At 34.3% G+C, this 57,671-nt stretch carries 54 protein-coding genes (1 of these 54 cut by a window edge); 19 read left to right on the forward strand and 35 right to left on the reverse strand.

The window, feature by feature from the left end; translation table 11 throughout:
* Nucleotides 1–402: 402 nt before the first annotated feature.
* Nucleotides 403–1,680 carry a cation:dicarboxylate symporter family transporter gene (locus CD041_RS08040; protein WP_002460267.1) on the reverse strand — a complete coding sequence of 426 codons (1,278 nt, stop codon included), beginning with the start codon at nucleotides 1,678–1,680 and terminating at the stop codon, nucleotides 403–405.
* A 165-nt stretch (nucleotides 1,681–1,845) separates the two neighbouring features.
* Nucleotides 1,846–2,205, reverse strand: a complete 360-nt coding sequence (locus CD041_RS08045; protein WP_070648255.1) for a DUF3139 domain-containing protein — start codon at nucleotides 2,203–2,205, stop codon at nucleotides 1,846–1,848.
* Nucleotides 2,206–2,454: 249 nt separating this feature from the next.
* On the opposite strand from CD041_RS08045, the gene CD041_RS08050 reads away from it, so the two are divergent.
* Nucleotides 2,455–2,883 carry a MarR family winged helix-turn-helix transcriptional regulator gene (locus CD041_RS08050; protein ID WP_080606517.1) on the forward strand — a complete coding sequence of 143 codons (429 nt, stop codon included), beginning with the start codon at nucleotides 2,455–2,457 and terminating at the stop codon, nucleotides 2,881–2,883.
* Nucleotides 2,884–3,106: 223 nt separating this feature from the next.
* Here the strand turns inward: CD041_RS08050 and CD041_RS08055 are convergent, their stop codons facing one another.
* The 14 genes from CD041_RS08055 to CD041_RS08120 all read right to left on the reverse strand — a co-directional run bounded on the left by CD041_RS08055 (nucleotide 3,107) and on the right by CD041_RS08120 (nucleotide 20,444).
* Nucleotides 3,107–4,261, reverse strand: a complete 1,155-nt coding sequence (locus CD041_RS08055; protein WP_002460271.1) for a nitrate/nitrite transporter — start codon at nucleotides 4,259–4,261, stop codon at nucleotides 3,107–3,109.
* 355 nt (nucleotides 4,262–4,616) lie between these two features.
* Complete coding sequence (gene nreC / locus CD041_RS08060; RefSeq protein ID WP_002460273.1) at nucleotides 4,617–5,270, reverse strand: nitrate respiration regulation response regulator NreC; 654 nt, start codon at nucleotides 5,268–5,270, stop codon at nucleotides 4,617–4,619.
* Nucleotides 5,271–5,290: 20 nt separating this feature from the next.
* Nucleotides 5,291–6,325 carry a nitrate respiration regulation sensor histidine kinase NreB gene (gene nreB, locus CD041_RS08065; RefSeq protein ID WP_002492810.1) on the reverse strand — a complete coding sequence of 345 codons (1,035 nt, stop codon included), beginning with the start codon at nucleotides 6,323–6,325 and terminating at the stop codon, nucleotides 5,291–5,293.
* A 12-nt stretch (nucleotides 6,326–6,337) separates the two neighbouring features.
* Nucleotides 6,338–6,787 carry a nitrate respiration regulation accessory nitrate sensor NreA gene (gene nreA, locus CD041_RS08070; RefSeq protein WP_002478710.1) on the reverse strand — a complete coding sequence of 150 codons (450 nt, stop codon included), beginning with the start codon at nucleotides 6,785–6,787 and terminating at the stop codon, nucleotides 6,338–6,340.
* Between the two features lie 22 nt (nucleotides 6,788–6,809).
* Nucleotides 6,810–7,484: a respiratory nitrate reductase subunit gamma gene (gene narI, locus CD041_RS08075; protein ID WP_070648254.1), complete on the reverse strand. Its 675-nt coding sequence runs from the start codon at nucleotides 7,482–7,484 to the stop codon at nucleotides 6,810–6,812.
* A complete protein-coding gene (gene narJ, locus CD041_RS08080; RefSeq protein ID WP_080606516.1) occupies nucleotides 7,477–8,052 on the reverse strand; it encodes a nitrate reductase molybdenum cofactor assembly chaperone in 576 nt (191 codons plus the stop codon). The genes narI and narJ overlap by 8 nt, the downstream gene beginning before the upstream one ends.
* Entirely contained in the window at nucleotides 8,045–9,598 is a 1,554-nt protein-coding gene (gene narH, locus CD041_RS08085) for a nitrate reductase subunit beta (RefSeq protein WP_070648253.1), read from the reverse strand. Before narH ends, narJ begins: the two co-directional genes overlap by 8 nt.
* A complete protein-coding gene (locus tag CD041_RS08090; protein WP_080606515.1) occupies nucleotides 9,588–13,271 on the reverse strand; it encodes a nitrate reductase subunit alpha in 3,684 nt (1,227 codons plus the stop codon). Before CD041_RS08090 ends, narH begins: the two co-directional genes overlap by 11 nt.
* Nucleotides 13,272–13,525: 254 nt before the next feature.
* Nucleotides 13,526–14,458, reverse strand: a complete 933-nt coding sequence (cobA, locus tag CD041_RS08095) for a uroporphyrinogen-III C-methyltransferase (RefSeq protein ID WP_002478707.1) — start codon at nucleotides 14,456–14,458, stop codon at nucleotides 13,526–13,528.
* Nucleotides 14,449–14,763 (reverse strand): nitrite reductase small subunit NirD, encoded by a 315-nt coding sequence (gene nirD / locus CD041_RS08100; protein WP_002460283.1) that lies wholly within the window; start codon nucleotides 14,761–14,763, stop codon nucleotides 14,449–14,451. Before nirD ends, cobA begins: the two co-directional genes overlap by 10 nt.
* A gap of 3 nt (nucleotides 14,764–14,766) precedes the next feature.
* Nucleotides 14,767–17,172 carry a nitrite reductase large subunit NirB gene (nirB, locus tag CD041_RS08105; RefSeq protein WP_002478706.1) on the reverse strand — a complete coding sequence of 802 codons (2,406 nt, stop codon included), beginning with the start codon at nucleotides 17,170–17,172 and terminating at the stop codon, nucleotides 14,767–14,769.
* A gap of 231 nt (nucleotides 17,173–17,403) precedes the next feature.
* A complete protein-coding gene (locus tag CD041_RS08110; RefSeq protein WP_080606514.1) occupies nucleotides 17,404–18,123 on the reverse strand; it encodes a sirohydrochlorin chelatase in 720 nt (239 codons plus the stop codon).
* A 185-nt stretch (nucleotides 18,124–18,308) separates the two neighbouring features.
* Nucleotides 18,309–19,127 carry a formate/nitrite transporter family protein gene (locus CD041_RS08115; protein ID WP_070481853.1) on the reverse strand — a complete coding sequence of 273 codons (819 nt, stop codon included), beginning with the start codon at nucleotides 19,125–19,127 and terminating at the stop codon, nucleotides 18,309–18,311.
* A 312-nt stretch (nucleotides 19,128–19,439) separates the two neighbouring features.
* Nucleotides 19,440–20,444 carry a YdcF family protein gene (locus CD041_RS08120; RefSeq protein WP_070648251.1) on the reverse strand — a complete coding sequence of 335 codons (1,005 nt, stop codon included), beginning with the start codon at nucleotides 20,442–20,444 and terminating at the stop codon, nucleotides 19,440–19,442.
* Between the two features lie 134 nt (nucleotides 20,445–20,578).
* On the opposite strand from CD041_RS08120, the gene CD041_RS08125 reads away from it, so the two are divergent.
* The 3 genes from CD041_RS08125 to CD041_RS08135 are packed head-to-tail and all read left to right on the forward strand — an operon-like array spanning nucleotide 20,579 to nucleotide 22,722.
* Nucleotides 20,579–21,268, forward strand: coding sequence for a lantibiotic protection ABC transporter ATP-binding subunit (locus CD041_RS08125; protein WP_002492834.1), 690 nt, complete (start codon nucleotides 20,579–20,581; stop codon nucleotides 21,266–21,268).
* A 6-nt stretch (nucleotides 21,269–21,274) separates the two neighbouring features.
* Nucleotides 21,275–22,033, forward strand: coding sequence for a lantibiotic immunity ABC transporter MutE/EpiE family permease subunit (locus tag CD041_RS08130; protein WP_225306484.1), 759 nt, complete (start codon nucleotides 21,275–21,277; stop codon nucleotides 22,031–22,033).
* Nucleotides 22,030–22,722: a BsaG family lantibiotic immunity ABC transporter permease subunit gene (locus CD041_RS08135; RefSeq protein WP_070648250.1), complete on the forward strand. Its 693-nt coding sequence runs from the start codon at nucleotides 22,030–22,032 to the stop codon at nucleotides 22,720–22,722. Before CD041_RS08130 ends, CD041_RS08135 begins: the two co-directional genes overlap by 4 nt.
* 159 nt (nucleotides 22,723–22,881) lie before the next feature.
* Here CD041_RS08135 and CD041_RS08140 read toward each other — a convergent pair whose 3' ends face one another.
* From CD041_RS08140 to CD041_RS08155, 4 genes are all read right to left on the reverse strand, one after another.
* Complete coding sequence (locus CD041_RS08140) at nucleotides 22,882–23,061, reverse strand: hypothetical protein (protein WP_002460294.1); 180 nt, start codon at nucleotides 23,059–23,061, stop codon at nucleotides 22,882–22,884.
* Nucleotides 23,062–23,122: 61 nt separating this feature from the next.
* On the reverse strand, nucleotides 23,123–23,602 hold the full coding sequence (locus CD041_RS08145; RefSeq protein ID WP_070648249.1) for an SRPBCC family protein: 480 nt from the start codon (nucleotides 23,600–23,602) through the stop codon (nucleotides 23,123–23,125).
* A gap of 53 nt (nucleotides 23,603–23,655) precedes the next feature.
* A complete protein-coding gene (locus tag CD041_RS08150) occupies nucleotides 23,656–24,264 on the reverse strand; it encodes a thioredoxin domain-containing protein (RefSeq protein WP_070648248.1) in 609 nt (202 codons plus the stop codon).
* Between the two features lie 21 nt (nucleotides 24,265–24,285).
* Complete coding sequence (locus tag CD041_RS08155) at nucleotides 24,286–24,645, reverse strand: DUF4467 domain-containing protein (RefSeq protein ID WP_070648247.1); 360 nt, start codon at nucleotides 24,643–24,645, stop codon at nucleotides 24,286–24,288.
* A gap of 252 nt (nucleotides 24,646–24,897) precedes the next feature.
* Here CD041_RS08155 and CD041_RS08160 point away from each other — a divergent pair, with 252 nt between their 5' ends.
* Entirely contained in the window at nucleotides 24,898–26,145 is a 1,248-nt protein-coding gene (locus CD041_RS08160) for an aminoacyltransferase (RefSeq protein WP_002478696.1), read from the forward strand.
* 421 nt (nucleotides 26,146–26,566) lie between these two features.
* Here the strand turns inward: CD041_RS08160 and CD041_RS08165 are convergent, their stop codons facing one another.
* From CD041_RS08165 to CD041_RS08180, 4 genes are all read right to left on the reverse strand, one after another.
* Nucleotides 26,567–27,298 (reverse strand): amino acid ABC transporter ATP-binding protein, encoded by a 732-nt coding sequence (locus CD041_RS08165; RefSeq protein ID WP_070648245.1) that lies wholly within the window; start codon nucleotides 27,296–27,298, stop codon nucleotides 26,567–26,569.
* Nucleotides 27,295–28,014 carry an amino acid ABC transporter permease gene (locus CD041_RS08170; RefSeq protein ID WP_002460302.1) on the reverse strand — a complete coding sequence of 240 codons (720 nt, stop codon included), beginning with the start codon at nucleotides 28,012–28,014 and terminating at the stop codon, nucleotides 27,295–27,297. Before CD041_RS08170 ends, CD041_RS08165 begins: the two co-directional genes overlap by 4 nt.
* The gene (locus CD041_RS08175) at nucleotides 27,995–28,774 is read right to left on the reverse strand and encodes a transporter substrate-binding domain-containing protein (RefSeq protein WP_070648244.1); all 780 of its coding nucleotides are present in this window, start codon (nucleotides 28,772–28,774) and stop codon (nucleotides 27,995–27,997) included. The genes CD041_RS08170 and CD041_RS08175 overlap by 20 nt, the downstream gene beginning before the upstream one ends.
* Before the next feature lie 120 nt (nucleotides 28,775–28,894).
* Nucleotides 28,895–30,316, reverse strand: a complete 1,422-nt coding sequence (locus CD041_RS08180; protein ID WP_002460304.1) for an MDR family MFS transporter — start codon at nucleotides 30,314–30,316, stop codon at nucleotides 28,895–28,897.
* Nucleotides 30,317–30,484: 168 nt separating this feature from the next.
* Here CD041_RS08180 and CD041_RS08185 point away from each other — a divergent pair, with 168 nt between their 5' ends.
* Complete coding sequence (locus CD041_RS08185) at nucleotides 30,485–30,586, forward strand: putative metal homeostasis protein (protein ID WP_002478693.1); 102 nt, start codon at nucleotides 30,485–30,487, stop codon at nucleotides 30,584–30,586.
* Nucleotides 30,587–30,766: 180 nt separating this feature from the next.
* Here the strand turns inward: CD041_RS08185 and CD041_RS08190 are convergent, their stop codons facing one another.
* The gene (locus tag CD041_RS08190; RefSeq protein WP_002460306.1) at nucleotides 30,767–31,453 is read right to left on the reverse strand and encodes a 2,3-diphosphoglycerate-dependent phosphoglycerate mutase; all 687 of its coding nucleotides are present in this window, start codon (nucleotides 31,451–31,453) and stop codon (nucleotides 30,767–30,769) included.
* A gap of 312 nt (nucleotides 31,454–31,765) precedes the next feature.
* Here CD041_RS08190 and CD041_RS08195 point away from each other — a divergent pair, with 312 nt between their 5' ends.
* A complete protein-coding gene (locus tag CD041_RS08195) occupies nucleotides 31,766–32,191 on the forward strand; it encodes an aggregation-promoting factor C-terminal-like domain-containing protein (RefSeq protein WP_080606513.1) in 426 nt (141 codons plus the stop codon).
* Between the two features lie 235 nt (nucleotides 32,192–32,426).
* Here CD041_RS08195 and CD041_RS08200 read toward each other — a convergent pair whose 3' ends face one another.
* Nucleotides 32,427–33,293 carry a cation diffusion facilitator family transporter gene (locus CD041_RS08200; RefSeq protein ID WP_002460309.1) on the reverse strand — a complete coding sequence of 289 codons (867 nt, stop codon included), beginning with the start codon at nucleotides 33,291–33,293 and terminating at the stop codon, nucleotides 32,427–32,429.
* 159 nt (nucleotides 33,294–33,452) lie between these two features.
* The gene (locus CD041_RS08205; RefSeq protein ID WP_002478691.1) at nucleotides 33,453–33,839 is read right to left on the reverse strand and encodes a GtrA family protein; all 387 of its coding nucleotides are present in this window, start codon (nucleotides 33,837–33,839) and stop codon (nucleotides 33,453–33,455) included.
* Nucleotides 33,840–33,993: 154 nt separating this feature from the next.
* Here CD041_RS08205 and CD041_RS08210 point away from each other — a divergent pair, with 154 nt between their 5' ends.
* The 3 genes from CD041_RS08210 (at nucleotide 33,994) to tcaB (ending at nucleotide 37,330) form a co-directional block, all read left to right on the forward strand.
* Complete coding sequence (locus tag CD041_RS08210) at nucleotides 33,994–35,169, forward strand: glycerate kinase (RefSeq protein WP_070648243.1); 1,176 nt, start codon at nucleotides 33,994–33,996, stop codon at nucleotides 35,167–35,169.
* A 37-nt stretch (nucleotides 35,170–35,206) separates the two neighbouring features.
* Nucleotides 35,207–35,920 carry a hypothetical protein gene (locus CD041_RS08215; RefSeq protein ID WP_002460313.1) on the forward strand — a complete coding sequence of 238 codons (714 nt, stop codon included), beginning with the start codon at nucleotides 35,207–35,209 and terminating at the stop codon, nucleotides 35,918–35,920.
* Nucleotides 35,921–36,130: 210 nt separating this feature from the next.
* A complete protein-coding gene (tcaB, locus tag CD041_RS08220; RefSeq protein ID WP_103284518.1) occupies nucleotides 36,131–37,330 on the forward strand; it encodes a putative multidrug effflux MFS transporter TcaB in 1,200 nt (399 codons plus the stop codon).
* Nucleotides 37,331–37,530: 200 nt separating this feature from the next.
* On the opposite strand, the gene CD041_RS08225 is transcribed toward tcaB, so the two are convergent.
* On the reverse strand, nucleotides 37,531–38,004 hold the full coding sequence (locus CD041_RS08225) for a GyrI-like domain-containing protein (protein WP_070648241.1): 474 nt from the start codon (nucleotides 38,002–38,004) through the stop codon (nucleotides 37,531–37,533).
* A 162-nt stretch (nucleotides 38,005–38,166) separates the two neighbouring features.
* Here CD041_RS08225 and CD041_RS08230 point away from each other — a divergent pair, with 162 nt between their 5' ends.
* On the forward strand, nucleotides 38,167–38,814 hold the full coding sequence (locus CD041_RS08230) for a C39 family peptidase (protein ID WP_002478688.1): 648 nt from the start codon (nucleotides 38,167–38,169) through the stop codon (nucleotides 38,812–38,814).
* Between the two features lie 167 nt (nucleotides 38,815–38,981).
* Here the strand turns inward: CD041_RS08230 and CD041_RS08235 are convergent, their stop codons facing one another.
* The gene (locus tag CD041_RS08235) at nucleotides 38,982–39,797 is read right to left on the reverse strand and encodes a metallophosphoesterase (RefSeq protein ID WP_002478687.1); all 816 of its coding nucleotides are present in this window, start codon (nucleotides 39,795–39,797) and stop codon (nucleotides 38,982–38,984) included.
* Nucleotides 39,798–40,049: 252 nt separating this feature from the next.
* Between CD041_RS08235 and CD041_RS08240 the strand changes: the two genes are divergently transcribed.
* Both CD041_RS08240 and CD041_RS08245 read left to right on the forward strand, forming a co-directional pair.
* Nucleotides 40,050–41,408, forward strand: coding sequence for an amino acid permease (locus tag CD041_RS08240; protein ID WP_002478686.1), 1,359 nt, complete (start codon nucleotides 40,050–40,052; stop codon nucleotides 41,406–41,408).
* Nucleotides 41,409–41,537: 129 nt separating this feature from the next.
* On the forward strand, nucleotides 41,538–43,601 hold the full coding sequence (locus tag CD041_RS08245; RefSeq protein ID WP_002460321.1) for a cation:proton antiporter: 2,064 nt from the start codon (nucleotides 41,538–41,540) through the stop codon (nucleotides 43,599–43,601).
* 59 nt (nucleotides 43,602–43,660) lie between these two features.
* On the opposite strand, the gene CD041_RS08250 is transcribed toward CD041_RS08245, so the two are convergent.
* Complete coding sequence (locus CD041_RS08250; protein ID WP_002478684.1) at nucleotides 43,661–44,605, reverse strand: hypothetical protein; 945 nt, start codon at nucleotides 44,603–44,605, stop codon at nucleotides 43,661–43,663.
* A gap of 388 nt (nucleotides 44,606–44,993) precedes the next feature.
* Nucleotides 44,994–46,820: a potassium transporter KimA gene (gene kimA, locus CD041_RS08260; RefSeq protein ID WP_002460323.1), complete on the reverse strand. Its 1,827-nt coding sequence runs from the start codon at nucleotides 46,818–46,820 to the stop codon at nucleotides 44,994–44,996.
* Nucleotides 46,821–47,101: 281 nt separating this feature from the next.
* On the opposite strand from kimA, the gene CD041_RS08265 reads away from it, so the two are divergent.
* Together CD041_RS08265 and yidC are read left to right on the forward strand one after the other, a co-directional pair.
* The gene (locus tag CD041_RS08265; RefSeq protein ID WP_062078055.1) at nucleotides 47,102–48,613 is read left to right on the forward strand and encodes a serine hydrolase domain-containing protein; all 1,512 of its coding nucleotides are present in this window, start codon (nucleotides 47,102–47,104) and stop codon (nucleotides 48,611–48,613) included.
* Nucleotides 48,614–48,724: 111 nt separating this feature from the next.
* Nucleotides 48,725–49,546 (forward strand): membrane protein insertase YidC, encoded by an 822-nt coding sequence (gene yidC, locus CD041_RS08270; RefSeq protein WP_002492843.1) that lies wholly within the window; start codon nucleotides 48,725–48,727, stop codon nucleotides 49,544–49,546.
* A gap of 63 nt (nucleotides 49,547–49,609) precedes the next feature.
* Here the strand turns inward: yidC and CD041_RS08275 are convergent, their stop codons facing one another.
* From CD041_RS08275 to CD041_RS08290, 4 genes are all read right to left on the reverse strand, one after another.
* Nucleotides 49,610–50,461: an NAD-dependent epimerase/dehydratase family protein gene (locus tag CD041_RS08275; protein WP_070648239.1), complete on the reverse strand. Its 852-nt coding sequence runs from the start codon at nucleotides 50,459–50,461 to the stop codon at nucleotides 49,610–49,612.
* 202 nt (nucleotides 50,462–50,663) lie between these two features.
* Complete coding sequence (locus CD041_RS08280; RefSeq protein ID WP_225306483.1) at nucleotides 50,664–50,999, reverse strand: GNAT family N-acetyltransferase; 336 nt, start codon at nucleotides 50,997–50,999, stop codon at nucleotides 50,664–50,666.
* Nucleotides 51,000–51,111: 112 nt separating this feature from the next.
* The gene (locus CD041_RS08285) at nucleotides 51,112–52,044 is read right to left on the reverse strand and encodes a 2-dehydropantoate 2-reductase (RefSeq protein WP_070648238.1); all 933 of its coding nucleotides are present in this window, start codon (nucleotides 52,042–52,044) and stop codon (nucleotides 51,112–51,114) included.
* 182 nt (nucleotides 52,045–52,226) lie between these two features.
* Complete coding sequence (locus tag CD041_RS08290) at nucleotides 52,227–53,621, reverse strand: MFS transporter (protein WP_002478679.1); 1,395 nt, start codon at nucleotides 53,619–53,621, stop codon at nucleotides 52,227–52,229.
* Between the two features lie 307 nt (nucleotides 53,622–53,928).
* Here CD041_RS08290 and CD041_RS08295 point away from each other — a divergent pair, with 307 nt between their 5' ends.
* The 4 genes from CD041_RS08295 to lrgB form a co-directional block, all read left to right on the forward strand.
* A complete protein-coding gene (locus CD041_RS08295; RefSeq protein ID WP_002460334.1) occupies nucleotides 53,929–55,683 on the forward strand; it encodes a sensor histidine kinase in 1,755 nt (584 codons plus the stop codon).
* Nucleotides 55,684–56,445, forward strand: coding sequence for a response regulator transcription factor LytR (locus CD041_RS08300; protein ID WP_002460335.1), 762 nt, complete (start codon nucleotides 55,684–55,686; stop codon nucleotides 56,443–56,445).
* Nucleotides 56,446–56,896: 451 nt separating this feature from the next.
* Entirely contained in the window at nucleotides 56,897–57,358 is a 462-nt protein-coding gene (gene lrgA, locus CD041_RS08305) for an antiholin-like murein hydrolase modulator LrgA (RefSeq protein ID WP_002478678.1), read from the forward strand.
* A protein-coding gene (gene lrgB / locus CD041_RS08310; RefSeq protein ID WP_070648237.1) for an antiholin-like protein LrgB crosses the window boundary here: on the forward strand, nucleotides 57,358–57,671 show its beginning. The gene runs 388 nt beyond the window's last position; the window shows 314 of its 702 coding nt (coding positions 1–314); the start codon lies at nucleotides 57,358–57,360; its stop codon lies off the right edge, out of view. Before lrgA ends, lrgB begins: the two co-directional genes overlap by 1 nt.

A 57,671-nucleotide genomic window follows, 5' to 3' on the forward strand; every position in this document is an offset into this window, starting at 1 on the left:
GTCGTATTATAATCTTTATACATAAGGCACCTCGTTAATTTAGTTTAGTGAAGTTTATTAAATGATACGAAAGTGCCTTATTTTTTTAAAGTATGTTGATGTAAAATTACATATAAATGCGACGTATTTTGGCGAGACTCTTGAGGAAACAGGACGAGCTGAAGACTACAGGCTGAAGCTGTCCCCTAAGAAAGCGAGCCAACAATACGAAGTATTGAATAAAAAGAAGCGCTCAGATGAGTTAAATTCAATTCATCTGAGCGCTATTTTTCTGAGATTTATGTCCCAGACCCTTTCTGACATTTATATCCCAGACCCCTTTGTTAAATTTTGATTATTTTTACTTGTTACCATTAAAAAACCGAGCTCAATGGCTCGGTATAAAAATGTCAGATTTATTTTTTAAATTGATTCTAAGTATTTTTGTCCTTTTTCTTTGTCGTAAACATTTTCCCATTTTGCAATAACTACTGTTGATAATGCATTACCACAAACATTGACACATGTACGTACCATATCAAGAATACGGTCAACACCAATGATTAGTGCTAGTCCTGCTGCCGGTATATTCATCGCACCTAACGTTGTTAATAGTACAACGATGGACGTACCAGGAACAGCCGCCATACCTTTAGATGTTACCATTAATGTCACCATCAACATAATTTGTTGGGACAATGTAAGATGATGGCCATACATTTGCGCCACAAATAATGCGGCAATCGATTGATACAATGCTGAACCATCTAAGTTAAAGGTATATCCAATAGGTATAACAAAAGATACAATATCTTTTGGTGAACCAAATTCTTCCATTTTCTTCATCATACTAGGCAATACTGCCTCAGAACTAGATGTTGAAAAGGCTAATAAAAGTTCACTTTTCAGTATTTTAATAATAGATAAAATACTAACTCCGCACATTTTAGCTACAATACCTAAAACAACAAGTATAAAGAATACCATTGCAAATACTACTAATAATACTAATTTCAATAAAGGTAAAAGTGCTGATGCACCAAATGTAATAATTGTTGTACAAATAAAGGCAAATACACCTAATGGTGCTAATTTTAAGATTTTATTAATCATCCAGAATACAGCATCTAGTGTCCCACTTAAGAATGCCTTAACAGGTTCACCCTTTTCTCCGATTGCTGCCAATGCTAAACCAAAGAATACAGCAAAGAAGATAATCGGTAATAATTCACCTTTTGTTAAAGCTTCGAAAAAGTTAGTAGGTACAATATTTACAATTGTATCAATGAAATGATTACCATATGTAGAATGTTCAGCTGCTTGTGCTGTTGTTTGATATTTTGAGATATCGCCAGAAGGTAATTTAGAACGATCTAATCCTTGACCTGGTTTAAACAAGTTTGCAAGGATAATACCTAATGCAATTGCGATTGTTGTTATAATTTCAAAATAAAGAATTGTCTTCCAACCATATCGTCCAACTGTTTTAGACTCACCTACACCAGAAATGGATAAAGCAAGTGAACAGAACACCACTGGAATTACAATCATTTTTATGAGATTAAGAAATACATCTCCAAATGGTTTAATGTAATTCGCAACTTGGTCTTGTCCATAAAGTAAAAGTCCGACGATAACCCCTAATACTAATGCAATTAATACTTGCATTGGTAAACTTATTTTTCTCTTGAATAGAGCCATACTGCAACCCCCTCATCTGACATCGCTTCATTATATCATTTATAAATAAAATTGGATATAAATTTTTAAAATATTACAGCGATAATGTTTAAATATTCTGTTATTTAACCGTATTAACATATCAGATACGCGTATATTGTAGCGCATCTGATAGTGTTTTTTAACTTATGGTTTATAGTTTTGGTCAAATGTATTATGTTTCGCACCCTTAATATTTTTCTTTGTTTCAGTATCGAAACCTTCTAAGAAAATACCTTTTTGTGTGCTAATTGGCTGAACAACATAAGTTAATTTTGGCTCATCTTTAAACACGATTTCTTTATAGTATACACCTTTTTTGGCACTATATTTTGTTTCCTCTTTTTTAATTAATCCTTTAAGATGCTTATCTTCTATGTAACTATCCACAAGCTGAATATTTTTATGACTTTGATACATTTTCATTCCAAAAAAGAAAGCAATTGCGACTACTAAAGAAATCACTAATATGATGATAATTCTGGTGATAACCTGCTTTTTGGTCATTGTAAATCTCCCTTTACTAAAATCTTTAACATGTCCGTTAAATTAAGGTACTATTCAAACTATTATGAATGAAACAGCACGATTTTTAAAGTATATCACTTCACTTGTAACAAATTTTTCTTAAAATATGTGAAATTGTTTACAAATATATTGTATGTCAACTATAGATTTTATAATTATAAACTAATTGCATAAAACCTTGACATCCCTAACTATTCCTACTATTGTTATGGGATAAGGAGTGATTAAATGCAGCATAAAGAAAGCTATTTAGACAATCAGCTATGCTTTTTACTATATGTATCATCAAAGGAAAACATCAAAAAATACACCACGTATTTAAAAGAACATGACCTTACTTATACAGCTTACATCGTTATCATGGCTATAGAAGACAAAGAAAAACTGAATATTAAGACATTAGGTAATCGAGTTTATCTTGATTCAGGTACACTTACGCCTTTATTAAAAAAACTCGAAAAAAAAGGTATTGTCACACGCATACGTGAAACAAATGATGAACGCAACTTGCAAATTTCACTAACTGAGCAAGGTGTAGCATTAAAACCTGAATTAGCTTCTATTTCAAAAAATGTATTTTGTGATGCAGGCGTTAGCAAAGAGGAAGCACAAAAGCTCATCAAAATTATGCATCAATTTGTTGTCGATAATTTTTAACAATGATGATTACAAGCGATTAAAGTGACTATTCATTAACTCATTATTAGATGATACTTCTTGGCTGCTCATTTCAATCACTTGATGCAACATTTTATTGTTATATACTAATGATTATACTTATAAAAAGCCCTTGTTCATTGCGCACGTTTAACATCGCAAAGAATAAGGGCTTCTAAAACGTTGAGCAAGCAACTAGTCATAGGCTTATACTAACTTGATTTTATACATATTCCTTTTTATATAAGTGAAACATTGTAGCAAAAGCCACGACCCCAAATAATGCAAGTAAAATAAATGCTAAATGACTTGTGCCAGTTAGAGACTTTGCCAACGAAATAATCAAAGGTGGGAAAAAGCCCCCGAGGCCTCCCATCATAGAAACGATGCCATTCGCTGTACCTGATTCTTTAGAAAAGTATGATGGTACAAGTTTGAATACAAGACCATTTCCAATTCCTGCACATACACTTATCATTAAACAACCAATGGTAAAGAGTGCGATATGATCTGATACCCCCAAAATAATTGCACCAATAATTAAAAATATAAAGTCCATCATTAATCCTTTTACGGCATTAAATTTATCACCTATCATACCTCCAATTGGACGTAAAAATGTAGCTAAAGCAATAAATACACCCGACCGAATACCCGCATCTACTTTATCTATAGTGAAATGATGCACTAAATAATTCGGTAAAAACAAACCAAATGCCACAAAAGCACCAAATGTGATAAAGTACCATAAACTTAAATAATATGTTCTATAATTACCAAATAAATCCTTCATTTGTGCGATTAAAGGAATTTTAACCTTCGGCTCTTTTCCATCTCCACATAAAAACATAATCAATGCAAAGACAGCTATAAATATAAGATAAAAGCGTACAGTTGTTTGCCAGCCAATAATCCCTGCAATAGGTGGTGCTAAAAAGGAAGATACTGCTGTACCAATATTACCTACACCATAAATACCATTTGCTAAACCAACTTTATCTTTAGAAAAATACTTCGGTATTGACGTTACACCCACAGAAAAGATGGCACCACCAACACCTAGAAAGAAACCAGATGTCATAAGCATGCCAGGTGTTTGTGCAAGACTCAAGAAGTAAATTGGAAATAATAGCACAATAAAACTACTGAAAAACACCCATTTTGCGCCAACCACATTGGTTAAATAACCAAATGGAACACGCAATATTGAGCCTAAAATTACTGGAATTGCTACAATAATTGATATTTGCACATCACTTACTTTAATATCTTGCGACATGAATGGCATTAATGGAGATATAATACTCCACGCCATAAATCCAACAACTAGACTCAATGTTTGTAAACCAAGTTGAAAGGCACCTTTTGTCCTAAACATTTTTTCACCTTCATTATTTATGTAATTAGTGTTAGTACATGCATGAGGATAGCAATCAACTATATGACATCACACACCCTACTTCAGACATATTTCTATAACACATACCAACTATAATTAAAGTTTATAATCCTTGTGATAAATTGAACATAAGGATAATCCCTGATGTTTATAGACAATTTCCCTATTTGTTATCGGTCGCTATTTATGTCATTTTAGTTCTGATATAAAAAATGCACAAAGACAATTTTTAATTTCAAATCATCTTTGTGCTATTATTTTGAGATTGATGTCCAACCTGTGTATGTTATTTCACTTTTTATTTTCTTGTTATACACCATCAATTTAAATAAAATCAAAAATCTAATAACTTTTTCTTGAGTGCATATTCTACAAGTTCTGGCTTAGATTTTAAGCCTAATTTTGACATAATATGCGTCTTATGTGCTTCTACCGTTTTAACGGAAACAAAGAGCTTTTCTGCAATTTCTTTATTGCCATAACCTTTAGCAATTAATGGTAAGATTTCCAATTCTCGTTTCGATAATATTTTAAAAGGATCATTTGTAGTGCCAGTATCATATTGTGGCTGATTGACAAACTCATTAACGAGAGATGTTGTCAGCTTCATATCCACATACATCTCACCTTGATAAACAGTCCTTACTGCTAAGATTAGCTGTTCATCTGGTGCATTTTTTAGTATATAACCTTTAGCACCATTTCTTAGAACATGGAATAAATATTCTTCGTCATCATACATCGTTAATATTAAGATTTTTGTTTCTGGAAAACTGTCTGCAATTTTACTTGTAGCAATTAAGCCTGATTCGCCAGGAGGCATACTTAAATCCATAATTAACACGTCAGGCTTATGCTCCATAACCTTTTGATATGCCTCTACGCCATCAGCAGCAGTATCTACAACTTCCATATCGTCTTGAAAATTCAGAATCATTGAAAACCCTGTGCGCACTACTGCATGGTCGTCTGCTATAACTATTTTCAATTGAATTCCCCTAACCTACATTAAATTGGTATTTCTAATGTAATAATTGTTCCTTTGCCAATTTGAGTATCAATATTTACATTACCATTGACTAGCTCTGCACGTTCATTCATGCCATATAAACCTAGACCTGTTCCTTTAGGCTGTGACTGAGGGTTAAAGCCCACACCTTGATCAATCACTTCTGCAATGATGTGATCACCTGTATCTTGGATACTCACATCAATGTGATTCACGCTAGCGTATTTCAAGGCATTTAAAATACTTTCTTGCACAACTCGATACACAACGGTTTCAATGTCGCTATCATAGCGCTTACCCTGAATATTCGCCTGATAACTAATGGCTAATCCATAGGTTTGTTCAAAGTGTTTAAAATAAGATTTAAAAGCTGCTTCTAAGCCTAAATCATCTAAGGATGATGGCCGTAATTCGACAGAAATATTTCTAATATCGTCGATTAAATTGGCCATCAAGCTTTCAACTTGTTGGGCTTTATCGGTAATTAATACTTTATCTTGTTGATATTTTAATAATCTCAATTCAATATTAATATTTAATAATTCTTGTACAACACTGTCATGTAATTCTCGAGAAATACGTTTACGTTCGTTCTCTTGAGCGGCAATTACTTTTCGAATCATTTGACGTTGATACATTTTTTCTTGACGCTCAATTTGTGGAGAGATATTTTGCAAAGTAAACGCATAAATACCTTTTACGTCATCGATACATTGATATGTCGCAGTAAAAGGTTGTACCTGTTGATCTACAGTTTTCATAAACACTTGGAAGTTTGCATCTGTTGGTTGAGTCGTATCCATAAAACAATTCATACAGCTTTTTAATGCAAATTCGTTGGAATAGCCCTCACACTGACGACAAATTGCATTGGTCATGGTACTGTAATTGTTGTCTTCTGAAATAATTTCCTTTGCTGCATCATTCATTGCGATAACTTTACCGTATTTGTCTACAAAGACAATCTTTTCCTGTGTTGTTTTATAATATTGTTGTAATAACTGCTCTAATTGTTCTTCATTAATATTGAGCACTCCTATCACCTATCATCCTTCTGAAAATACGCTTAGTTTACCTTGAATATTAACCTTATCAAAATTGTCTGGCAATGGCTTATTTTGACGTTGACCAAGCAATAATACGCCCCATAACTCATTTTCAAACCATAGTGGAATCGCAATCAAACTCGTTAAATTTTCACTTAGTAAAATGGGGTACTTTAAGCGTTCTTCAAAGCCAATCTCTTGATCAACCTGCTCAATGATCATTCTTTTACCTGTTTTCATTACCATACCAGCGAGGCCACGCCCTTTTTTTAAAACAATTAGCTTATATCTATCGTTGGTATTGCCAGAAACAAATTGCCATTTAATTGGTGCGCCTGAGCGAAAGCGTTCTGGTGTCGCTATCGCAGCAAAATCATAGCCTTCACATTGTCTTAAAGTTTCTAAATCTGCTTGCAAACTGTTCGTTTCAATATAAGATCGAGGAGACAATATATTAACCCTTTCTTTAATGTTATTTATGTTTACGATAAATGATATACCGACGATTCACATATGATAATGGTACGCTCCATACATGGACTAACCTTGTAAATGGCCAACATGCCAGAATTGTAAATCCTAATAAGATATGACACTTAAATGATAGTGGGACATGATTCATCAACATGGCATCCGGTAAGAATGTAAATAGATGTCTAAACCAAATTGATATCGTTTGGCGATAATCAAAATCTGGCGTAACCGCATTTGTAACTAACGTCGAATAACATCCCATAAAGATAATAATGAGTAATAAGAGATTAACAAATATATCTGATGCTGAACTTAAGCGTCTAACATTCTTAAGTGTTAAGCGTCTACTTGTTAACAACAACATGCCAATCAACGTCATTATACCAAAGATACTACCAATATACACAGCACCAAAGTGATACAAATGATTGCTAACACCTAAAAACTCTATCCAGTGTGCTGGAATGGCTAAACCAACAACATGCCCCAAAAACACAGGAATGATACCTAAATGAAATAATAAACTTCCCCATTTCAATTGTTTCTTCTCAATTAATTCGCTTGATTTAGCTGTCCATGAAAATTGATCATATTTATACCGCGCGATATGACCAATTACAAAAATAGCAACACAAAGATAGGGATAAATCACCCATAAAAATTGATTAAGCATGTGTTGTCACCCCTTTTGGTGCTTCAAGACATTCTTTTAATGTCTGACGCAAAGCACGGACCACATAGGCATACGGATTGTAATCCTCAGCCAACAAGTTTGCCATCGTATACGTGCCATCTTCAATAATCATAATGACTAACTGAATATTATCTTCCGCACGTGGATCATCATGCCATTGTGCCACATGTAAAAACTGCAACATTAGCGGTAAATAATCAGACAGTTCATTATCAACCATTTTCAAGCCAAACATCTCATATAAGACCTTTAATTTAGCCAACATCTGCCCGCGTTCTTTTTGTGTATCAAATTTATTATATGTCATATATAATGGTGCCTTCTTACTAAAATCAAAGGTATCCGTGTATATTGCCTTAATTTCTGATAAAGTGTACTGTTCCATCATTGTGCGATAAGCAACAAGGTCGGCATATGCAGGATGTGAAGGCGCTATGGTCTCTTGAAAGATATTTTGATTGAAAGTGATTTTTTCTGGAAAATTCAGTTGCTGTGCAATATAGCCAAAACTATCTTGATATTGTCTAAAATTTGCAAGATTAATCACGGAAAATACCTCCATAGAAATGATCATTATAAACTTCTTGTCCTGTCTTTCCAGAACCTACTGCTACGCCACAACCTTCACAATTTTCTCCAAAATATTCTCCACTATACCCTTGGCTACCTTGTGCACGATACGTATCTAAGTAAGTTTCTTTGTGTGATGTAGGCACTACAAATCGCTCTTCATATTTAGCTATACCTAACAAGCGATACATATCTTTTAACTGCTGCTCAGATAAGCCTAATCTTTCTAATTTATGCATCGCAAATGGTTGATTCGTTACTTGAGCACGCATATAACTTCGCATCATTGCCATGCGTTGCAAAGCTTCTTTCACTGGTTTCGTATCTCCAGCTGTAAACAAGCTTGCTAAATACTCAACAGGTAAACGCATTTCATCAATTGCTGGGAAGATCATATCTGGATCTTGCTTAGCACCTTTACCTTCAAAATAACTCATGATTGGACTAAGCGGCGGACAATACCATACCATAGGCATCGTTCTATATTCGGGATGTAGCGGAAAGGCCAACTTATACTCTATAGCCAACTTATATACCGGAGAATGTTGAGCTGCTTCGATCCACTCATGGTTAATGCCGTCCTTTTCAGCCTGTGCAATCACATCTTCATCAAATGGATTTAGAAAAATATCAAGTTGCTTTTCGTACAACGCTTGTTCATTTTCAGCAGATGCCGCTTCATGCACACGATCTGCATCATATAAAAGTACACCTAAATAACGCATACGACCCGTACATGTTTCAGAACAAACTGTAGGAAGCCCGGCTTCAATTCTTGGAAAGCAGAATGTACATTTTTCTGCTTTATTTGTCTTCCAGTTAAAATAAACTTTTTTATACGGACAGCCAGTCATGCAATAACGCCAACCACGGCAGGCTTCTTGGTCAACAAGTACAATACCATCTTCATCCCGTTTGTACATTGCACCAGATGGGCATGATGCCACACAACTTGGATTTAAACAATGTTCACACAAACGTGGCAAATACATCATAAATGTTTCATCAAATTGAAACTTGATATCTTCTTCAATTCGTTGAATATTAGGATCTTCTGGTCCAGTAACATGTGCACCTGCAAGATCATCTTCCCAGTTAGGACCCCATTGTAAATCCAACTTATCACCTGAAATAACTGAATGTGCTTTTGCTACAGGAGAATGTTGCCCTTGTTTAGCTGTTGTCAAATGTTCATAATTGTAAAACCATGGTTCATAGTAATCTTTAATTACTGGCATATCAGGATTATAGAAGATTTTTCCTAAAGCAATTTTTGACCAGCGACTCCCTGATTTAAGTTGAAGTTTGCCTTTATTGTTGCGCACCCAACCGCCTTTATATTGCTCTTGGTCTTCCCAACGTTTTGGATATCCAACACCTGGCTTTGTTTCTACATTATTAAACCACACATACTCCGCACCCGGTCTATTCGTCCATGTATTTTTACATGTCACACTACACGTATGACAACCAATACATTTGTCTAAGTTCAATACCATTGCAATTTGTTCTTTAATCTTCAAGCCAATTGACCTCCTTCATTTTTCTCACGGCCACATAGATATCTCTTTGATTGCCAATCGGTCCATAGTAGTTAAAGTGATAGCTTATTTGTGCATATCCACCAACCAGCTGTGTCGGTTTTAAATGAATACGAGTTGGTGCATTATGAGAACCTCCTCGCGTATCTGTGATTTCTGAGCCAGGTGTTTCAATATGCTTATCCTGTGCGTGATACATAAACATTGTTCCTCTAGGCATTCGATGAGATGTGACGGCACGCGCAGTCACAACACCGTTTCTGTTATATACTTCGAGCCAATCATTATCACTAATGCCATGCGCCTCGGCATCTTCATTTGATAACCAAACAACAGGTCCACCTCTAAATAATGTCAGCATGTGCTGATTGTCTTGATAAGTCGAGTGGATATTCCATTTACCATGTGGTGTTAAGTATCGTAATACTAGGGCATCTTGTCCGCCTTTTACTTGTTTATCTCGTGTGCCAAAGACCATCGGCGGTAATGTCGGTTTGTATACTGGTAAACTTTCACCAAATTGCTGAAATATTTCATGATCAATATAGTAGCTTTGTCTTCCTGTTAATGTTCTGAAAGGAACAAGTCGTTCGATATTTGTTGTAAACGGTGAATAGCGACGGCCATTTTTATTTGATCCAGGAAAAACGGCAGTTGAAATCACTTCTCTAGGTTGTGCAGTAATATTTAAAAATGATAGCTTTTCGGCTTCACGTGCGCTAGAAATATCTTTCAATGGCATACCCGTTTGTTGTTCTAAATCGGTATATGATTTTTGAGATAACTTACCATTCGTCGCAGATGAAACATTTAAAATCGCATCAGCCACTTTCCTTGCTGTATCGATACGTGGACGTTGATTTCTGATTGATGTTATGTCGTCATCATTCCAAGTTCCTATCATACTTTTTAGTTCCTCATATTGTTCACCCGCATGATAACTCACACCATGCGCACCTATTTTCCCGTTTTCCAACAAAGGTCCTAACGTAACAAATTTGTTATATATTTGAGTGTAATCCCGTTCAACTACAGTAAAATTAGGCATTGTGCGTCCGGGAACTGCTTCTATTTCTCCTTTAGACCAATCTTTGACTTGACCGAATGGTGTTGAAATCTCTTGCTTAGAATCATGACCTAATGGTGTAGTCACAACATCCTTATAAGTACCTGGCAAATAATCTTTTGCCATTTCTGAAACTGCTTTACTTAATGTCTTATAGATATCCCAATCTGAGCGCGATTCCCATAGTGGATCTATTGCAGGATTGAATGGATGTACGAAAGGATGCATATCCGTTGATGAGATATCATGCTTTTCATACCAAGTTGCAGCTGGCAACACAATATCTGAATAGAGTGGTGTAGCTGTCATTCTAAAATCTAATGATACTAATAAATCAAGTTTGCCTATTGTATCGTCTCGCCAAGTAATTTCTTCAGGCTTATCATGCTCATTAGGTTCAGCCATCAAGCCAGATTTAGTACCTAATAAATGCTTCATAAAATATTCTTGCCCTTTTGCAGAGCTTGAAATTAAATTTGAACGCCAAACAAATAATGTTTTAGGATGATTCTTCTTCAAATCAGGATCTTCAATTGCAAACTGTGTTTCTTTATTTTTCACGGCATCAACTGCACGTTTAATAATTGCTTCGTTTGACGCATCGCCAGCTTCTTTCGCCTCTTCTCCAAAGAGTAAGCTGTTTTTATTAAACTGTGGATAAGATGGTAACCAGCCTAAGCGAGCAGCAGTCACATTGTAATCAGCAGGATGCTGGTGCTTAACATGTTGTGCAAGAGGTGAAGTTAAACTAGCTACATTGGATTCTTCATATTTCCATTGATCAGTCGCAAAATAAAACCAACTTGTACCATTTTGTAAGCGTGGTGGTGCTTGCCAATCTTTGGCAAAGGCAACCGTATTCCATCCTTCAATAGGACGACATTTTTCTTGTCCAACATAATGTGCCCAGCCTCCACCATTTACACCTTGACAGCCACATAACATGACCAAATTTAGAATTGAGCGATAAATGGTGTCAGAATTAAACCAATGATTAATACCTGCACCCATAATAATCATCGAGCGACCACCAGTTTCTATCGCATTTTGCGCAAACTCTCGTGCAATTTGAGTCACAGTCGATGCTTTAACACCAGTAATTGATTCCTGCCAAGCTGGTGTATACTTGGATTGCTGGTCATCATAGGATGTTGCCTCCATGGCATGATTGAAACGCTGTATACCATACTGACTGACCATCAAATCATAAACTGTCGTCACTTGAACGTTTTGACCATTGGCTAACTGTAACGTGTATGTTGGAATTGGTCGCTTAAAGATTCCATCACCATCGCTATCAAAATATGGAAATTGAATGGTTTTGATGTCATATTCAGTATTCGCCATCGTCAGTGTTGGATTGATTGTTTGACCATCATCAGTTTCCAATTTAAGATTCCATTGTTTACCTTCTTCCCAACGTTGTCCCATCGTGCCATTAGGTACCACAAACTGTTGGCTCTCTAAATCATAAATCATTGGCTTCCATTCATTATTGTCACTGTCAATACCTAAGTCACTTGCACGTAAAAATCGCCCTGCTTTATAGCCTTGCTTATCTTGGTCTAACATAATAACAAACGGCATATCCGTATACTGTTTGGCATAATTAATAAACATTTCATTCGGCTCATTTTGGTAAAATTCTTGTAAAATCACGTGTGTCATCGCCTGAGCAATTGCAGCATCAGTACCTGGATGCGGTGCCAGCCAGTTGTCGGCAAACTTTACGTTTTCAGCATAATCCGGAGCGACCGAAATAACTTTAGTTCCTTTATAACGTACTTCGGTCATAAAATGCGCGTCCGGTGTACGTGTAAGAGGTACGTTTGATCCCCACATAATAATGTAAGCTGCATTGAACCAATCACTTGATTCTGGTACATCTGTTTGTTCACCCCATATTTGTGGTGATGCAGGTGGTAGGTCAGCATACCAATCATAAAAACTCAACATTTCTCCACCTAATAAACTAATAAATCTAGCTCCAGCAGCATAACTAATCATCGACATAGCTGGAATAGGTGTAAATCCAGCAATTCGGTCTGGTCCGTCTTTTTTTATCGTATATAAAAGCTGCGCCGCAATGATATCTGTGACATCTTTCCAACTAGCTCTGACGTGTCCACCCATACCTCTTGCTGATTTATATTGCTTAGCTTTTTCTTCATCTTCAACTATTGAGGCCCATGCTGCAATGCGATTACCGTTGTTTTCTTCAAGTGCTGTAGTCCATAAATCCAATAGTTTACCTCTAATATAAGGATATTTAACACGCAACGGACTATACTCATACCAAGAAAATGATGCACCACGAGGACAACCTCTTGGTTCAAATTCAGGCATATCCGGACCACAACTTGGATAGTCAGTTTGTTGATTTTCCCAAGTAATCACGCCATTCTTCACAAAAACTTTCCAGGAACATGATCCTGTACAATTGACCCCATGCGTAGTACGAACGACTTTGTCATGGCTCCAACGTTCACGATACATTTTCTCCCATTCTCTGCTTTTACTTTCTAAAATGGACCAATTACCGTTAAATTTTTCAGTTGGCTTAAAAAAGTTCAATCCAAATTTCCCCATCTATATGTCCTCCCGTAAAAGGTTTAACACGAGTGCTACATTCAACATTCATATCATTGTCTTAGTTACATTGTATATTTTTTCACAAAGTTCTAATATTAGGGAATTGCCTAATTGCCTTAGTTGAAACCCTAAATTTTCAAAAATAAAAAGAAGCGAGACAGAATTCATAATGACTTCTGTCCCGCCCCGGCGAGTTTAACTGCCAATATATAGTTTATAGCCTAAAACATAGTGATGTCCCAGACTCACACTTACTCCATATAGATATAATCACACTGATGTTGTGCGATGATATGTTGAAATAAATCGTGCTGACTTTGATGTGCTGTCTTACTTGGTTGTATCAGACATGGTGTTCCTATATCTGCTAAATGTTCAGCTTGTATTAGCGCCTGTTCTTTTTCACCTACGAGTATCTTTAATATGCTATCTCTGCTGTTAGCCTTAGGTATTTGTGACATATGTTCTACGATAGGACCAACCAAACAAATGCCAGGTTGTCCTTCTAAATTTATCTTAGTTAATTGCGCTTCGATGGTTGATAAACGCCCTATTACGGTTGTTTCGTTATACCAAGAAGCATTAAAAATCACTGCAATTGGATAATCTTCAGTTGATACCGCAGTAATTTGTTGAATAATATGCCCTAAACGCTTAACTCCCATATAAATGGCAAGTGTACCACCATTGTGTAAATTTCTAATATCTGTTTCATTGCTGACATCATCTTTGAAATGCCCTGTTGAAAAAGTGACACTTGGTGCAACTTGACGCATCGTTAGTCCGACATTCATAGTTGCTGCTGCAGCACTCGCAGACGTAATGCCTGGGACAATTTCTACTTCTATCGCTTGTTGTTTTAATGCCTCAAGCTCTTCATAAACACGACCAAATATCGCAGGATCACCACCTTTTAATCTAACAACATGTTTATATTGATGTGCCGCAGCAATCATTTTATGATTAATCTGTACTTGTTGAATGTGTTTATGGTATGGCTTTTTACCGACATTAACGAAGACTGCTTTCTCTGACGCATACTGTAAAATAAGTGGATTGACTAAACGGTCATACAATATAATATCCGCTTCTCTAATTAAACGTTCGGCTTGTTTCGTTAATAAATTAGGATTTCCTGGACCAGCGCCTACAAGATATACCTTGCCACCATTGGCTATAGACATACGTAGACATCTCCGTCAATGACTTCTACTGGATATACGGTTACACAACCTTCATCAGGTTCTTGAACTTCACCAGATGCTAAATCAATTTTTTGATCATGCAGGGGACAGTATACATATTCACCACTGACCGTTCCTTCTGACAAAGGACCTTGTTTGTGCGGACAAACATTATGAATAGCATGAATATGACCACTTTCAGTTAGAAATATACCTATTTCATTACCATCAACAATGACCTTTTTCCCTATTAAAGGTGTTAAATCATCGATTGTTAATACTTTTACTTTTTCTCCTGTTCTCATCGTTTACACCTTCTCAACTTCAAAGATTTTTTGTGCATGTTTATTGTGAACAATTGCTTGCCAAGGTTCTTCTGAAACTGCTTGTTTCGCATCCATGATACGTGTATATAATGCATCTTGTCTTTCAGGATCCAACAACACTGCTTTAACATTATCGAAACCTAAACGCTCTAACCAAGGAGCTGTACGCTCTGCATACACACCTGTTTCACGGTAATATTGCATCAATGCACCGCAAAGTTTAATCACTTCATCTTCTGTAGCTACAGTCGTTAAGAATTGACCTTTGGTTACTTCTGTACCACCGTTACCACCAATATAAATCTGGAAGCCATTTTCAACAGAAATAACACCAAAGTCTTTAACCCCTGATTCTACACAACTTCTTGGACAACCTGACACACCCATTTTAAATTTATGTGGTGTGTCGATATATTCAAATGTTTTTTCTAAACGAATTCCTAAACGCGTCGTATATTGTGTCCCAAATCGACAAAACTCTTTACCAACACAGCTTTTAACAGAACGAGTTTTCTTTCCATAGGCAGATGCAGAACGCATGCCTAAATCTTGCCATACTTGTGGTAATTGTTCTTTTTTCAATCCATATAATCCGATACGTTGTGAACCAGTAACTTTAACTAGCGGTACATCATATTTTTTGGCTACTTGTCCAAGACGTATCAATTGATCTGCATCTGTGACGCCTCCACGCATTTGAGGTATGACTGAAAACGTACCATCATTTTGAATATTGGCATGATAGCGTTCATTAGCAAAACGTGACTCACGTTCATCTGCATGTTCATGAGGATAGACCATATTTAAATAGTAATTAATAGCTGGTCGACATTTAGGACAACCATTTTTATCTTTAAAGTTCAAGACATGTCTCACTTCTTTAGATGTCTTTAAGCCTTTAGCTCTAATTTGTGTGACGATTTGATCTCTAGTCAGTTCTGTACAGGCACAGATTCCTGTTGGCTTAGCAGCGTAAAAGCCATCACCAAGCGTATACTCTAGAATTTGGCTGATTTGCCCTTTGCATTTTCCGCATGAATTACCCGCTTTAGTCATTTTAGTCACTTCTGCCACAGACGTTAAACCTTTAGATTTAATTGCATTTACAATGGTGCCTTTATCTACACCATTACAACCACATATCGTTTCGTCATCGCTCATATCAGCAATTGATAAACCAGCATCGGCACCTTTTTTCTGTAATAGTGCCATTAACGTATAATCTTCAAGTGATTCATGCTTTTTCATCATGCTATAAAACCTAGAGCCATCGTCCGTATCACCGTATAGTACAGCTCCCACAACCGCTTGATCTTTTAAAAATACTTTTTTATAAACGTTATCTACGCTATTAAATGCTTCTATACCGTGTACGTCTTCATCTTCAACAATTTGTCCAGCACTGTATAAATCGCACCCAGATACTTTTAAGGATGTGAATGTTGTTGAGCCATGATAGCCCTCTGTTTTTCTACCAGTTAAATAATCGGCTAACACTTTGCCTTGTTCATATAAAGGAGCAACAAGTCCATATACGTGTCCTTGATGCTCAGCACACTCTCCAACAGCATAAATATGTGCATCACTCGTTTGTAAATAATCATTAACGACAATACCTCTGTTGACCTCTAGTCCAGCATCACGGGCAACTTGCACATAAGGTCTGATACCCACTGCCATCACAATAAGGTCTGTTTCTATCACACGACCATCTGCTAATTTAATAGCTTCAACATCATCTTGACCAATAATTTCTTGTGAGTTCGCTTGTAACTCAATCTTCATACCTTGTTGTTCCAAATCCGCTTTGAGTAATGCGCCCGCCTTTGCATCTAATTGCATTTCCATCAACCAATCTGCTAGATGTAAGACAGTAACTTCCATGCCTTGATCTAATAATCCACGCGCACATTCTAATCCAAGAAGACCGCCTCCAATAACGACGGCACGTTTTTTCGTTTGTGCAATTGTCATCATTTGTTCAGTATCTTTAATCGTTCTCCAACCGATTACACTTGGCAAATCAGCCCCTGGAATAGGTAATACAAAAGCTGATGAGCCTGTGGCAAAGATACAAATATCATAAGAAACCGTTAGCCCTTTTGATGTTACAACATATTGTCCTTCGCGATTAACGTGCTCAACTGGGTCATCGATAATTAAGTTAATATCATGCGCTTTGTACCAATCAAATGGATTCATAATTGTGTCGTCAATCGTCATTTTATTTTGTAAAATATTGGATAGCATGATGCGATTATAGTTAGGATAAGGTTCTTTACCAATCACTGTAATGTCAAAGGTTGAATCGGAACGCTCTAGTATTTCTTCTATCGTGCGTATACCTGCCATACCATTACCTATCAACACTAATTTTTGCTTAGCCATAATGTCGCCCCTTTTAATCTTTTAAAGATTGCTGGAAATACCTATGCCCTTAAAGGTTCATTAACTTGATTAATAATATTCCAGCTATCACTTTTCAATTTTATTGTAGACCAATACAGGCCATTTTTGTGAATAAAATCACAAAATTAGGGAATTCCCTAACATAAAAAAACAACCAATAAAGTGCGAAACTTTACTGATTGTTACTGATATCATCTTTAATTATTTTCTTTAAAATGATAATTCCTCAAGACGTGCGCTAATAATATCTTTCAAAAGCGGATCGAAATTCAGAGATGGTGTAATAAGCAATTCTGATTGTATGTCCATTTGCGCGATTAGTTTTTTTACTTTATTCACTAAGCGTCCATCATATAAAAACATTGGCACGATAATTAACTTGGAAAAGCGCTTAGCTAACTTATCCAAATCATTTTTAAAGCTTATATCGCCATACAATGTTCTGGAGAATACAGGATAATCTGTAGCTAGCTGATGATTAAAGGTTTCTAATTCATCATGTGCTTGTGTATAAGAGCGACTACCATGTGCGATTAAAACAACTGCTACTTTACCTTTGTCATCTTTGTCGATATGAACTTGTTCAATGCGTTGTTGAATAATTTCCTGCATTAATGCATGCGTTCCTAAAGGCTGACTTAAGCGATAGTTAATATTTGGATGTTGCTCCTTTATTTGTGCTAATATTTCTGGAATATCCACTAAATAATGCATGGCAGAAAAAATGAGTAGTGGCACAATTTTAAATTCTGTTTCTCCTTGATTCAAATAATGCGTCATGATGCGTGAAATACTTTTTTCTTCACTTTCAATAAACGCCAAATCATATGGATAGCTTTCATGCTCTAACAATTGAGCCACAAAGCCTGTTAATGCCTCATTTTGATTTCCTTGACGCATGCCATGTGCGACTAAAATATTCGCTACCATCGTATCCCCCCGATACATGATTAATAATGTTGATTAAAATAATAAGATTTAATGTATCATAAGTCAATATTTTTCTAAAAAAGGAGCGTAACGTCCTACATAAAAGTCTGTTACACTCCAAAGCTGTATTTAGAATTTCTAAAATATAATCTATATATTTCATTATAGCATCTATATCATTTTAATTATTTAACTAAACTATCTCGTGTACCATTCAGGTATGCATATACGAAACCAATAAAGATACCGCCACCTATATAGTTACCAATAAATGCAAAAACAACATTTTTCAATACACCTAACCATGACAAAGCATCCAAATTAAAGAAAGCCATACCTGCATATAATCCTGTATTAAAGACAACGTGTTCATAACCCATAAAGACAAAGACAATCACGCCACACGCAATGAAGAATGCTTTTGCTAAACCTTCTTTAAACTTCATAGAGACAAAAATACCAATATTGATAAAGAAGTTACAAAAAATAGCTTTAACTAAAATATTGTACCATGTCGAATCAATCGTTTTCTTATGTACCAATGCCGTTAAGCTTTGAATCATTTCAGGTGTCATAATATGCGCAAATTTCATCAAGAAAAATAAAAAAATCCCACCAATAATATTACCAATAAAACAAAAAGTAACCACTTTCATTATTTTAGACATAGAAATCACTTTATAATACCAACCCACAGTCAAGTACATAAAATTACTCGTCAATAGTTCTGAATTAGTTAATACGATCAATACTAAGGCTAAGCTAAATGCGATTGCACCAAGCAAATTAACCAGCCCGTCATTTGTTCCGGCAAACTGTGTCTTAACAGCAAACATAAATACTGTTACAATCGCCAATAAAAAGCCAGCCATGATTGCTTTTACCATATATCTCCCTGGCGTCTTATCAAGCATGACTTCCTTCATTTGCACTTGTCCAGCTGCACTTTCAATTTGTGCACGTGTCGCATGTGTGTCATCAAGTGTCTTTGCATTTTTTAACATCTAAACTTCCTCCTATGTATGTCATCATTTAATATAGACCTATTATATCCATAAAGACATAATAAAACTATAAAGCTTTAAAAAAATACACATAATATATGAAAATTTTAAAAATTAAAATGTAACATACTATAAATTTATCGCTTTTGAAATAATACATGTATTTTCTATGAAAAGCTGCTTATGTATCACACAAATTCTAAATAAATCGACATTCTATATTTGAAACTAAAACATATAAAAAGCTTCCATTAAAGATTGAGCTCAACGCCCTCCCTAATGGAAGATACTTATATTACTATATTAAATCTTTTAAATATTTACCATTGTAAGAATATACCATGCGATACTAGCCAACATAATTACAAGATGAAACCACCAATCCATTTTAATAATGGCAATCACTTCTCTAATAAAAGCATTGGTGAAAAAATAGCTTTTCGTTTTACTGCCAACGCTGTAAAAATTTTTGAAATGCAATTTTTTCGCTAAAAACATCGCTCTTAGAATATGAAAATCATTTGTGCATATTAAAATATTAGGTTTATTTAATGGTAAATTTTCTATCATTTCCTTAGAAAAATATAAATTTTCATATGTCGTTTTCGATTGTTGTTCACAAATAATCTCATCCTCAACGATACCTTTATCTACTAGATATTCCTTCATAGCAACTGACTCAGGTCGCAGCTCATCATCACCCTGGCCACCACTCACTAAAAACAAATGCTGCTTATTATTTTGCTTTTGATAAATTTCTAAGCCTGCATTAATTCTACTAGCTAAAAGTGGTGTAACTTTATTATTTATTAAACCGGATCCTAGCACTAAAAAAATATCAATAGACTTATTGCTATTTAATGTTGAATAAAATATAGCTAAAAGCCAGCAGCTCAATATTAAGCCAAAAAAATACGTAAATATTAACGTAGTGAATAAATATGTTACAAATATATATTTTGACACATCATTGTTAACGATAAACGATACTGGAAATAAAGCAATCAAAATTACAATCCACATCGCTAACGATAAACTCAAATAGTTTGTAAGACGACTGCCTTCATTTTTCAATAATTTTTTACTATCCCAAAATAAATAGAGAATAAAGGCGATAATCACGAGCATTGACAATAATAAATAACTACTTAAAACCATTAAGTTAAAATCAAATAATCTATTCAAATAATAAGATACTAAAATATACATTAAAACAATGATAATAGACGTACAGTAAATATTAAGTCGACTATTTGCTTTAAACAGTAAATATGCTATACCTAAAAGAATGAAAACAGCCAATAATAATATATACATTTTTCCTCCTTTAATTAAATTCACTATAACACAACAATGTTTAAATGATTACTTATTTTGTTACTTACAAAAGTGTAAGTAGTAATATTTTTTTCTCGTGCTACGATGAAATTAATCACAGAGGAGGTATCTTAATGAACACTTACAAAATAGAAACCAAAAATTTATCCAAAAAGTTCAAAAACAATGTAGTCTTAAATGATATTAATTTAAAAGTTGCTCCAAACGAAGTCTATGGCTTATTAGGTATTAATGGCGCTGGAAAATCAACATTACTTAAAATCATTTGTGGTATATTATCCAGCTCACATGGCGAAATATTTTTAGATGGCGCACAGATGGTCAGAAATGATTTATCAAATATTGGCTCGTTAATAGAGTCCCCGCCCACTTATAACCATCTAAATGCTTATGATAATCTAAAAATCGTAGCTTTAAATGAAAATATACCTTTTGACAATATTCCACAAGTATTAAAAAAGGTCAAACTGAAAGTAGATAAACAGAAAAAAGTTAAAGATTTTTCACTGGGAATGAAACAACGTTTAGGCATTGCAATGGCGCTAATAAAAAAACCAAAGTTATTAATACTCGATGAGCCATCAAATGGCCTTGACCCTTATGGTATACAAGATTTAAGAACATTATTGAAAGATTTAACTCAGCAAGGTACAAGCATCATTGTATCAAGTCATATACTTTCCGAAATACAAATATTAGCTGATCATATCGGTATTATTCACAACGGTAAATTAAAGTATCAAAAAGAAAATAATACTAATGAAAATCTAGAAAAAATATTTTTCGATATTACAAAGGAGTAAATTATGATGAAAAATTTAAAGACTGAATTACTTAAATTAAAAAGTTCCTCAGCTATGTATATGCTCATTTCATCGCCATTAATATTTTTAGCTTTTGCAATATTTACGGCGTTATTTGCTCAAGGTCAACCTGATAAGAATGAACTTTCTCCATATTTATCTTTGACGTTTAATTTATGGCCGTTTTTCGTGATACCTATACTTACATGTATCGTTGCTAACTCTCTCCTCAATATGGAAATAAAAAACAATCATTTTTCTTATTACAAAAGCAACAATTGGTCTATTAACAGCATGATTAAAAACAAAATCATTGTAACCATCATAGGCTTTATCATTCATGCTATCTTGATATTTATCGTTTCAATGATTGGTAACGCATTAACTTCTGGTGCTCCAATAAACCCATTACTAATATTCGTGACGATAACACTTATTTTAATTTCTAGTTTATCGTTGATACCTATAAACTTTATTTTAGTGAGAAATACAGGTGTTTTTCTTGCGATATTTCTAAATCTTTTTTTATCAATATTAAGCATAATTACTATAACTATGACAAAAATATTTTGGATTCTCCCTTGGTCTTATATCGGTAGAATTCCATTAATCACTTTATCATTACATCCAAATGGTACTTTATTATCTAAGTCGAGCCCATTTTTTAATGATTTACATGCTTTATTAATCGTTTTAATCGTAAGTACCATTTATTTCGTTGCATTTTTCTTCTTAAATAATAATAAATCTTGGAGGATAAAATGATAAATGAATTTAAAATCATAAAATTAAAATTTATATCAGACATTTTAACCTATATACCACTCATGTTTACACTTTTTTATATTTTATGTATTGATCTCTATTTAGGTCCCTCATGGCATAAAACAGCTATTCAAATATATACTGGTTGCTTTAATGCGATTACGCCATTAATATTGTCCATCACAGTGTTTCAGACAATTAAATTTGAAGAGGGCATAGGACATTTCAACCATATTTTAAGTAAGACTAGCCGTTTATCATGGGCTCTAGCCACACTCATGTATATTTATATAAACTACGTCCTATCGTTAATCATTTCTACTTTAAATTTAATCATCATGAGTGAAAACTTAAATATTAGCTTATTTTACTTATTGACTAGTCTGCTATTTAATATTTTAATAACAGTCATCATATTTATGATCGGTCTCTTTATCAAAAGCGTGCTTGCAATTGTTGGAGGTATATTTAGTGTAATATTTAACATCTATTTTGGTATGGAAGTTTTAGGCGACCAGTCATGGTATTACATGCCAATCACATATGCTACACGCTATATTCCTATGTATATCCAAAATAGTGTACCTTATGTTTTAACGTTAATCCTATACGTTATGAGTTTAATCATTATTTGTGGCTTTTTAATGCTAACCATTAAGAAATGGTCAGGTAGAAAAATTAATGATTAATTTATAAGGTACATCGTATTGATTATGAGGCTCATATAAGCAATATTTATCAAAACTTACAGTATAAGGAAAAATGCTATTAACGAATTGAAATAGTTCATTCATTAATAGCATTTCCCAATTTATTCTTATAATAATAGGTTAAGTTGTTCAACATACCTATTGACGTTTGAGTTGTGATAAAATTTTTAATCCTAAAGCAAAGTAGCCATAGCCAAGCGCTAGTCTTAAGAGATATTTTAATGTAGGACTTTTAATCCACTTAGAATTAAATATTAATGTCGGTACCAATGTACTATATGCATATAAGACTAAAACTTTTAAATATCTTGATTTCATTGTTATCAACCTCTTTTCAAGATTATTTTAACGTAATCGCATTAAATAAAGCGTGTCATTTTCATGACAATTCTTTTTTTAGTAGTTGTTCAAGCTGAGTTAAAGTCTTTCGCATACCAGTTTCAACACCCATGGATAACGCTTGTTCAGCAGCTGTCGCAGTTGGAAAAATAGTCGTAGACGTCACTTCTGTTTGTTGCTTATTCAATTGTTTGAATTCTAATACCACTTTCATCCCTGGTAATCGTGTATCTTTATCACCGTCTTTTGTAGCAAAGAAATCAAAGTAAACAATCTGATACGGTGCTTGAACCATATGGTATTCGGTTAATGTATAACTAGTCGCTTCTGGTGTTGTAATAGCATAAAATGCTTTTCCACCAGTCACTGCTTCAAAATGATAGACCTTAATTTTAGCACCTGGTGGATGAAACCATTGTTCAAATAGTGATTGTGTTGTATAAGCCTTGAACACTTCAATGATAGGAGCATGAAATGTTATATGCGCAATGATTTGATTTAATTGGCGTTCAATGTGCATATGACCTATCCTCCTTTATATGTTAGTTGATCAATATGTTTTTTACGAAGTGCTTATTTATCAAGTTGTTGTTCCCAGCTTTTTATATCATATGGGTCTTTTACTTTTTTACCATTAATAAATACAGTTGGTGCTTTGGATATATGATGCTTCTTATATAATTGTTTATCTTTATCAGCCGCTTTCCATGACTGACTATTTTCTTGTTTATAATCTGCTTTGATTTTGTGCTTTTGTTGTTGACTAATATTAAGTTGATCTATTTGTTTGTCGATTAATTTTGGTGTAATCCATTCTTTGTCATCATTTTTCTCTTGTGCAGCGTATATTTTTTGTTGAAAATCTAAATATGCTTGTGGGGCAATAGCATTAACTGCATGGCCTGCACGCGCACCAATAATGGAATCTTTGCCTAAAAAAGCCATGTTGATGAATTGATAGTCTGCTTTACCTGTATCAATATATTTCTTTTTAATTGTTGGCATGACTTGTGTTTCTACTTTTTTACAATATGGGCACTTGTAATCGCCATACTCAACGATAAGGGGTTTATTATGTTTAGTAGCTTGTGGTGCACTTGGAGCGTCTTTCTTTTGTTGTGCACATGCACTTAAAATAACTAAAAAAGTCAATAATAGTATGATGGATAATCGTTTTTTCATATGTGCTCCTTAACGTTTAGGTTAGTTCATATTTTCTTCTTTATAATCTGGATCGTGCTTTTGAATATATCCCTTTGCATCGAAATTTTCTTTAAAACTTATCGTTTTACCACTAAATTGATACGCATAATAGTGAATCTCATCATTATCACTAAGCGGTTTATATCCTAAAATGACATATTTGCCATATTCAAAGACATAAATGTTAGCATCCTTTTTATCAAAATGCTTAACGACGTCGCCTTGATCATGTTTTGCTAAACGTTCTTGCTTATCATCTTGCATTTTAACCGCCTTATCTATCTTTTCGGTATATTTACCACTGCTGCAAGCTGTCAGCAGTAGAACGATTAATGTTAAGGCCATTGCTAACTTTTTCAAGTTATTCACTCCTAAGCTTTTAATTTATTTAATCTAGGATTCCCTATCATCCTTTAATACATGTCTAATCATACAACGATACGGGCAAACGTGCCAGTTGAAATAACAAGTTAATAAATGTTAAATAATATAATATTACTTTTATTCCATTTTCGAACTTATACAACTAAAGTATGATGGAATAATATGTGTATTTATAATGTAATTTTGTTACACTATACCTATTCAGTAAAATAGAGGAGTAGATTTAATATGAAGTTCATGACTATCACTGCAGAAGAATTCGATCAATTTACAAAAACACATTTTTCACATTATACCCAATCAAGTATGCATTACCTCACTCGCTCAGAAATGAAACATGATGTTCATTTGGTTGGCGTAAAAGATGACCAGAATGAAGTAATTGCTGCTTGTCTATTAACGGAAGCACCTGCCTTACGCTTCTTTAAATACTTTTACACCCATCGCGGTCCAGTCATGGATTACAGCAATATTGAATTAGTTCATTATTTCTTTAAATCTCTCACAAACTTTTTAAAACAACGCAATTGTCTTTATGTCCTTGTTGATCCATATATTTTAGAGAACTTACATAACGCAGATGGTGAGATTTTAAAATCTTACGACAATCGTGCAGTAATAAAAACATTAGAAGATTTAGGTTATAAACATCAAGGCTGGTCAGTTGGCTACGATATGATGAGTCAAATTCGTTGGCTTTCTGTACTGGATTTAAAAGACAAGAACGAAGATCAATTGATGAAAGAAATGGATTATCAAACGCGTCGCAATATTAAAAAAACCTATGAAATGGGTGTCAAAGTTAAAACATTGCCGATTGAAGACACGCATACGTTTTTCGAGTTATTCCAAATGGCTGAAGAAAAGCATGGTTTTTCATTTAGAGATGAACCTTACTTTATAGAAATGCAAAAAATATACCAAGATCATGCAATGCTAAAATTGGCTTATATCGATTTAAATGATTACTTGGCTACGTTAAAGGCAGATCGTGATAAATTGAAGCAACAGCTTTCAGACATAGAAACTGCTTTACAAGAGAGTCCAAACTCTAAGAAAAATAAAAATAAACATACACAAGTAACGCAACAAGTTGCAAGTAATCAACGCAAAATTAAAGAAACTGAAACTCAAATGGATAAAGAAGGTCATATCTTAAATTTAGCGGCTGCATTATATATCTATAACGACCATGAAATGTATTATTTATCCAGTGGTTCAAATCCAAAATACAATGCTTACATGGGTGCATATCGTTTACAATGGGAAATGATTAAATTTGCGAAAGAACACAATCTCGACCGTTACAATTTCTACGGTGTTACTGGAGACTTTAGTGAAGATGCCGAAGATGCTGGTGTACAAAAATTTAAAGAAGGCTTTAACGCTCAAGTATATGAATACATTGGAGATTTTATTAAACCAATTAAACCGGTATTTTATAAACTACAACAATTTATCGCACATAGAAAATAATTAGTTGGGTCAGGTTACCTAAAAAATTAAGAAGCAGGACAGAATTCATATAAAAATATCCAGTAAATAACTTTTATAAATTCATTTACTGGCTTCTTTATTTACTCGTATTGTTGGCTCGCTTTCTTAGGGGACAGCTTCATCTTGTCCTGTTCATTCAAGAGTCTCACCAAAATACGGCGCATTTATATGTAATTTTATATCAACATAATTAAAAACAGTCTGGGACATAATTATGTTTTAAGTTATGAACTCTATATTGGCAGTAGTTGACTGGATTAAAAATACGCTTATACCAAGCTTTTTCAATCCTAGTCAACCTTGCCGGGGCAAGACTAAGAATTCATTATGAATTCTGTCCCGCTCCCTTTTTTATTTGTCCAAGAACTTTATGCCCCAGACTCCTAATCATTCTATGTTGTTATTCTTCATTAATGACATTCAAAAAGCGTCTTAGCTCATCTGTTTTTGGTTGATTAAATAGTTGTTCTGGTGGACCTTGTTCCCCGATAATGCCGTCATGAATAAACACGATACGGTTAGACACTTCTTTCGCAAAGCGCATTTCATGGGTCACAATAACCATCGTCATTCCCTCATCTGCAAGCTCTCTAATCACTTTCAATACATCTGTAACTAGCTCAGGATCTAGCGCAGATGTAGGTTCATCAAAGAGCATGACCTTAGGATTCATGGCTAATGCACGCGCAATAGCTACACGTTGTTGTTGTCCACCTGATAAAGCGTGGGGACGCTGGTCTTTGACACTTATTAAACCTACCTTTTCTAATAAAGCTAATGCTATACGATCCGCTTCAGACTTTTTCATTTTCTTAACGGTAACTAATCCTTCCATCACATTCTCTAACGCTGTTTTATGAGGAAAAAGATTATAGCTTTGAAATACCATACCTGATTGTTTACGCACATTAATTTGTGACTTCTTATCATCTGCCGTGTAAGTAACACCGTTAACTGAAACCGTTCCTTCAGTTGGAATTTCCAATGCATTCATCATTCTTAATAATGTTGTTTTACCAGAACCAGAGCGCCCAATAAATGTGATGACTTCTCCTTTTTCTACCGTCAAATTGACGCCTTTAATCACTTCTTTATCATTGAAGGATTTATGAATATTGTTAAGTTCTATCATGAACGATACCCTCTTTCAATTTTAGATTCATATAATCCTTGGAGCACTGAAATAATAAAGCAGACAACCCAATACATGATGGCTACTAAAATATATATTGTAAAATATTCATACGTTGTTGAAGCCACCTCTTGTGCTTTACGGAACATTTCCGCTACTAAAATAAAGCCTAATAGCGATGTATCCTTTATCAAGCTTAAAAATGTGTTTCCTAAAGCAGGGATAGACACACGAATAGCCTGAGGTAAAATGATACGTTGCACCGTTTGACGATAAGTCATCCCAATGGAATATGCTGCTTCAGTTTGTCCTTTCGGAATGGAAATAATACCACCACGAATAATTTCGGATGCATACGCACCTACATTTAGAGATAAACCTATAATTGCAGCAATAACTGGTGCAAGTGTCCATTGATTATCTGCATCACCTGTGATTAATCTTCCTAATTCTGGTATACCATAGAAGATAATAAATAATTGTACAATCATTGGTGTGCCTCGAATAATTGAAACATATATACGTGCAATGGCTCTTAATATTCTACTGGTTGATATTCGCATTAAAGCAGTAAATAATGCAAGAATTAACCCAAGAATAAAAGTCACAATTGTAATCGGAATAGAATATTTAACTAATCCTTCTAACATAGGTCCGAAGGCTTGTCCAGCTGCGTCTAAAGCATGTTGCTGTTCATTATTGAGGTTTAGAAACATCTTCACCAAACCATTTCTTACCTATTTTAGCTAATTCGCCACTATCTTTTATTTTTTTCAAGCCTTCATTAAAGTCTTTAACGACTTTACTGTCAACCTTTTTAGAAAAAGCAAAGCCAGATTTACTTTGTTCTGCCTGACCTTTAATAGCTTTAATCTTAGCGTTCGGTTTTTGTTTTGTGTAGTCTAAATAAGATAAACTATCGTTAAAAGTACCATCAACACGATTAGATAATAATAAGTCCATAGATTGGTTAAATCCATCCACTTTAGTAATATCAGCGCCTTTATCTTTAGCTAATTTACCATAGTTAGATGTAAAGGTTTGCGCTAATTTTTTTCCTTTAACATCGTCAAATGATTTAATATCCTTTTCATTGTCACGCACAACTAACACAGCATTTGAATATGTGTAAGGCGTTGAAAATTGATATTTTTGTTCTTTTTCTTTATTGATGCCTACTTGGTTTGCAATGACGTCAAAACGGCCCGCATCTAAACCAGCAAACATTGAATCCCAAGATGTTTCATTAAATTTAAGTTTATAACCTTCTGCTTTTGCGACTGCTTTAATCACATCTATATCGTAACCAGTTAATTTATCTTGTTTATCATGATACGTAAATGGTGCATAAGTTCCTTCTGTTCCAACCTTTAAGGTTTTATCACTACTCGCTTTATCATCTTTAGATGATCCACCATTTCCACATGCTGCTAATACAAAAACAAGCGCAATTACTGTAAATAAAAGTCTTTTCATCTGAATAGTCCCTCCATATTCCTATTATTTCTATCAGAATAGAATAATTTTAATCCTATCCTTACTATTAGTCAATAAGGAGTTACTCATTACAATCATTTTTCATGCCTTTACATAAGCCTATTGACGCTGATTTTTTAACATAAAAGTAAGCAATAAACTAATAACTGTAATGATAACAGCAAATAAAAATCCAGCATGATAGCCATGTAACACCGCATCAATTTTTATTTGAGCTGTCATCTCAGCTTTGGTCATTCCACTATATTGTTGTATATCTGGCGAAAATGCTTGACTTGCTTGGGAAAGAATAGTGATTAAAGCCGCCGTCCCAATTGATCCAGAGATTTGTTGCGCTGTATTCGTCATGGAAGAGCCATGTGCATTTAACGCATGCGGTAATTGATTCATAGTATGTGTCATAATAGGCATTAAGCTCAGAGCGATACCAATCATTCGTATACCATAAATTGTTGTTAAAATAAGTGCCGACGTATGCTCATCCATAAAAATGAAATAACATGTTGTCACAATAACAATAATGACACCTATAAATGCTAACAATTTCACGCCAAAGCGTTCATATAATGCGCCAGATATCATTGACATTATTGCCATCACTATTGCACCAGGTAACAACATTAATCCAGAATCTAATGCTGAGCGGTGTAAGACATTTTGTACAAACATCGGAAGCACGGTTTCTGAACCTATCATTGAGATCATTGTTACTGACATAATCGCTAGTCCAACGGCAAATTGCTTATTTTTAAAAACTTCAAAATTCAATAATGGTACGTCAAGTTGATATTGTCGCCACACAAATAAAGCAATAAAAATCACACCAACAATTATAGTTGTCAGCACAATAGGATTATTCCATCCGTCTGTTGCAATAGAGCTCACTCCATAAAGCAAGCCACCAAATCCTAATACTGACATTGTTATGGATAAAGTATCGATTGGAGCATACACTTTTGTGCCAACATTTTTAACCGTTTTTAAAGCAATTAAGAATGTGAATGCTGCAATAGGTGCTACTACGTGAAACAACGCTCTCCAATCTAAATATTCAACTAAATAGCCAGATAATGTCGGCCCAATCGCCGGTGCTAGTCCAATTACTAAGCCAAAGGTCCCCATATATTTGCCGCGTTCATGTGGCTCGAAAATATCTAAAATCGTTGTCATCATCAGTGGCATCATAATGCCAGATCCTAATGCTTGAATAATACGTGCGATTAATAAAACAGAAAAATGAGGACTAAATCCGCCAATTATCGTCCCAATAAAAAAGACAGCAATTCCGACTAGAAACACTTGTCGTGTCGTATAACGCTGAATTATAAAGGCAGACAAAGGAATAACAACACCGTTTGTTAATAAGAATGCTGTTGTTAACCACTGCACTTGTGAATACGCAATATGAAAATCTGCCATAATACTAGGTAACGCGGTTGTTAGCAATGTTTCATTAAGCAATCCAAAGAATCCGCCAAATAACATCGTGATAATCATTGTAAGTTTTTGTTGTAGTGACATATGTTCCTCCCACTAAAATAACATCATACATTTCATAAATAATAGCTATTTTACTAATAAATTCAACACTCCCCTAATTTTTTGCTTAAAATAAAAATAAATCGTAATAATTCCTATTTACAAAACATGATTAATCCGTCATACTATATGAATAAGGGAGGCGATAATATGAAGCAAGATGTACAAACTGCACGTCGAAACTTAAAAAGCCCTAATATTAAAACTAGAAAACGTGCATTAAAAATTATCAAGCAACATAAACGCAAGTAACCCTATCACTCACTTAATAAATAGAAAACAAATTGTTGCATATTATTTTAATATTTCATTATTCATACTTATCTTTATTCACACTTATACTTTATATTTATCTTTGTTTCTTAAGCACTTACATTGAATGACATAAAAGCCATTACGTCGCATTTCACGCAACGTAATGGCTTTGATTTATTAAAGATAATATTTATTTGTAACGTTTAAGTTATCATCTAATTCATAAACAAGTGGCGCACCTGTTTTAATTTCGTAACCGATAATGTCTTCATCTGAAACATCTTCTAAGTATTTAATTAAGGCGCGAATAGAGTTACCATGTGCAGAAACTAATACTGTTTGACCATCTAATAAATGTTGTGAAATATGGTCTGTCCAAATTGGTACAACACGATCTAATGTAGTTTTTAAACTTTCAGAGTATGGCATCATACGTTTATCTAAGTGACGATATTTTCTGCTTTGTAGATATTCTTCACGTTGTGCTTCTGTTTCAGCTGGTGGTTCAATATCATATGAACGACGCCATTTATGAACTTGTTCTTCACCAAATTCTTTTCGCGCATCATCTTTATTTAATCCTTGAAGCTTACCATAATGTCTTTCATTTAAACGCCAGCTTTTATGCACTGGAATCCATAACTGATCTGATTCTTTAAGGATATAATTTGTAGTTTCTAGCGCTCTTTTTAACAGTGATGTATAGGCTACATCAATTTCGATGTTGTTCTCTTTAACCTTACGTCCAGCTGTGACTGCTTCGTTAATACCTTGTTCAGATAAATCGACATCAGTCCATCCTGTAAATAAGTTTTTTGCGTTCCATTCACTTTGTCCATGTCTACATAAAATTAATTTAGGCATGTAAAACACCTTCCTATAACTGAGATTTTCTTGTTGCAGTGAACAATGTATTTTTTTGTTACTTATATTATAAAACGACTTGCACAAGATTACTATCATTGACATGCTATTTTTGTAATAAATTACCTGAAATTGTGATCTAGCAGTGATATTTGTCGCAAAATTGCAAAAGTTGTTATTAAATTATGAGCTGTTAGTAACCACCAATGACTTAATCTTTGCTATAATTAAGTTTCCGTAATTGATTTTGATAACGTAAATAAGGGAACCGTTTTTCTTCATATTATCCTGTTTATTAAAGGAGTTTTTATTATGAGAAAATCAATATTAGCATTTATCGCTACGGTATCAATTGGGGCAGCAAGTGCTGAAACTTATACACATACGGCACATGCAAATGACTTAACAAATGAACAACAAAAATCAACACCACCTACCACACAGTCTATACAAACAACAACCTCTTCTCCTGAAAGTGATAACGATGTAGATGCTGTATATGACCGCTTTATGGCTGCAGGTGGGACTGAAGAACTTTGGGAAAAAATTGTGTTACCTGAATCAGGAGGCAATCCGCATGCTAAAAATGGAGAATATTTTGGCTTAGCACAAACTAAGTTATCTTGGGGCTATGGAACCGTTGAACAACAAACACGTGGCATGATTGAATATGCTCAGTCGCGCTATGGTTCAATCAATGCAGTAGTTAGATTTCGGACAACGCATGGATGGTGGTAAGAAAGCACACTAGGAACAGACAGCCATACATTACGGCGTATTGAATATAACAGAAGCGGGAAAAATTTATTATGAATTCGTAGTCCCGCCCCGGCAAGGTTGACTAGGATGGAAAAAAGCTTGGTATAAGCGTATTTTCAATCCCTTCAACAACTGCCAATATATAGTAAATAGCCTAGAACATAATTACGTTCTAGGCTATTTACTCATAACTTAAAATTTTTTAATTCAAAATCTATTGGTAATATGGTTCAGGATGGACATAAACAGATGAAATTCCCTTACCATGCAGATGGCTTTCAACCCGATCACAAATATCATGTGCCTCTTTAAGCGATAGTTTAGCATCAACAGCAATTGTTACATCTAAAAATATACTGCTACCATGATAACGTCCTTTTAAACTATTCACTTTAATCACATCCGCTACTTCCAACACATCATCACGATATTGTTGTAACTCTTCCTCATTAAAGCCGTCACTTAAGGCAAATATCGATTCTTTAAAAATGCCAAACCCTGTATAGATAATTAAAAAACCTAAAATTGTAGCTAAAATAATATCGACAATTGGTAAACCAAATTGTGTAAACACTAGCCCTATCGCCGTTCCTATACTCACTAAACTATCCGATAAATTATCTTTCGCTGCTGAGTTTAGTGAGCTGCTATTTGTTTTCTTAGCGAGTTGGCGATTAACTATATAAACAGCGAACATGATTATACCGCTAATTGCACTAATCACAATTGTTATCGCACTTGGTGTGTGGTGGTCTCTTGTAATTAATCTAGGTACATTTTCAATAACAACTTGAATACCTACGAACATGATTATAAATGATACTAATAATGTTGATATATTCTCTGATTTTAAGTGACCATAAGGATGATTTTTATCTGCAGGTTTAATCGATATTTTCAAGCCTACAATCACTGCCAATGACACTACAATATCTGTCATATTATTTAAGGCATCCGCTCTTACTGCCGCAGAATCATAAATAAAACCTGTAAGATATTTCGTAACAGATAAAATAATATAAACAATCAAACTGAGATACGCGCCACGCTGTGCCAGTTTTAAATTTTCACTTTGCGACATTCAACTAACCACCTTAACATCCTTTATTAAAGCTAGTATGAATGAATTTTAATTGTTTTACAATAATTATTAATTTCGATATTTTTTGTAATAATAACATAACTATTTTATTAGAAGCACCTAAAATTTTAGTTATAATCACATATACTTTATAACACGTTAAAATTTGTCTCTAAGTATCCATTTAGACATAACAAATGTAATCGGTATGGTTATGATTAAACCGGCAAATGGTGCTATTTCTGATGGAAAATGTAGCCAGCGGACAAATATATATAATAACGCCGTTTGCATTCCCATATTGACAACTTGTGTAAACGGAAAACTTAAAAATTTAACTAGTGTCGGTTTAACTTTATAAACAAAATAACAATTTAAATAGTATGAAATAACAAAACTAACTACAAAACCGGTAATGTGGCTCACCATATAGTTTATGTCGAAGACCTTTAACAGTAATAAATAAACAATATAATAGTTTAGCGTATTGATGCCACCTACTATAATAAATCTTAAAATTTCATAATGTGTTGCATTTAATTTCATGATTGATTCCTCATTACCCTTCATCTTCTTTATTAAGACAGCGCCTATATTATCGTTTCTCGTACAAATAATATGCTATTAGTGTATTATTTTTCAAGCTATTTCTACTATAATAATAGTATAGCAATAAATGTCATAGACAAGGAGTGGCTTTATGTCCATAAAACATATTGTTATCGCACCAGATTCATTTAAAGAAAGCATGTCTGCTAAACAAGCAAGCATTGCCATCAAAGAAGGCTTTGAACGTGTTTTTAATAATACTGTTCATTATGAACTCATTCCTATGGCAGACGGTGGCGAAGGAACAACAGCAGCGTTAGTGGAAGCATTAAATGCTGATTGGCGATATATTCGTGTACGAGATCCATTATCACGACCAATTATGGCTGGATATGCCATTACACCGAATAAAGATACAGCAATCATTGAAATGGCAGCAGCTTCTGGACTCCATCTTGTTCAAGCTAGTGAACGTAATCCATTAATAACGTCCACGATTGGTACTGGCGATATCATTCTTGATGCATTGAATCAAGGTGTTAAACGTATCATTCTTGGTATTGGAGGTAGTGCAACAAATGATGGTGGTGCAGGCATGTTAACTGCACTTGGGGTTCAATTTCTCGACAACAATCATCAAATCTTACCACAAGGTGGCGGTGCGCTTGCTCAATTATCGAAAATTGACAGCACAAACCTTGATAAACGTTTAGCAAAAGTAACGTTTAAAGTTGCCTGTGATGTAACTAATCCATTATTGGGATTACAAGGTGCCAGTGTTGTTTATGGTCCACAAAAAGGTGCAACCGAAAAAATGATACCAAAGTTGGATTCCGCCTTGGCAAACTATCATGATAAAATAAAAATAGCTTTAAACAAAGATGTAAAAGATATCCCAGGGGCTGGTGCAGCTGGTGGCTTAGGGACTGGTCTACTTGCCTTTTGCCAAGTCACAATGATGAAAGGCATCGATCTTGTATTAGAAGAAACTCAATTTAAATCTTATGCCGCGCAAGCAAATTTAGTCATTACTGGTGAAGGAAAGATAGATGGACAAACAATTTATGGAAAAACACCTATTGGAGTAGCTAAAGCAGCTAAACAATTTCATTGTCCAGTCATCGCTATTTGTGGCTCATTAGGTGACAACTATGAAGCAGTGTATCATCACGGCATCGATAGTGTCTTTAGCATCATTGAACAGCCTGAGACATTAGATCACTTATTAGAGCATGGATATGATAATATGGTAAAAACTGCTGAAAATATTGCACGCTTGATTAAACTCTCATCGTCTTTTCAGCTCTTAATCAAACAAAACAACTGATTAAGTATTTCCCAGAAAATATTAGAGGTGATGTTACATGAAACGAACAGAAAAATATAGAGACAGTTATGAACAAGATAAAGAATATCAAAATCAACAACAACGTCAGCAACACGCGCGTTATCAACAACAACGTTATACAAACCAACAGCAAGCACAATATCAAAATAACGGAGATAGATATCGTCAACAGCAAGCACGTTATGATGAAAATGGCAATCGTTATTACAATGATCGTGATTTTCGTAGAGAACAACAGTTAGAAGAAGATAATATAAGACAGAAAAAGTCTAAAAAATGGTTATATATTATCATCGCCCTGCTTTTAATTGTCGTTGCCGTGTTTGTGACACTTGCATTTATGGGTGGAGATAGTAATAGCGATAAAGTAAGTAACGATCCCAACGTATCACAGAACTACCAAAAACAAGTCAAAGATAAAGACGATAGTATTACAAGTCAAATTGAAGCGGCTAAAAATGATATCAAAGACAAAGTCAACACAGACAATACGATTCAAAAACTACAACAAGAAATCAATAGCTTAAAACAAAATGAACAAAATAATGCAGATTCAAAATTCACTAAATTTTATCAAGATCAGTTAGATAAATTAAAAAATGCCAACCAAGCACAACAAAACAATGCAGACCAAAGTAAAGTTGAAGGTATGCTTGATGATATCAATACTAAATTTGATAGTCTTAAAGACAAAATAGAAAATTTTATCAATAGTTTTAGTGGGAAATAAGTTACTTATTAAAGTTGAAGACCATTAGGTAACATTTTAATATATAAGCAGGACTGAAATCATTATAATGACGTTAGATTTCAGTCCTGCTCTTTTTCTTTTTTGCTTAATGCGCTATCACAGCTATTTATATTATGGCAAAATGTTGGTATAATTAAAAAATTAAAATATTTAAAATAAAACATGAATTTAACATTCGAGGAGTCTTTTATGTCTCAGTCATTTCGTACGTTTCCTATTACTTTGTTAATCATATTAGGTGTTATTACTGCCTTTGGCCCTATGACCATTGATATGTATGTTCCTTCATTACCTAATGTACAACATCATTTCGGGTCATCCACATCAGAAGTTCAATTAACGCTATCCTTTACTATGATAGGCTTAGCCATTGGTCAATTTTTATTTGGTCCGTTATCAGATGCATTTGGTCGTAAAAAAGTTTTATTAATGATTTTAACGATATTTTTAATTGCTTCATTCGCGGCAACGCTAACGGACCACTTACCTCTATTTTTAATTTTACGTTTTGTTCAAGGCTTAACTGGTGGTGGTGCCATCGTTATAGCCAAAGCTTCAGCTGGTGATAAACTCCATGGCAATGCGTTGGCTAAGTTTTTGGCGGCGCTAATGGGTGTCAATGGAATAATTACAATTATCGCACCATTGATTGGTGGTTGGTCACTTAAACTAGGGTCATGGCATGTCATCTTTATTGTGCTAACAATTGTCACATTTATACTTATTATAGGTGTATTATCGCAAATGCCAGAAACAGCAAAAGATACACATTCCAAATTAAACTTTAGCCACATTTTTTCAGACTTTGGACAACTGTTGCGTAAACCCAAATTTGTCATTCCTATGCTATTACAAGGATTGACATATGTGATGTTATTTAGTTACTCATCTGCATCACCTTTTATTACACAAAAAATATATACACTTACCCCGCAACAATTTAGTCTGATGTTTGCAATTAATGGCATTGGGTTAATAGTTGTCAGTCAAATTGTGGCGACATTAGTTGAATATATCCATAGATACACCTTATTAGTTTATTTAAGTATCATACAAATTATTGGCGTAATTCTAATTGTTATAACTTTAACATATCATCTACCTATATCTGTATTGATGATTTCGTTCTTTATTAATATTTGTCCAGTTTCCTCTATTGGGCCTTTGGGTTTTTCAATGGCAATGGAAGAACGTACTGGTGGTAGTGGCAACGCATCAAGTTTACTAGGTTTATTCCAATTTATTCTTGGCGGCATGATTTCACCACTTGTAGGCTTAGCAGGGCAATTTAATCCAATGCCCTACTTAATTATCATTAGTACTACAGCTGCCGTGTTCATTATTTTACAATTTACTTATTTTAAAATTAATAAGCCGTATATTAAATAAAATATATCAGTTTGGGACATCATTATATTTTAAGCTATGAACTAAGTATTGGCAGTAGTTGACTGGAATGAAAATACACTTATATCAAGCTTGTTTCAATCCTAGTCAACCTTGTCGAAGCGGGACTATGAATTCATAATGAATGCTGTCCCGCTTCTATATTTTTATAACATTACCGTTTCGTTGTTAACTTGCTTACCTTATTCCGACTCTATCGGAAGCCATATTTCAGCTACATAATCATCACTTTCAATATCTCCTGGCAGGTAAAGTTCAAAGAAATTGGCATCTTTGATACGAAAACCTTCGCGTGGCAACAAGTTTACATGAATATGGCGCATTGTGCGTTGTATAGAATCTGGAAAAGATCCACTTGTCGTCACAACTAAATAATCACCTTTGACTAATTGAACCTTTGAATATCCCTCATGCGGTATAGATTGATTTGTGACACCTATTAAATAATCCATTCGCCCGTCTTCGTGTGAAATACACACGCCTAATAAGCCATTTAGTGTGCCATCACTGTGGCGTGCTAATTCTTCATCGATATGTGCACTTATCACATCCTCCCAAAATGATGCAATATGTTTTTGAGCTTGTGTACCACTTCGATAACTTCGATGAAAACCAACAACTTGTATTTCTTCTAGCTGTTCTAATCTATATTGCATAAATCTATCCCCTTTTTATTTTTCTATAATTATTATAGCCACAAAATGAATCATTTAATCTAGTAGTCAAAACTTTTTAATATACGAATTTGGCATTGCGTTATATAATAAGTTGTATTATTTTTGGACAGTGTGTTTACACGTACCGAGGAGAACGATGTCATGAGTAAAACAATCTTAAACGTTAAACCAATCAGCCAACTTTTCCCTTTACCCTTAGTTATGGGATGCGAAGGCGTTTCTGCAGCAATGTTGCTGCAATATAATCATCATACTACGAAAGCCACAGATATTATGAAAAACTGGCCGACACATAAAAATAATCCGTATAAAGGTTATGTTGGTCATCAATTATTTATTAAGTTTGGACATCACCAAACGATTTTTCCTGAAGCGTTTGTCCCACATCTTCAACAATTTGATGCACGCGTCAGCAATGGTACAGGACATGCATTATCCGAACTTGAACAGATTATTGATCAAGGCCAACCTGTCATTATTTATCACACAAGTTTAGGACAAAAGCCATTACACAAAATCTATCATTTCGATCAAAAACCTACGCCGACCGTCGCAAATATTCATGTGACATTATTAATTGGCTACGACGATACCCATTATTACTACATAGATCCATTATGGAGTCACCTAGGTTGGAAAATTGTCTTTCCAGCTATATTACCAAATAAATTTCAAATCATTAAAATTAGTAAACAAAAAATGGCTACGAGTTATAATGCACCTGGTCAAAAATGCATTTATATCAATCCTAACAGTGAACAACCTAATAACCTCTCAAGTAATAGGTAACTTCGAAATGCATATTAAATACAAACAGAGCATGCTCTGTTTGTATTTGTCTATAAGTATTTCATTTATATTCGCTCTCTTATTTTAATTCGTTTTTAGAACCTCTTACCATGTAATTAATGTATGATACTTATCATTTTTAATCATTTAGCAACCTATGTTTCTTGTTAATCATTAATTGTAAAATCCATTAATGCATGATTGACTTCTGATATGATATCATCCGTTCGCCATTGCCGTTGATAGCCAAGACATGGGCAAAGATACGTTATGCCATTTTCTGTCAGTTCTTTTCTAAAATGCACATGCCCCATAATGCTATAACGTACAGGATAATCCTGATAGATACTGTCAATGTCTGTCGTCCCAATATAAGCATTAAAAAAATCAAATAGACGATGTGGTGTCGGAACCATAAATGCAGGGTGAGTCACAATATGCGTTACTATAATAAGTTTTCTTGGTGCTACTTGTGAAGCATGCGCTCGTAATTCATCAGCAAACTGTTTTGATAATTGCCGATCATCCACTGTCCAATCAATACGGACTTTGTCTTGCCAGGTCGCCCCATAATGCTTGCCGCTTTGTAACTGTTCTTCTGAAAAACGTTCATGTGCATAGCTATAATCATACCAAGCCGTTGAGCCTATAATTGCCCAATTGTCATTGATAATATAAGGCTGTGTCATGAGACACTCTGGTTGCTGACGAAAAGATGTGACAATATCAGTTGAGCTATGATCTAATTGATCTGACCAATAGTCATGATTGCCAGGTACAAATAGCACAGGAATATTTATTTGGGCTTTAACTTGAGAGATAAACGCACACGTCATTTGATAATTGTTAGAAATATCTCCGGCTATAATTAATAAATCCAATTGCCGCTTGATGGCACAGTCAACCAAAGCCTGCATGTAACCTTCACTATTTATATAAGTATGTCGATCGATATGTAAATCTGAAATAGTGCCTATTTTCATAAAACTTCCTACTTTGCTTGTTACTTATAATCATTATGTCACAAGCACTACACATTTTAAAATTTTGAAACTTACATATACCTAAAGATAATTGTAATTTCTATAATTAACTGTATAATAAAACCATATTTCATCATAATTACACATAAATATACATTATTATGACCTATAAAAAATATTTGACCTCAAAGTTTAAATAGCATATTTAGCTATGATTTCGACAAGCTTATCGTTTATATGGAGGATGACTTTATGGCACAGCAATTACAAAGAGAATTAAGCAATCGTCATATCCAATTAATAGCCATTGGTGGCGCTATTGGCACTGGTCTCTTTTTAGGTTCAGGCCAAACCATTTCGTTAACTGGCCCTTCCATATTATTGGCATATATGATTATTGGCATGGTGTTATTTGCTTTTATGCGTGCTTTAGGAGAGTTGTTGCTAAGTAATACGCAATACAATTCCTTTGTAGACATTGCCAATGACTTTCTCGGTCCTTTTGGCGGCTTTGTAATTGGATGGACGTATTGGATTAGTTGGATTATTTCCAGCATGTCAGACTTGACAGCTATGGGACAGTATTTTAGCTTTTGGTTTCCCAATTTTCCCCACTGGATTACGGTTTTATCTATCGTATTTATGCTAACTTTATTTAATTTATTAGGGGCGAAATTATTTGGGGAAATCGAGTTTTGGTTCGCGATTATTAAAATTATAACAATTGTCGCCATTATCCTTATAGGTTTGGTGATTATTTTATTTGGAATACACACTTATTATGGACAAGCTTCTTTTACTAATTTGGCACAGTATCAAGGGCTGTTTCCTCATGGTTCATTTGGCTTTTTAATGTCATTTCAAATTGCACTATACTCATTTGTTGGTATCGAATTAATTGGTGTCACTGCTGGGGAAACGAAGCATCCAGAAAAAACGATTCCACAGGCTATCAATAATGTACCTGTTCGCATATTATTATTTTATATTGGTAGTTTACTGATCATCATGTCTGTGATTCCATGGGATAAAATTGGTACAAACAGTAGTCCTTTCGTAACAATGTTTAAATTAATCGGTATTCCATTTGCGGCTGGTATTGTCAATTTCGTTGTGTTAACTGCTGCCGCTTCTGCAACAAATAGTGGCATCTATTCCAATAGTCGTATTTTATTTGGATTGGCTAAAAGAGGCTTAGGCCCTCAACCGTTAACAAAAACAAATCATCATGGTGTTCCTTTTATTGCCATGCTAATATCGTCAGTCATCTTATTAGTAGCCGTATTACTCAATTATATATTTCCTAACGCGATACAATTATTTATCTATGTAACAACGCTATCTACTGTGCTCTTTATAGTGGTATGGTCCATGATTGTTGTGTCTTATATCAAATATGTACGTCAGCATCCCCAACAACATAAACAAAATACATTTAAATTATTAGGCGGACAGTGGATGGCCTATGTTATTTTAGGTGTCTTTGCTTTGATTTTCATTTTATTATTCTTTAGTAAAGAAACAAGAATGGCTCTATTTATCTCACCAATATGGTTTATCTTTTTATTTCTTTTCTATCGGCGTCGCCTTGCAACAAAGATTAAAGAATAAATATCAAAAATATTCATCCCTCAATCACTTTAATATCGTGACTGAGGGATACTTTTTAACACTTCTTTATTTCATTCTAGGTACTTCATGATAAAATAACTATATTATCTATACTAGAAGGAGTGCGTTATGGAATTACTTGAAGCTTTCTTATTATTTATTACTGCAGTGATTATCAGTTCGATTATTTATAATCGCTTTCCTAAAATTCCTGCTGCATTTATACAAATCGCCTTGGGTGTCTGTTTATTCATACTCCCCATTCCGATTCACTTTAAATTTGATTCTGAAGTCTTCATGTTTGCGGTCATTGCACCGTTATTATTTGTTGAAGGCACTCACGTGTCGCGTACAAAGCTGATGGAGTACAAAAAGCCCATCGTCTTAATGGCCATGGCGTTAGTATTCGCAACAGTTATTGGTGTCGGCTATTTTATTCATTGGATTTGGCCTGATTTACCTATGCCAGCAGCTTTTGCTATTGCAGCGATTTTATGTCCGACTGACGCTGTAGCAGTATCCGCTATTACAAAAGGAAAAATGTTACCCAAAGGCTCAATGGCTATCTTAGAAGGCGAATCATTACTCAATGATGCTGCAGGTATCATTTCCTTTAAAATTGCAGTAACAGCCTTAGTTACAGGGTCATTTTCTGCCTTTCATGCCATAGGACAATTTATTGTGTCCACTATTTTAGGTATTTTAATTGGCATTATCATTGGCACTTTGGTAGTTCGTTTACGTATTTATCTTACAGCAAATAAAGGTTTAAAAGATAACAATACATTAACATTTATCCAACTTTTGACACCTTTTGTTGTTTATTTTATTGCCGAAGAACTACATGCATCTGGAATTATTGCCGTCGTCATTGCTGGTCTCATTCATGGCTTAGAGCGTGACCGTCTCATTCGTGCCCAAACGGAATTACAAATGAACTACAACCAGATTTGGACTACACTGAGTTATGCATTAAATGGCTTCGTTTTCGTAGTACTTGGCTTTATCGTTCCTGAAGTTGTGGATGAAATTATTCGCGTAGAGCCAGAAAATATTATGTTTTTAATTGGCATTACGCTTAGTATTGCCGTAGCCATTTATGTTTTTCGTTATATATGGGTGTATATTTGGTTTAAGGACTTTTATGCCCCTAAAAATGTGCAGTCTTATTTGGATGATGACAGTGGTTCTATTCCAACACGTAGTCGTTATGCATTTATCATGACGATGTGCGGTATTCACGGTACCATTTCATTATCAATGGCTTTAACACTTCCAGAATTAGTAGGTCAACAGCAACATTTTGAATATCGTAATGATTTATTATTTATCGCAGCCTTAATGGTGTTAATTAGCCTGATCTTAGCGCAAATTATACTGCCGCTCATCACACCATCAGCACATGAGACAGATTTCCAAGGAATGAGCTATCAATCGGCAAAGATTTTCATTGTACAGCAAGTCATTGACTCTTTTAAAGAAAAGTCAACCTCACAGCCAGACATTGACTATCGACCAATTTTAAACCAATACTTTAATGAATTATCTTTCTTATTAAATATAGAGCCTGATAATAAAAATACAAAGGAATTGCGCCGTTTAGAAGATATTGCAGAAAAAATAGAGACAGAAACGTTAGAACGTTTAATTGCTAAAGGAAGTATCACTAAGCAAGATATTTCGAATTATCGAGGTGTAATTGAATATTCTCAATTTTTTAGAGAAGCATCTTTCATCAAAAAGCTCTCACGCTTTATCAAATTATTCTATCTACGCCTTAAAGCACTTAAAAGCAGTGACAAATCTGAGCGTAATGATATACGTCAAAAATATCAAGATGGCTTTAAGCATGTGCAAAAAATTATGCGTATCGTCAACCATAATATCATCTTAAAAATGCGTGAAGAACAACATAGTGGTAACGTACTTGAAGTAAGCTTGGTCATTAATCGCTATACGAACCTTACTCAAACCTTACGTCAAAGTGCTTCAAAAATAAAAGCACGCCAAAAAAACGAATTAATTGTTAGCAATGAAACCCAACAATCATTAAAATTACAAGCACTATATACACAACGTGACGTACTCGATAAACTGATTGCCAACAATAAAATAACGAATGATATCGCGAAACAAATTCGTGAAAATATCAACTATAATGAAATTGTGTTAGCCAGTGAATCAACACATTAATTGTACAAATATAAAGGTACGACCTCCTTAACTATGGAAGTCGTACCTTTTTAATGAATTTAAGAATCATGTACACCTTGGTCTAATACTTCTTTTTGCTCTTTAATGAATTTCATCATAGATAGATAATTACTGTTACCAAAATCCCTAGAACCACTCATAAATTCAATACCACTTAAATAAGCAACTTGTGGTTCTTTATCACTATTATAATTAAACGGTGAGAAAGTATAGAAAGCAAGTACTGGCACTTGATCTTCTTTCTTTTTCGCTGGTGCTTTAGCGATGACTGATACATTGACTAATGGAATACCAGAATATTTCATTTGTCCTATACCGTAAGACACTGGTTTAGGAGCTACCAATTGATTTAATGTTTTAATGTCTTTCATTTTGTCACCATCTAAAGCTTTTGCAAAATCAGCTGTATAGAATCCTGGTTCGATTGACGCATAAACGAGTTTACCATCTTTATATTTAGTTAAAATCTCAGCATAAAACTCTGGGATATTGCTCTTTCCTATTTTCTTACCACTTGGATCAACATACCAATAGTCAATTTGTTTCAGACCACCTGGATTTTTTATTTCTTTACGTTTAACACCTTTTTTATCTTTAAAGAAGTCATCAACTTCTTTCATAGATGCCCCTTTTGATTCTTTAACATAGTTATAATCTGCAATTTCAACCTTTTTCATAAGTTCTTTATAATCTTTCCAACCTTGCATACCTGTTTTATTTGTTAATGACTTTTCAGTAACAAGTGGATCCAACTTGCCCATGATGTCTACTTTTTCTTTTTTACTTGCTTTCTTTTCTAATTCTTTATATTCTTTTTCTTTGTCAGTCATCTTATCGTCATCTTTAATTTTAACTGTTTCAGTATCTGTTTTAGATGATTTATCCGATTTGGTTGATGACTCTTTGTTATCATTATCATGGTGTGAGCAACCAGCTAATGTAAGTCCTAATGCAAGTAAAATCATAACTATACCTTTACGCATATTTGTTCCTCTTCTCTATTCGTATTTAATACTAGCGTCATACAATTCAAAAACGATGTTATATTTAAATTTTACAATAGTTGACTTACTATTTAAATAACTTTTTTAATATTTTAAGCAAAATAAAAAAGAAATCCGTATAGCACATAAATTTCTATGACATGTTAAAAAAGGAGCGGAACAGAATTCATTATGAATTCGTAGTCCCGCCCCGGCAAGATTGACTCGGATTGAAAAAGCTTGGTATACGCATATTTTCAATCCAGTCAACGACTGCCAATATATGGCATTCATAGCCTAAAACATAATGATGTCCCAGACTTTTTATGCTTTTATTTTTGGATTTATATCCCCGTCTAACCTTTATCATCTGTACAACAGGGTTTAATTATTTTTTTAACTTATACGGAATCGTCGCAAGAATAACATTTTTTTGATAGAATAAATGCATTTTCAAGCGAATACTCGTTTGATTGTGTAAAAAGTTATGCCATGGCTTTTTAGTTACAAATTGAGGTACAACCACGGTGATGACATAGTTCTTATCATTAGCTTTTTTATTAATTTTATCAATAAAGCGTGATATTGGACGTATCACACTACGATATTCTGAACGTAAAATAACCAAACGTATATCTGGAAAATGAGCTTTCCATTTATTTTGCAAACATGTTTCATCTTTATCTCCAAATGACACATGCACAGCAATGACGTCATCTGCAATCATTTGCGCGTAATAAATAGATTTATCAACGGCAGATGTAATACTACTAATCGGTACTAATGCTAAATTTTTATCCACGATTGGCATGTCTTGAATCATCGCATTTGAACGTAATTGTTCGGCAATATCTCTATAATGCATTCGTATTTTTAAGAAGCCAATAACGACGATTGGCAAGAAAATGAGAATTGGCCAAACCTGATTAAATTTCGTAATTAAGAATATCATAAATACGACAAAAGTAATGGTACCACCAACTGCATTCGCAATCAGTTTGACAGCCCATCCTTTTTCTCGACCCTTTATCCATTTAATGACCATACCAAACTGGGCTAATGTAAATGGAATAAATACACCTGTGGCATATAATGGAATGAGATTTTCAGTCTTACCATCAAATAAGATAATTAAAATAATCGCAAGTACTCCTAAGACGATGATAGAGTTAGAATAACCTAATCTATCACCTCTCGCCGTAAACATGACTGGCATATATTTATCTTTAGCCATGCTTGCAGCTAGCATTGGAAAGGCCGTAAAACCTGTATTTGCAGCAAGAACTAGAATCATTACTGTCGTAGCCTGTACAAAATAATATGCCACATTCTGGCCTAATACATGTTTAGCTAATTGTGATAGTACCGTTGTTTCTTCTTGTGGTAAAATGCCATACCAATATGATAAGCCTACGATGCCCACTAATAAGAAGCCCAAAATACTACCCATAGCGATAAGTGTTTTAACTGCGTTATTAGGTCCTGGTTCTTTAAAGTTTGTTACAGCATTAGAAATCGCTTCTACCCCAGTTAATGACGATGCCCCAGAAGAAAATGCTTTTAATAGCAAGAATAAGCTTACTCCTGGCACAGCCGTTCCTACAGCTGATTGCATGTGTGGTTCTGCCTGACCTGTAGCTACTTTAAATGTTCCTATAATAATCATCACAATAAGGCCCACGATAAATAAATACACCGGATAAGATAACACCGTAGCAGATTCTGTTAAACCACGTAAATTTAACAATAAAATAAACAATACTAATAAACATGCAATTAACACTTTATGTGAATAAAGTGTTGGAATTGCAGCAACAAGTGCATCTGCACCTGATGAAATACTTACCGCTACCGTCAATATATAATCGACAAGCAAAGAGCCACCTGCGAGTAAGCCCCATTTTTCTCCCAAATTAGATTTCGATACCATATAGGCACCTCCACCTTTAGGGTAAGCATAAATGATTTGTCTATATGATAGTGTCAATGCTGCTAACAAGATAAGCACTGCAACTGCAATTGGTAAGGTATACCATGCTGCTGCAGCACCTACAATAGACAAGGTAAGCAGAATTTGTTCTGGACCATAAGCCACGGATGACAAGGCATCCGAAGATAAAATCGCTAATGCTTTAAATTTACTAATCTTTTCATTCTTTAATTCTCTATTTCTTTTAGGTTTGCCAATAATTAGTCTTTTAAATTGATTGAACATAACTACTCTTCCTTATTTATTACATTTCGATGGATAAACTATACTCCCATCTCTAAGAAAAGTATACCGCTGTCATAGAAATTTAATAAATATTTTTGCCCAATTTGTTACAAATTGCCATAAATATTTAACTGCTTTACTATTGTTTTTATATTATAAAATAATTGCTAGCAATATATGAAGCCCTTTATTGCGCGTTTTATAATTAAAATTGTTATAATGAGCATATGTTTTAAAATGAGTTGAGTGCAATAATTTAGCAAAATTAGGGGTAAATCACGTTGAAGAAGAAAATATTTGCCTTTTTAGGCGGAACCATCTTTGTGGTCACTATACTTACGATCGCCATGATAATCAATCACCATATTAATCAGAAGAAGACAGAAACGATGTTATCTAAGTCATCACAACATTATATAGATAAAATTATCACAAGTGAAATGGATAGTGGACATATTCCCGGACTGTCTGTGTTGATTATGAAAGATAATAAAGTCTATTTAAATAAAGGATATGGCTATGCAAATACCAGTACTAAGGTAAAAGCCACACCGAAAACACGTTATGAAATTGCTTCAAATACAAAAGCTTTTACAGGCTATGCAATTTTACAATTAGAAAATGAAGGCAAACTGCATCTCTCAGATAAAGTTTCTAAATATGTTCCTGGTTTTTATATGAAATATAAAGATAAGAGAATAGATGATATCACGATAAATCAGTTGATTGCACAAACGAGTGGCATTCCTGGAGATATTACAGATAATGACACCATTACCAGTAAAAATGATAGTCTAAGTGGTATCGTTGATAGCATAAAAGGACGTGAACTCAATAATAAACCAGGTGATCAATTTGAATATTCAAATATGAATTACGACATTTTGGGATTAATTGTGCAAAAGGTCTCAGGCCAATCTTATTCTAGTTACCTTGAAAACCAAATTTTCTCACCACTCAATATGCATCAAACCTATGTTAAAGGTGATACCGAGAAAAAAGGTTCAACAGCTCAAGGTTATGAAATCAAGCATGGCAAAGCCGTAAAAGATAATCCTAAATATAATGTTGGTGATGGCCCAGCCGCTTATATGGTATCTAGTACAAGAGATTTAGAATCATGGATGAGCCGTCAACTTAACCCAACACAAGCCACGCAATCTTTAGTTCAGTCTTCACATAAGCCGAAAGTTAAAACGGCAGACGATAATAAAGCGCCTAGTTATGCAACTGGCTGGTTCGTTGATGACTCAGAAGCAAATACAATTGTATATCATCCTGGTACCCTTGAGAACTTCTCATCGTATATCTTGCTAAATAAAAAGAAAAACTATGGCATTGTTGTGCTGGCCAATGCCTATTCAGATAAAACACCTGACATAGCTGAAGATTTGAACAGTCAAATTTTAAATAACAAAAATTACACAACAATTGAAAATGCAATTAATCAAAGTTCATTAGTTTCTTACGTCATTATCACTTTAAGTCTGTTCATCACAATTGCCATTGCTTTTTACATGTTACGTCGAATAATCAATATCTATCACGGTACATTTGTCATTCATGTTCAATGGAAACTTTTAGGTTACTTTTTAATTATTATGGCTGTCTTTATTAGTCTCATGACAGCTATCTATTTGCTACCAGATTTAGTTATGGGCAACACCAATTGGGACTTTATCATGGTATGGTTACCACTGCATGCCAAACTGGCATTGTGGTCTGTTATGCTCACTATCTTATGCGCTACTATCACATTAGTAACGATGCTATTCTCTAAGAAAAAAAGATAAATTTTATCGTTAAACCTAATTAATTTGAAATAAAAATTAATTAGGTTTAGTTATTTTTTTAATCTTTGTGTTATGCTATGTTTAACAATTATTTGTTGAAGGAGCTTAGCAATGAATAAACATACACGACTCTTATTCTTTAGCTGCATACTGCTACTAGCTGGCTGTAATTATTCAAAAAAACAACATCAAACGGGATTCTTTTTTTATGTATTTGTTAAACCTATCGATTGGCTGTTACACAGCATAGGTCAACTCTTTCATAGCTATGGTATTGCTATTATTCTCATTGTCATCATTATTCGTTCCATTCTGTTACCGCTAATGTTAAATCAAATGAAACAAATGCATACATTACGAGAAAAACGTGCCATCGTACAAGATGAAATAAGTGACATTCAAACACAAATGCGCCAAGCTTCAACGCCAGAGATTCGTAAAGAAGCGAATCAATTGTTGTTAGCTAAATATAAAGAATATGGTATTAGTCCATTTAAAAGTATTTTAGGATCTCTTCCAATCTTTATTCAAATTCCAATCATTTTAGGATTGTTAGCTTGCATTAAGCATCCAACCTCTGATGCATTGGCACAACATCCACATTTTTTATGGTTTAACCTCATGCATCCAGATATTTGGTTGGCATTGTTAGCTGGTTTACTTTACTTCATTCAACCACTGGTCAATGCAATCCATTATCCTAAAGGACAACGCAAAACTTATTATACTATGATGGTGCTTTCTCCTTTATTCATCGTTTATGCTTCGCTGCATTCAGCTGCAGCTATTAGTCTCTATTGGGTTGTTAGTGCTTCATTCTTAATTGTACAAACTCATTTTGGCCATCGTCGATATAAGAAACAAGCTCAGGCGGCAGCAATACAACTTGAAAACTACATCGCCCAACGTGATCAAACATCTTCACAACACTGACATATGTAAAAAGCACGCAAGTCCTCCACCGAAGACGCGCGTGCTTTCTATTATCTCGCTTAATTATTGAATTGGATTCATGCCATCTTTCCATGATTTATATTGTAGCGTGCCACCTTGTGACTTAAATTTCTCATTTGATACGCCACGTTCGAATGGCTCTGAAGGTGTAATATTCACTTTAGGATTAACCTTTAGTTGTTGTTTATACCATTGTGCAAAGTCAGAACCTTTGACCGGTTCATCATCTGCAACATTATAAATACCGTTAGCAAAGTTAATTGCTTGGATAGAAGTTTCTACAGCATCATCTAAATGAACAAATGACGTCACACCATCTGATAATGTTACCTCACCATCAATAAATTGATTATAAATCATGCCATCCTTGCCATACCATGTTCCTGGACCATATAACCAACCAAAGCGTAAAACTACATAATTATCCATACGTGCTGTTTGTTCCTCTAAACCTTCAACACCTTCAACCGTAATTTTACGATCACCAGTAGAATGATCATCTAATGGTGTCTCTTCTGTAGCTAAACCTTCTCCAGGTTCATAAGTAAATGCGATACTTTGGACAATGACTTTTTTCACATGATGTTTTAATGCAGCATCAATTAAATTTTTAGAGCCATCAATACGTACTTTTGTATTTGCTGCCATATCAACCTTTTTCAAATCTGTGATTTGATTAATAATTATTTCGGGTTGAAAGTCAGCAATCGCTGCTTCAATCGTGTCAGCTTTTAATATATCTCCAATGTATGCTTTAACATTTGCAGCTTCTAATCTTTGCTTGCCTTGCTCAGAAGTCGTAAAGCCAGCTACATCGTACCCTTCTTCTAATAGACGTTGCGTTAATTTTGTACCAATTAGTCCTGTCGCACCTGTTACAAATATTTTTACCATATGACGTCACCTCGTCCTTATTTTATCATCGTAGCACTCAACAATATGTTGCAGCATTAAAGTTAACACTGTTACATTTCACATGTGCACATTGTGTTTAAAAACATTTTTTAAAATTAATAATGTAATATGCATACATTAAAGTTGATTTTTAAATAGTAACATATCAAACAGCTGAACTCCATTATCACAAACTGGATAGTCATAATTGGTAATAAAAAACTTTATTAGTTTCAACATACTTAAAACCAAGACTACGATAAAATGATTGTGTTACAGGACTATCACTTGTACCACCATACATTGTCGTACCACGATAGTCAGTAAAATTTTGTTCCATTAAACGTCTATCAAGCCCTTGGCACTGGTAATTGATGTCAACAGCAATATTTTTAATTTCATAGAAATACGTATTTCGCATGGCAATCACTGCAATGGTGATAAACGTTTCTCTCTCTAAATAACCCACGACGTATGAATCATATGGATCATAAAGATAACGCAGTATAGCATATCGTTCAGGATTCTTAGTTATCACTCAATATATCAGTTCTTCCATCGTCTATTCCTTTTGTAAAAAAAGACTGAGCATACACATTATCAATTGGTAATTAATTATAATGCTTGGTCTCAGTCTTTCATTAGTGATTTTATTTCGCTTGTCGTTGGCTCTCTTTAGCATGGATTAAGTTCGTTACAAATTGGTTCACAGGTGCATCGATACCATGTTCCTGTCCTAATCGTGCAACCGCCCCATTGATGTAATCTATTTCTGTAAGACGTTGATTATTGATTAAATCTTGATACATCGAAGGAAAATGTGGTCCTACTTTATGGTTTAAATCCACTAAGTAGTCATAAATATCATCTACGTTTAAATGTACCCCGTCAATGGTTGCCACTGCTAATATTTCTTGCGTTAATTTATAGACTAAATTTAGTGCATATTCACTCGCATTTAATGTTGACAAACGACATTCTAAGACTGTACATAATGCATTTGCTGTTCCATTTACGCAAATCTTTTTCCAAATCGATTGTTGTAAATTTTCGCTTTTCAATGGATTTAATCCTGAATGTTTCAAAATATCAAAAACAATATCGACATTTGCCTGTCCTTCAGGTATTAATGCGCCAATTTCAACTGGTCCAGCACCCATTAAATGTGTATGTCCTGGTGATTCAAGGCCTGCTGTCCACACCGTCACACCACGTACAATGCGTGCTTCATCTACATAATTAACGATGACATCTTCATGTTTTAATCCGTTCATCGTACAAACCATAATCGTTTGTTCATGAATATGTGGCTTAATCTGTTCTAACATGTCACTTAGTTGCATTGATTTAGTAAATAGAAAGATGACATCATACTGATCACCTTTAGGAATTTCTGTATCGTGATACATTGGGATATTTAAATGATTTGCTTCCCCATTAATATCGATATGTAAACCATCTTGTTTGACAGCTTGCGCTTGTGGTTCCCAGCCGTCAATAAATGTCACATCATAATTTTGTTTATACATCATAGCGCCAAAGCCACTACCTAAAGCACCAGATCCTGCAATTGCTATCTTCATGTTTGTATGCTCCTTCTTTCACCTTAATTAATTTTAAAATACTACTTAACTATGTTAGCGTCAACAACATTAACATAATATTCTTAATTTTTAGATAAAATGGACTAAAAATTTTGAGACAACACTTATTTTATAAGTCGTTGCCTCAATGATGTTCATAAAAATGCTCCATACTAATATTTTTACGGTGTCATATTGGTGCGTTTTGGTACAAGTAATAAGATCATAAAGAATGCTAATACTGCAATTCCAGCGTTAAAGAGCACACCTGCAGCACCGCCCCACTGTAAATTCATTGCTGATGCAAATAAGCCATAAATTGTGCTGGACATAGCAACACCAAAGGCATTCCCTAATGACGATGCCATTTTGTAGACGCCAGAAGCGACTCCTACTTTCTCATCCGGTGCTTCGGCAACTGCCGTATCAGTTGATGGTGTCGCATACATTCCAAGTCCAGTACCAAAAAGCAGATACCCTACAACGCTAGAAATGATATACCATATATCTGGCAGGAACGTTAATGACAGTAATAATAAACCTATAAATGTAAACGCACTGCCAAATAACAATGGTCGTTTAGCACCTTGTGCTTGTAAAATCTTTTCTCCTACACGAATCATGATTAATACTGATATTAAATAAGTAATAGAAATCATACCAGCTTGTCCTGATGTAAAGCCTAATTTTTGTTGATAAAACGTATTAATAACTACAATCGTACCACCAGCAACGCCATTTAACATAAAGTTTGATACTGTAGCACCACTATATCCTTTATTTCTGAATAAATGAAAATCTACCAATGGATTATCAGCTTTATTTTCATAGATAAGAAAAGCAAAGCCCGCTATAAAGAACACAACAAATAATGTGAGAATCATTGGTGAGAATAGTCCTTTATCTGATGCTTGCGTCACTACAACATTGACACTTAACAATGTGATCACTAATAAAATTAGTCCAATAACGTCAAATTTTTTAACTTCTGAGCCAGTTGTTTCAGCTTTCGTTTCCGGTGTATGTTTAATTAAAAAGAATGCAACAAATGACAGCGCTATTGAAATAATAAATATCCAGTGCCATCCAATTGTAGATGCGACCCAACCGCCAAATAAAGAACAAATACCACTGCCTCCCCATGATCCAATAGACCAATAGCTTAATGCACGTTGGCGTTCTTTACCTAAAAAGTATGTGTTAACAATAGCCAGTGTTGCAGGCATGATACATGCTCCAGCAAGTCCTTGTAAAGCACGTCCTGTAATAAGTAGCCAAGGAAATGGTGCAATAATAATTAATAATGAACCCACGATATTTAATGCTAGCCCTAAATAGGTCATCTTGACACGGCCAAACTTATCAGCGATGTCTCCAGCACCTACGACAAACAAGCCAGCAAACAGGGAAGTTAAACTAACAGCAATGTTAATTGTCCCTATATTGGCATTAAATGAAGACTGCAGCGCTGGTATAACACTCACTACTGATTGCGCAAACAACCAAAACGTGAGGACCCCAATAATAATACCTGCTAGCAGTCGATTATCTCCCCTAAATTCTTGTGAAGTGTTCATAATAAAAAATTGCCTCCTAAAATTTCAAACTGAGATGAATGATTGTATATTGAAAACGTTATCATATCTAAAGCTTAAATGGAATTACATACTTAATTATATTATAAAAGCATGTTAACTATTATTTCTCTAAATAGTCGGAATATATGTTTATAGATAAATATTTTACTCTATTCATTTTCAATTTTCCACAGTTAACAAAACAATGACTGTTTAACACATGAGCATAAAAACCTGTTAAAATACTGTTATATAACACTTTTCAGTTATTTAGAAGTGGAAAATATTTTTTTGGGAGTATGGCACAATGTTCAACCTTTTTATTTTATTATTAGAACGTGTAGGGCTCATTATTATCATTGCTTATTTATTGATGAACACAAGTCATTTTAAAACAATGATGGGAGAGCGAGAAAAATGGCGTTCACAGTGGCAATTGTTAATTATTTTTGGCCTGTTTGCGATTACTTCAAATTTTACAGGCATTGAAATTAAAGATGGTCAAATTATTTCAAGCAATATTTATTATCATTTAAATTCTGAAGCTTCCATGGCAAATACACGCGTGTTAACGATAGGTGCATCCGGATTAATTGGGGGTCCATATGTTGCCCTTTTTGTAGGTATCATATCCGGTTTATCACGCATGTATATCGGAGGCGCGGATGCCTACACCTATTTAATTTCATCTATTATTATAGGTTTAACATCAGGGTTTATCGGACATTTAGCCATTAAAAATCATCGTTATCCAACGGTTCTGCAAGGGGCAGTTATCGGTATTATCAATGAAGCGATTCAAATGCTATGTATATTAATATTTTCAGAAGATACCACTGCTGCTATTGAACTCGTACAATTAATATCTTTACCCATGATTTTAATTAATAGTATTGGCACCGCAATTTTCTTAAGTATTATTTTATCCACATTGAAACAAGAAGAACAAGCACGTGCCGTTCAAACTCACGATGTATTACAAATAGCTAATGAAACACTGCCTTATTTTAGAGCAGGGCTTAATGAAGCTTCTGCTAAACGTGTGGCAGAGGTGATTTTACCGCTTATGAATGTCTCTGCCGTAGCAATCACTAATAAAAAAGATATCTTAACACATGTGGGCGCAGGAAGTGATCATCATATTGCCAAAAAAGAAATCATTACAAATTTGTCCAAAGAAGTGATTAGAAGTGGACAATTAAAAGAAGCCGAATCTAAAGAAGGCATTGGTTGCAATCATGACAATTGTCCACTTGAAGCCGCAATTGTTATTCCACTTTATACCAATCATAATGTCGTTGGCACATTAAAATTCTACTTTAAAGACAAACACGATGTTACAAATTCGACAAAGCAGTTAGCACGAGGCTTAGCCGAGATTTTTTCAAGTCAGTTAGAACTGGGTAAAGCAGAAACACAAAGTAAATTATTACGTGATGCAGAAATTAAATCATTACAAGCGCAAGTTAATCCGCATTTCTTTTTCAATGCTATCAATACAATATCAGCATTAGTACGCATTGATAGTGAAAAAGCACGTAAATTACTGTTACAACTAAGCCAATTCTTTCGTTCAAATTTACAAGGTGCGCGCAATAATACCATCACATTAGAAAAGGAATTGCAACAAGTTGAAGCATATTTGTCACTCGAACAAGCGCGTTTTCCTAATCGATTTCATATCGATTATCACATCGATAAACAATACCACCACATTTTGATACCGCCATTTATTATTCAAATATTAGTGGAGAATGCGATTAAACATGCGTTTAAAAATAGAAAAGCAAATAATCATATTACCGTCACTGCTAGTCAACACGACGATGCGATTCAATTAACTGTAACTGACAATGGTCAAGGTATTCCAAAAGAACGCATACCATTGTTAGGTCAAATAAGCGTCAACTCTGAAACAGGCACTGGCAGTGGTTTAGAAAATTTAAATCGTCGATTAATCGGCTTATATGGCCCAACTTCACAACTCTCTATTACTTCTACAAATAAAGGAACTCGTGTCAGTTGTATGATTCCTTATCATGAACAAAAGGAGGATATTTAAGTGAACATATTAATCGTAGATGATGAACCTTTAGCACGTAATGAATTACATTATTTATTAGATAATATTCCAACAGTAAAACATGTGGAAGAAGCTGAAAATATATCAGAGACTTTAGAACATTTACTATATGCGTCTTTTGATGCTGTTTTTTTAGATATTAATCTCATGGACGAAAGTGGTATTGATCTTGCAGAAAAAATAAAAAAGATGCAACATGCACCTTACATTATTTTTGCAACGGCTCATGACACCTTTGCAGTTAAAGCCTTTGAGTTAAATGCTACAGACTATATATTAAAACCATTCGAGCAACAACGCATTGAACAGACGATAGAAAAAATTGCCCGCACCAAACAGTATGTAAATTCAGCGGCAGATCAAAATAAATTAGAACCACAAAATCATCAAAATATAAACACGCATACGAAGCAAACCGTACTGCCGATTGAGGTGGATGAACGCATTCATGTGCTTAATGTAGAAGATATTGTAGCCGTAACCGTCAATAATGGCATTACAACCATTCATTCAGTAAACCAAGATTACCAAACTTCTGAAAAGCTCAATTATTATGAAAAGAAATTACCCACAACACAATTTCTTAAAATACATCGTTCAACCATTATTAATAAAGTGCATATTAAGACTGTAGAACATTGGTTTAATTATACCTATCAACTTACCATGACGTCTGATATCAAGCTACAAGTTAGCCGATCATATATGAAAACATTTAAACAAGAAATAGGTATAGATTAAAGCATAAATCTAACACACGAATCAAATGCAAGACGCTGATTCGTGTTTTTTCTTATTTACAGGATTAATTTAGTTAATATTTTTACATTGTTTTAGTGAAGATTTACAGTCTATGAACAGGATAAGACATAAATTCCAAAATAATTGCACAAAGATGATTAGAAATTAAAAATCCTCTTTGTGCTTCTTTTATATACAATACTTTTTTGATTGGCAGGTATACCAGTGGACTCTATCACGTTGAAATGCACTTCACTTTGTTGGGTCCACCCCACCTTGCGTTGTCCGTAGAAATGCGTTTTGCATTTCTTTTTGCTGGGCCCCTGCATCTGGGGTGTGTTTTTTTGTATGTGGGGGTGTGTTTTTTGTATGTCGGGGATGTTTTTGTCACAGTGAAGCGTTTTCATATTAAAATGTGATCAAGATTAATAACCAGGGGGAAATTGATATTATGGCAAATGAAAATGTGAATAAAGCAAAGGCTCATAGTCAGTCTGTTGTGTCTAAAACGTATAACTTTTTCCAGCAAGCATTAACAATAGCAGTGATTTTACTTATTTCGAAAATCATTGAAAGTTTTATACCGTTTCCAATGCCAGCTTCAGTAATAGGGCTAGTATTACTGTTTATTGCATTGTGTACTGGTATTGTGAAGCTGGGACAAGTTGAAAGTGTTGGTACAGCGTTAACGAATAACATCAGTTTCTTATTCGTACCTGCAGGTGTTTCAGTTATTAATTCTTTACCAATTTTAAGCAAAAATCCAATTCTAATTATCTTATTAATTATTATTTCAACATTACTATTACTTGTATGCGTTGGTTTTGCATCGCAATTCTTGGTAACAAAATCATTGTTCCCAACGGCTGAACAAAATGAAAAATCTAGACATGTTGAGGGGGATAATCACTAATGATTGAACATTTAGGAATCAATACACCTTATTTTGGAATATTAGTTTCATTAATACCATTTGTAATCGCACAATATTTTTATAAAAAGACAAATGGTTTCTTCTTACTAGCACCGTTATTTGTAGCCATGGTTGCTGGCATAGCTTTCTTAAAGCTAACAGGCATAAGCTATGCTCAGTACAAAGTCGGTGGAGATATTATATACTTCTTCTTAGAACCAGCAACAATTAGCTTCGCCATTCCACTATACAAAAAACGTGATGTCTTAAAAAAATATTGGTTACAAATTTTTGGTGGAATCACTCTAGGTAC

The sequence above is a fragment of the Staphylococcus lugdunensis genome, from assembly GCF_002901705.1.
Classification (GTDB): domain Bacteria; phylum Bacillota; class Bacilli; order Staphylococcales; family Staphylococcaceae; genus Staphylococcus; species Staphylococcus lugdunensis.

Bases quoted from the DNA above. Each gene is read 5' to 3' on its own strand.
- CD041_RS08275 (WP_070648239.1), bottom strand. From the start codon at position 50,461: ATGGTAAAAATATTTGTAACAGGTGCGACAGGACTAATTGGTACAAAA.
- CD041_RS08145 (WP_070648249.1), bottom strand. From the start codon at position 23,602: ATGCACATTGAACGCCAATTAAATCAAATCATTGCGCATATAACATTT.
- CD041_RS08120 (WP_070648251.1), bottom strand. From the start codon at position 20,444: ATGTATATATTATTATTGGCTGTTTTCATTCTTTTAGGTATAGCATAT.
- CD041_RS08245 (WP_002460321.1), top strand. From the start codon at position 41,538: ATGGAATTACTTGAAGCTTTCTTATTATTTATTACTGCAGTGATTATC.
- narI (WP_070648254.1), bottom strand. From the start codon at position 7,484: ATGCTTAATCAATTTTTATGGGTGATTTATCCCTATCTTTGTGTTGCT.
- CD041_RS08205 (WP_002478691.1), bottom strand. From the start codon at position 33,839: ATGAAATTAAATGCAACACATTATGAAATTTTAAGATTTATTATAGTA.
- CD041_RS08200 (WP_002460309.1), bottom strand. From the start codon at position 33,293: ATGTCGCAAAGTGAAAATTTAAAACTGGCACAGCGTGGCGCGTATCTC.
- CD041_RS08125 (WP_002492834.1), top strand. From the start codon at position 20,579: ATGAACACTTACAAAATAGAAACCAAAAATTTATCCAAAAAGTTCAAA.
- CD041_RS08175 (WP_070648244.1), bottom strand. From the start codon at position 28,774: ATGAAAAGACTTTTATTTACAGTAATTGCGCTTGTTTTTGTATTAGCA.
- CD041_RS08045 (WP_070648255.1), bottom strand. From the start codon at position 2,205: ATGACCAAAAAGCAGGTTATCACCAGAATTATCATCATATTAGTGATT.
- CD041_RS08115 (WP_070481853.1), bottom strand. From the start codon at position 19,127: ATGTTAAAAAATGCAAAGACACTTGATGACACACATGCGACACGTGCA.
- CD041_RS08185 (WP_002478693.1), top strand. From the start codon at position 30,485: ATGAAGCAAGATGTACAAACTGCACGTCGAAACTTAAAAAGCCCTAAT.
- CD041_RS08290 (WP_002478679.1), bottom strand. From the start codon at position 53,621: ATGAACACTTCACAAGAATTTAGGGGAGATAATCGACTGCTAGCAGGT.
- nirB (WP_002478706.1), bottom strand. From the start codon at position 17,172: ATGGCTAAGCAAAAATTAGTGTTGATAGGTAATGGTATGGCAGGTATA.
- CD041_RS08050 (WP_080606517.1), top strand. From the start codon at position 2,455: ATGCAGCATAAAGAAAGCTATTTAGACAATCAGCTATGCTTTTTACTA.
- CD041_RS08230 (WP_002478688.1), top strand. From the start codon at position 38,167: ATGAGTAAAACAATCTTAAACGTTAAACCAATCAGCCAACTTTTCCCT.
- CD041_RS08150 (WP_070648248.1), bottom strand. From the start codon at position 24,264: ATGAAAAAACGATTATCCATCATACTATTATTGACTTTTTTAGTTATT.
- CD041_RS08295 (WP_002460334.1), top strand. From the start codon at position 53,929: ATGTTCAACCTTTTTATTTTATTATTAGAACGTGTAGGGCTCATTATT.
- CD041_RS08285 (WP_070648238.1), bottom strand. From the start codon at position 52,044: ATGAAGATAGCAATTGCAGGATCTGGTGCTTTAGGTAGTGGCTTTGGC.
- CD041_RS08040 (WP_002460267.1), bottom strand. From the start codon at position 1,680: ATGGCTCTATTCAAGAGAAAAATAAGTTTACCAATGCAAGTATTAATT.
- yidC (WP_002492843.1), top strand. From the start codon at position 48,725: ATGAATAAACATACACGACTCTTATTCTTTAGCTGCATACTGCTACTA.
- tcaB (WP_103284518.1), top strand. From the start codon at position 36,131: ATGTCTCAGTCATTTCGTACGTTTCCTATTACTTTGTTAATCATATTA.
- lrgA (WP_002478678.1), top strand. From the start codon at position 56,897: ATGGCAAATGAAAATGTGAATAAAGCAAAGGCTCATAGTCAGTCTGTT.
- CD041_RS08130 (WP_225306484.1), top strand. From the start codon at position 21,275: ATGAAAAATTTAAAGACTGAATTACTTAAATTAAAAAGTTCCTCAGCT.
- CD041_RS08135 (WP_070648250.1), top strand. From the start codon at position 22,030: ATGATAAATGAATTTAAAATCATAAAATTAAAATTTATATCAGACATT.
- CD041_RS08190 (WP_002460306.1), bottom strand. From the start codon at position 31,453: ATGCCTAAATTAATTTTATGTAGACATGGACAAAGTGAATGGAACGCA.
- CD041_RS08055 (WP_002460271.1), bottom strand. From the start codon at position 4,261: ATGTTTAGGACAAAAGGTGCCTTTCAACTTGGTTTACAAACATTGAGT.
- CD041_RS08090 (WP_080606515.1), bottom strand. From the start codon at position 13,271: ATGGGGAAATTTGGATTGAACTTTTTTAAGCCAACTGAAAAATTTAAC.
- CD041_RS08210 (WP_070648243.1), top strand. From the start codon at position 33,994: ATGTCCATAAAACATATTGTTATCGCACCAGATTCATTTAAAGAAAGC.
- CD041_RS08225 (WP_070648241.1), bottom strand. From the start codon at position 38,004: ATGCAATATAGATTAGAACAGCTAGAAGAAATACAAGTTGTTGGTTTT.
- CD041_RS08215 (WP_002460313.1), top strand. From the start codon at position 35,207: ATGAAACGAACAGAAAAATATAGAGACAGTTATGAACAAGATAAAGAA.
- CD041_RS08250 (WP_002478684.1), bottom strand. From the start codon at position 44,605: ATGCGTAAAGGTATAGTTATGATTTTACTTGCATTAGGACTTACATTA.
- CD041_RS08170 (WP_002460302.1), bottom strand. From the start codon at position 28,014: ATGTTTCTAAACCTCAATAATGAACAGCAACATGCTTTAGACGCAGCT.
- CD041_RS08180 (WP_002460304.1), bottom strand. From the start codon at position 30,316: ATGTCACTACAACAAAAACTTACAATGATTATCACGATGTTATTTGGC.
- CD041_RS08110 (WP_080606514.1), bottom strand. From the start codon at position 18,123: ATGGTAGCGAATATTTTAGTCGCACATGGCATGCGTCAAGGAAATCAA.
- CD041_RS08235 (WP_002478687.1), bottom strand. From the start codon at position 39,797: ATGAAAATAGGCACTATTTCAGATTTACATATCGATCGACATACTTAT.
- CD041_RS08240 (WP_002478686.1), top strand. From the start codon at position 40,050: ATGGCACAGCAATTACAAAGAGAATTAAGCAATCGTCATATCCAATTA.
- CD041_RS08195 (WP_080606513.1), top strand. From the start codon at position 31,766: ATGAGAAAATCAATATTAGCATTTATCGCTACGGTATCAATTGGGGCA.
- nirD (WP_002460283.1), bottom strand. From the start codon at position 14,763: ATGAGAACAGGAGAAAAAGTAAAAGTATTAACAATCGATGATTTAACA.
- CD041_RS08160 (WP_002478696.1), top strand. From the start codon at position 24,898: ATGAAGTTCATGACTATCACTGCAGAAGAATTCGATCAATTTACAAAA.
- CD041_RS08140 (WP_002460294.1), bottom strand. From the start codon at position 23,061: ATGAAATCAAGATATTTAAAAGTTTTAGTCTTATATGCATATAGTACA.
- CD041_RS08165 (WP_070648245.1), bottom strand. From the start codon at position 27,298: ATGATAGAACTTAACAATATTCATAAATCCTTCAATGATAAAGAAGTG.
- kimA (WP_002460323.1), bottom strand. From the start codon at position 46,820: ATGTTCAATCAATTTAAAAGACTAATTATTGGCAAACCTAAAAGAAAT.
- cobA (WP_002478707.1), bottom strand. From the start codon at position 14,458: ATGTCTATAGCCAATGGTGGCAAGGTATATCTTGTAGGCGCTGGTCCA.